The organism is Pacificispira spongiicola (genome assembly GCF_012926505.1).
Lineage (GTDB): Bacteria > Pseudomonadota > Alphaproteobacteria > UBA8366 > Aestuariispiraceae > Pacificispira > Pacificispira spongiicola.
The window spans coordinates 403,701-458,847 of sequence record NZ_JABBNT010000002.1; the positions used below are offsets into that span (position 1 = coordinate 403,701).

Genomic DNA, 55,147 nt, shown 5'->3' on the forward strand with positions numbered 1-55,147 from the left:
GTCTGGACGTGCTGACCAACGTGATGCTGGGACGGTTGAACCACATCGGCACGGTGCGCAGCGTCTTCAAACTGTTTTCCGACAAGGACCGGATGGACGGTTTGCTGGCGTTGGAGCGGCTGGGCATCGAACAGACCGCGTTGCAGCCTGCGGGCACCCTGTCCGGTGGCCAACAGCAGCGCGTGGCCATCGCCCGCGCCCTGGTCCAGAAGCCGAAGCTGATCCTGGCGGACGAACCGATCGCCTCCCTCGACCCGTTAAACGCGAAGCTGGTGATGGACGCGTTGAAACGGATCAATGAAGAAGACGGCATCACCGTCGTCTGCAACCTGCACACGCTCGACACCGCCCGCAGCTATTGCGAACGCATCGTGGGGATGAGCAAGGGCAAGGTCATCTTCGACGGCGGGCCAAACGACCTAACCACGGACGAAGCCCGCGAAATCTATGGCGCCGGGGACGATTTCAACGAGGCCGCAACCTCGACGTCCATTTCCGCCGCCGCCTCCGAAAAGACACCCGAAGCCGACATCGACGAGCCGGCGGCCTCGGGCAAAGTCGTCAACCTCTGACGGCGGGCTCGTGCTCGACGGGCGGCGGGGGGTCCTTCGCCCGGAATGCAGATCACATGGAACACGAAAAGGGTAGACCATGAAAATGAAGCTATTTGCGGCTGCTGCGGCGACCGCTGCCATCATGTCCGCTGTCGGGGTTGCCCAGGCGGAAGACCTTACCGAAATCCGCATCGGCATCCTGGGCGGCGAAAACGCCAGCGACCGGTTGAAGGCCTATACCTGCCTGGAAGAAAAAGTCGAAGCGCTGATGGGCGTCGAAGCCTCCGTCTTCGCGCCGGCCGACTATTCCGGCGTCATCGAAGGCCTGCTGGGCGGCAACCTCGACCTCGCCTGGCTGGGCGCGTCGGGCTACGCGGCGGTCTACATCGCCGACCCGGAAGCGGTTGAACCGGTCCTGGTCAAGGTGAATACCGACGGCTCCTATGGCTACTACTCGATCGGATTCGCCCGTGTCGACAGCGGCATCACCAGCCTGGACGACATGAAGGAAAAGGTCTTCGCCTTCGGCGATCCGAACTCCACCTCCGGCTACCTGATCCCGTCCATCGAAATCCCGCAGAAGGGCTATTCGATGAAGCCGGGCGAATACTTCAAGGACATTAAATTCTCCGGCGGTCACGAACAGACCATCGTCGGCGTGTTCAACGGCGACTATGACGGCGGCGTCACCTGGGCCGACGGTCTGGGTACCTGGGAAGAAGGCTTCAATTCCGGCGCGCTGCGCAAGGCGACCGACGCCGGTCTGGTCGACATGACGGAAATCCGTGAAATTTGGCGCTCGGACGTCATTCCGGAAGGCCCGTTCGTCGTCCGCAAATCCCTGCCGGAAGACGCGAAGGTCAAACTGACCGGTCTGCTGGCCAGCCTGCCGTCGATGGACCCGGATTGCGCCTATGGCGTCCTGGCCGGTGACGCGAAGGGCCTGGCCCCGATCACCCACAAGGCCTATGTCAGCGTGATCGAAGCCCGTAAGGCGAAGATCAAAAACTAAGTTTCGTTGCGGATCGGCGGCGTCGGGAACACTCCCGGCGCCGCTGTTCTTTTCCCTTCTCTTACGGTACCGGCGCGACATATGACCGACAGTACGCTCAGCATCGGACAGCTGCATTCCCATTTCAGCGAGATGGAGAAACGGCGGCGACTCTACACCGTCCTGTTCATCGCCGGTTCCCTGATCATCTTCTTCGGCGGCTTCAGCATCGCCGAAAACCTGAATTCCGGCGGGTTCTGGCAGGGCCTGTCGAAATTCATGGATTATCCGGCGGCGATCGTTTCGGACACGCTGAACGCCGACGACTGGCTGGTGACGATCGTGGGACACGTCCCGGCATTGATCGAAACCATCAACATGGCGGCGGTTTCGACCCTCTTCGGAACACTGTTCGCCATGATCCTCGCCTTCTGCTCCTCCCGGAATCTCGGCATCTTCGCCTGGATCGTGCCGATCGCGCGGCGGCTGATGGATATCACCCGCGCCTTTCCGGAACTGATCATCGCGCTGTTCCTGATTTATCTCCTGGGCGCGACGCCGATCCCGGCGATCATCGCGGTCGCGTTCCACACGGCCGGCGCGCTGGGCAAGCTGTTTTCGGAAGTGAACGAGAATATCGACAAGAAACCTTTGGAAGGATTGCAGGCGACCGGCGCGACCTGGCTTCAACGCATGCGCTTCGGCGTCCTGCCGCAAGTTCTCCCGAACTATTGCAGCTATGCCCTGCTGCGGTTCGAAATCAACATCCGGGCTTCCGCCATTCTGGGCTTCGTCGGCGCCGGCGGGATCGGTCAGGAATTCCGCACCGCGATCAGCTGGGGCGCGGGCGATCAGATTTCCGCCCTGTTCCTGCTGCTGTTCCTCACCATCGTCGCCATCGACCAGATTTCCAGCCGCATCCGCCGCAGTCTCGTCGGCGGCGCGTTCCAGATGGCCTGACGGGAAGGACCGCGCCATGAGCACCATCGCCCATTCCACCGACATGTCGATCAGCCGCGCGGAGGTTCTGAAAACCTCCCGTCGCGCGACGATCTGGCCGATTGCCGGACTCATCCTCGCGTTCGTCTATCTGGCCTATGCCTGGTTCGCCTTCGATGTCGGCGGCGTGCTGGCCAAGGCCGATTGGGAACGCGGCGCGCTGATGTCGCGCGACAGTTTCCATTACAAATATCAGGTCGAGTTGGCCCGCCGGAACGACGAATTGTCCGTCACGGTCGAGGGCGGTCGCGGAACGGAACAGGATCCCCTGCCCGCCTGGATCACCACGGATGGGAAGCAGACCCGCGTTGATCTTGGCGACGGCTATCGCGCCGTGATGAACGCGAACGCATTGACCTATACCGAACCGGACGGTCGCCAATTCGTCGCCGAGATCAAAGGGAAGGAAGTCGTCGTCAACGGCTATCGCGCCTTCTTGGACGAAACGGAAAGCCGGTATCGCTATTTCCCGGAAACGGCGCCGGAGCGGACGAATGTGGTCGACTATGCGGACCTCGTCGCCCTGGGCGTCCTGCCCGACGGATCGTCTTTCGCCCCGTCGAAGTTCGAATTCCACCCGGACTATTACAAGGATGTGCGCATCACCCGTGCGCAAATCCGGGTACAACGATATTTCTTCGGCTGGGAATATTTCTGGTTCGGTCCGCAATCGCCGCTGGTCGACAAAAGCGCCGCCGAAGTCTGGGGTATCGTTTGGTCCGGCGATCGGATTGACCCGGCGCTGTCCAACGCCGAATTCGTCTTCCTGCAATTCTGGCGGAACCCGGACTGGCAGCATAACGAGATGTTCACCGCGTTGCTGGAAACCCTGTTGATGGCGTTGCTGGGAACTTTTGTCGCCGCCGGTGTCGGTCTGCCGCTCGGCTTCCTGGCCGCCGCGAATTTCAACCCGATGTTCGCAAGCCGGATGGTGCTGCGCCGCCTGTTCGACTTCCTGCGCGGCATCGATCAGATCATCTGGTCGCTGATCTTCATCCGCGCCTTCGGTTTGGGGCCGCTGACCGGGTCGCTGGCCATCGCCTTCACCGATACCGGCACCCTGGGCAAGCTGTTTTCCGAAGCGATCGAAAACATCGACAACAAGCAGGTGGAGGGCGTGCGCTCCACCGGCGCGGCGGCGGTCCAACGCTATCGCTTCGGCGTGATCCCGCAAATCCTGCCGGTCTTCGTCTCTCAGACACTCTATTACCTGGAATCCAATATCCGGTCGGCGACGGTCATCGGCGCCCTGGGCGCCGGGGGAATCGGCCTGAAGCTGGTCCAGGCGTTGCAAACCCACAAGGATTGGGAAAACGTCATGTATCTGATCTTCCTGACGCTGATCGTCGTTGTCGCGATGGATATCGGGTCGGGGTGGCTGCGGCGTAAACTGATCGGCGAAAGCACCCATTGATCGGTCCGGAACCTTTTTCTCCATGTGCGAAAAGCAGGCTTTCCTCGATACCGCCGTCGAACTGGCCGAAATCGCCGGGCCCATCGCGCGGGCCGCGTGGTTCGGGCAAACCGATGTCGGCTATAAATCCGACGGGACGGCCCTGACCCAGACAGACCTGGACATCGAATCCGCGTGGCGGGATTTGTTGTCCCGCCGGTTCCCGGATCATGGAATCCTGGGCGAGGAATACGGCGAAGACAGGACCGGAAGCACCTATACCTGGGTTCTCGATCCGATCGACGGAACACGGCAATTCGGCACCGCCCTGCTGAACTTCGCGTCACTGATCAGCCTGTGTCGCGATGGAAACCCGATATTGGGCATCATCGACCTACCGCTTCTAAGCGCGCGCTATACCGGCCTCGAAGGACATGGGGCACGGCTCAACGATACCGACATCAAGGTCAGCGGTATTAGCGACATGGCTCGGGCGAAGCTCAGCCTCGCCAATCCGGAAAGCTTTGTGGGACCGGAAGTGCCGCGCTTCGAACGCTTGCAATCGCGCACGGCCTTGAAGGTATTCGACGGCGGCGCGCCCGCTTACGGTGCGCTGGCCCGCGGTAGAATCGATATCTGCCTGAACGGCAATGACCTCGACCCCTATGACATCTGCGCCCTGTGCCCCGTCGTGATTGAGGCCGGGGGATCGATTACGGGCTGGTCCGGCGAGGCTCTAGGATTGCATTCCCATGGCGGTATCGTGGCCAGCGGTTCCGACGCGTTGCACGAAACCGTCTTGGACGTGTTGCGGTAAGGAAAGCGGGAAGACGCTTGGCGATTATTCCGCCGCGTCCTGTCCCGGGTCGGAGACCGGCGATCCGCCGATCTGTTCGAACTTCTCATTTTCGATATAACCGGCGCTGCAATTCCGCCCGTGGTGTTTCGCGAAGTACAAAGCCTGATCCGCCTTGTGCAGCACGCTTTCCACGCTATCGATATCGAAATCGAACATCGCAACACCGATGGAAATCGACACATTGAGGCCTTTTTCCGGCCCGCCGCGCACCGCCATCGGCACCGACACGATACTTTTGCGCAGGCGTTCGGCCACGACACCGGCGACGGCATAATCGGCGTCGGGCATCAGCACCACGAACTCCTCCCCGCCATGGCGGGCGATCGTGTCGATGGAGCGCACGTTCTGGCCGATCCGGCGACTGAGCTCCACCAGAACCTCATCCCCCGCCGCATGACCGTAGGTATCATTGATTTTCTTGAAGAAATCGATGTCGAACATCATCACGGCCAGCGGCTTGCCGCCGGCCCGGACACGATCGACCAACCCGGCAAGGTGGGCGTTCAGATAGCGCCGGTTGTACAGGCCGGTCAGACTGTCCGTCAGTGCCATGGCCAGACTGCGTTCGTAATTCTCGCGCAGTTTTTCCTGATACCGCTGGCGACGGATCTGTGTGCGCACACGGGCCAGCAGTTCCTGCTTGTCGATCGGCTTTATCAGATAGTCGTTGATGCCGATATCCAGGGCCTTGGTCAGGCGGTTGGTGTCGTCTTCCTCCACCGTCAGCAGCAGCGGCGTGTGCCGGGTCGATTCCGCCGCGCGGATATGACTGCACAGGCGCAGCGCATCCCCGGCGGCGAGCCGAAGATTGATGATCACCAATTCGTATTGGGTGAAGGCCAGACGCTCATGCGCCTCGTCAACGCTGGTCGCGATATCGGCCGTATCGGCGTCGCGGTCCAGGGAATCGACGATCTTCTGCGCATCGACGGGGCTATCCTCCACGACCAGTGCATGGGCATGGGTCGCGTCGACATTCAGAATCGACCGGTTTTCCCGCATAACCCCCAACTGGCCGGAGGTCTGTTCGCGCATCCGCCATTCGTCCATCAGCATCTTCAAACGCACGAGCGACCGGACGCGGGCGAACAGCGCCGCATCGTTTACAGGCTTGGTCAGGAAATCGTCGGCCCCGGCCTCCAACCCACGCACGCGGTCGCTGGAATCGGACAGGGCCGTCACCATGATGACCGGGATATGCATCGTGTCGGGATCGCGCTTCAGGCGTTCACAGACCTCAAACCCGTCCATGCCGGGCATCATGACGTCCAGCAGGATGATATCCGGCTGGTCGTGCTTCGCCATTTCAAGGCCGGTCATGCCGTCGCGCGCCGTAATCACCTCGAAATACTCACTGGTGAGTTTGGCCTCCAACAGCTTGACGTTGGGAAGCAAGTCATCGACCACGAGTACGCGAGCGGTCATGCGCTATCGGTCCTCACTGGTAGCGGTCCCGGCGACGGCGTAAACGCGTCAGGACAGAAACTTTTCAACAGTGGACAGGAAATTGGCGACGGAAATCGGCTTCGCGATATATGCCTCACAGCCACCTTCCAAAATCTTTTCCTCATCCCCCTTCATCGCAAAGGCCGTCACGGCGATCACCGGAATATGACGCAGATCGTCATCTTCCTTGATCCATTTCGTGACTTCCAGCCCCGACACTTCCGGCAATTGGATATCCATCAGGATCAGATCCGGTTTATCGCTACGGGCGATCTTCAGCGCCTCCATACCGTCCTTGGTCTGAAGGATATTATACCCTTTGGAATCCAACAGATCGTGGAACAGCTTCATATTCAATTCGTTGTCCTCAACGATCAATACCGTCTTCGCCATTTGGACCCCTTTTCCATACACCCGACACATAGTATGCGCCGCGGCGACGAGACCTCGCAACCGGGACGATACAAATTCAACCCCCAAAACGTCCCAGAATAATTTTCTTGGGGCACAGCATGACCGACCCCACCGGGACTTGTCAAAACACGGGACTGAAAATTCTTTCTAAACCATAATGCTGGGCGTTGCGACGGATTTCGAGACAAAGATGACAAAGAACGGCCTGCATATCGGCATAGACTTGGGTGGCACAAAGACATCGGGGGTCCTTATGGAAGAATCCGGTGCCGTGCGACGTCATATTCGTATCGCCAGCCCACGCGGAAACTACGACGATACCGTGCAGGCGATTCGTACCCTGGTCGACGACCTGACCGATTCGACGGCCCCGAACTGCCCAGTCGGTGTCGGCATACCCGGCGCGATCTCGCCGGCGACAGGCCTTGTAAAGAACGCGAATTCGACATGGTTGATCGGGCGCCCCATCGATCGCGACCTGACCGCCGCTCTGGCGCGCCCGGTGCGCGTCGCGAACGACGCGGACTGTTTCGCCCTGTCCGAAGCGCTGGACGGCGCGGGTGCCGGATATAGATCCGTATTCGGCGTGATTCTCGGGACGGGGGTCGGCGGCGGCTTGGTCTTCGACAGGCGCCTGCATGAGGGACCGAACGCTATCGCCGGGGAATGGAGCCACAATCCCCTGCCCCGCCCCGATCCCGAAACGGACCCGTTACGCGATTGTTATTGCGGGCGGACCGGCTGTATCGAAACCTTCCTCAGCGGTCCCGGCTTGGCCGAAGATCACTTGATGCGAACCGGGGAAGCGGCAACACCGGAAGAAATCATGGCGGCGGAAACACCGGATCGGGAAAACAGCCTGACGCTTTATGCCGACCGCATGGCGCGCGCCTTGGCGACCGTGATCAACATTGTCGACCCGGAGGTCATCGTCCTGGGGGGCGGTCTTTCCGGTGTGACGGCGCTTTACGACCTTGTGCCCGACCGCCTGACCCGTCACGTCTTTTCGGATACGGTCCGCACACGGCTGCTGCCCAACCGTCACGGCGACGATAGCGGCGTTCTGGGGGCCGCACGGCTCTGGCTCTCGACGTCGGCCGTATCATGACCGACACCGTCCAATTGTGCCGCGACTGCCTGCATATCGAACGGATGGATGCGAATGCGCTCGGCCCGCGACGATGCCCATCCTGTCACGGGTCGCGTCTGATCCGTCATCCGGAACTAATGGACCTGTCCATCGCGCATATCGATTGCGACGCCTTCTATGCTTCCGTCGAAAAGCGGGACGATCCCAGTCTGGCGGACAAGCCGGTCATCGTCGGCGGCGGCCAGCGCGGTGTCGTGTCCGCCGCCTGCTATGTCGCGCGCATTTATGGCGTCCGATCCGCCATGCCGATGTTCAAGGCGCTAAAGGCCTGCCCCGACGCCGTCGTCATCCGCCCGAATATGGAAAAATACAGCGCCGTGGGCCGACAGATCCGCGCGCTGATGCTGGATGCGACGCCGCTCGTCGAACCCTTGTCGATCGACGAGGCCTTTTTGGACCTGTCCGGGACGACACGCCTGCATGGACGCCCGCCCGCCGCAACGCTGGCGCATTTGGTAAAGCGGATCGAAACGGAAATCGGGGTCAGTGCCTCCATTGGCCTCAGCTACAACAAGTCGCTAGCGAAAATCGCCTCCGACCTCGACAAACCACGCGGCTTCGCCGTGTTGGGACGCGCGGATGCGCTATCGTTCCTGGAGGAACAGCCTGTCGGCATCATCTGGGGCGTCGGCAAATCGCTGCGGGCCAAGCTGGAACAGGACGGGCTGCGCACGATCCGCGACTTGAAGAAGATCGACAAATTCGACCTGATCGCCCGATACGGCGCGATGGGAAAGCGCCTATATCACTTCGCACGCGGCGAGGACGATCGCGGCGTCCAACCGGACGGCGAAACGAAAAGCATTTCCGCCGAAACCACCTTCAACGCCGACCTGTCGGATATCCAAAGCCTGAAGGAGGAACTGTGGCCGCTGTGCGAGAAAGTGGCCCGGCGCATGAAGCGTCAGGGCTTCGCCGGGCGCAGCGTGCATCTGAAACTAAAGACCGCCGACTTCAAGACCGTGACCCGATCCCGTACCCTGCCGGACCCGACCCAATTTGCGGAGGTCCTGTACCGCACCGCCGCGCCGATCCTGGAAAAGACGGTCGAAGGAAGAGCCTTCCGCCTGATCGGGGTCGGCGTCGCAGACCTGACCGATCCGGTTCTGGCGGACCCGATCGATCTCGCCGATCCCGACTCCGGAAAGCGTGCCAAGGTCGAACGCGCCATCGATGCGGTCCGCGCGAAGCTGGGCGACGGCGCGCTAAAGAAAGGGCGCGGCTGGCATTAATGTCGATGCATAGCCCAGCGCGGCGGACACCAACAACACGCCGATCACCCCCAGCTTCCGGGAAAACAGTAGGGCTGCTGCAATCACGGTAATGGCCAGGGCATACAGGTCGATCCCACCGCCTTCCACCGTCAGGACCTGAATCCCGAACCAGATCGCCAGATTGGCGATAACGCCGACGACGGCGGCCAGGATCGCCGCCAGCGCCGCCGTCAGGCGCGGCCGGTCCTGCAATTTTTCGATTACTGGCGCCCCCAGAAAGACCATGGCGAAACAGGGCGCGAAGGTGACCCACAGCGTCAGTACCGCCATTGCCGCGGCTCGCCAAAGGCTGCCGTCCGGCCCATATCCGGCCAGAAAGCCGACAAATTGCAACACCAGGATCAGCGGCCCCGGCGTCGTTTCCGCAAGACCTAGACCGGCAACCATCTGATCCGCCGTCAACCAGCCATGGTTCTGCACCGCTTCCTGCGCGACATAGGTCAGAACGGCATAGGCCCCGCCGAAAGTGACCAGCGCCATCTTGGAAAAGAATGCCGCCACATCCGCCGCAACGCCGCCCAGGACCAAGGCACCACCCAGGACGATGCCCCATAGAGCGAGCGCCAGAATGCCGGACCGCCGCGCACTTGCCGCTCGTGCTGAGGCGATGGCCGGGTCTCGCCGCATGGCCTGATCCAGCAAACCTTCGGGCAGGTCCGTACCGCCGCTTTTTCCCCTGCCGTCGAACCGTCTTGGCACAGCGAATCCGACCAGTGCCGCACCGCCGACGACCAGCGGAAACGGCACGGCGAAGACGAACAGTGCGACGAAAGCCGCCGCCGCCAGCGCCCAGGACAGATATCCGTGCAAGGCCCGGCGCGCGACTTTCAGCAGCGCTTCCGACACGATCGCCAGTACCGCACAGGTCAGACCGAAGAAAAAGGCCGCAATCGCCGGGACACTGCCCGCCGTGACGTAGAGAACGGCCAGCCCCGCCATAACGACGGCGCCGGGCAAGATGAAAAACAAACCGGCGATCCAGCCCCCCACGGCCCCATGCATCAGCCAGCCCAGATAGGTCGCCAATTGCTGTGCTTCCGGTCCCGGCAGCAATGAACAGAAATTCAGCGCTGTCAGGAACTTGCGTTCGCCTAGCCAGTTGCGCTCTTCCACCACCTCGCGGTGCATCAGCGCGATCTGCCCCGCCGGGCCGCCAAAGGATAGGCACCCGATCCGAAACCAGATGCGCGCCGCCGCCGACACTGTCGGCAGACAGTCCACCGTCCCTTTCGAAATATCTTCCTGACTCACTTGCTCTTCCCCCCTGCAGGCGGCCAGTCGTGGCCTTCTTGGGCCGCATCACGGCACCAGCGATAGAACGCATCATAGAGAGCCATGGACGCATCCAATTGCTCCAAATCGTCCCGATAGGTCCGCGACAACCCCAGCGACACCGCCAGCAACCCCGCCGATTCTGGTGCCAGATCATGGCGATCCGTATCGGCCCCACGGACAATGGTCGCAAGGTGCGACAACGGATCCGTCGCGATGCCGAATTCTTCCAGCATCGTATCGAAGCTGCATCGCTCACCACGATGGCTCCAAAAAATATCTTCCATATCGAAAGGGATCGCGTTGAACCGGTCCGCAACCTCCATAACTTCCGATGCCGATACGAACAGAAATTCCGCATTCGGATCGACAAACCGCCGGATTAGCCAGGGGCAAGCGATGCGGTCGATCTTCGGTCTCGCGCGGGTAACCCAGCGGGTCGTTCGTCCGGCCGCCAACGTCGGCAACGCATCCGTTCGGACCAGCGGCAGACCGGCATCGCGCCACGCATTGAAACCACCTTCCAGCGTTTCGGCAGGCACGCCACGTCCGCGCAGGATTGCTGCGCCCCCCTGGCTGAGCTTCAGCCCTTTCTGGCACACGACAACGGCCTTTCGGATGTCGCCGGAAAAGCGGCCTTCGGATATCTCTCGATGGGAAACACGCGTCGACGCCGGAATAAGCCGCGCGTCCTCGGCAAAATCCTCGTCGATACGCACATCGAGAACCTGCGGACATTCCGGCGTGCCGATCAAGCGGGATAGTTGGGATAAGGATATTTCAGTCGGAGAAGTCATCTCACGCCCTCGCGTCGATTAGTATGTCGATGGGACGCGAAACTTCGGCTGACGCCTCACGGGGTGATCGCTTACCCCATATGGAAAAGATACTGTTCTCCCGATGGCCGAGTCAATTTATCAAAATGTTTGGTAGTGTCTCAGTTTGAAAATTGATCCTCGTTGACAGGGTATCGCATCCTGTCCAGGCTTCCTATATGCTTAGCGGAAAGCATTGGAGGATAAATGGCCGATTGCATGACCATCACAGGCCTGATCTTGAACCTAGCCGGCGTTCTGCTTCTTTTCCGCTATGGAATGCCATTCCGCGTCTCATCAGATGACGGCGAACGCGTGGTGGTTCCAGCCGGACCTGAAACCAAAAAACTCGACAAACGGTATGAAGTGATCGGTTACATCGGGCTCGCGGCCATCGTCATTGGTACGCTCCTGCAAATTTTCGCCGTATTAGGAGTAAAGTGATGCCTAAAGGACCGCGAGGACAGAAGCGACCCGCCGACGTGATCGGTAATGCTGTGCTCATTGCGCAGATCGCCACGGGCGAGGTTGAGGACGAAATCGAGGACGACGGGAAAGACCCCGCCGCGAAAGCTCTTGGTCGAAAGGGCGGCGCAGCGCGTGCCGCAAAGCTGACGCCGGAGCAACGCCGTGAGATTGCCAAAAAGGCCGCTCAAAAGCGGTGGGGAAAGAAAGGCAGTCCTACCGCTTCCGGTCAAAAATAGATACGACGTTACCGTGTTGATTCTCTAATTCAGATTTTAGGGTCGGTTCGGCTCTTTTTTGAGTCGGAGCTCCTAGCGTACCGGGCTCTAGATCAGCCAGTTCTTCTAAGTCCTCTAGAGGGAATGGTAGCGCACTACGGATATCAGAGACTGTTTGCACCTCTTTTTCCAGCAGCAATTCAAAACTCCGCCTTATAAGGTGCGGAGATTCTTTTTCCATCTTCCCATCAAAAGGTTCACCTTTGCGCCACCCTCGGCGCGTATAGTTCATCCACATGCGCTTCGCAGAAATATCATCTAACAAATCTAGAGATTTGCAGCGCATTATCATGGCGCCGACCGAAACCCCCCACCGCTCCTTCATACTCAAGAATCCATCCAAAGTCGGTGCGTACAGTTCATCCAAAAAATCCGGTTCTGGAAGCAGCATGAAGCTTGCAAACGTATCAGCCTGCTTTTCCAGAAGTTTGTATGTCGAACGATCGCTTAGATGTTTGAAGGTCACATGACGATGGAAAAGAATGTGGGCTAGTTCATGCAATGCATCAAAGCGTTGTCTCGCTGCACTTGCCTTGTCGCGAGACAACATCATGAACGGGATACCAAAGCGATCCGACCACTGCGAAAAGGCATCGACCTTCTCGGCACGAACATGGATGCGTGAAACCAAAATCCCGCTTTCCTCAACCTTCTCCAACACATCGGGTAGCGGACCACCGCGTACGCCCCATGCCGCTCTGACGCGAAACGCGGCATCTTCAAGGAAATCGGTGCTGATACGAGTTGGATCCCTGGGGGTATCAAAGTCGAGGATAGATAGCGCGGGAAAGTCAAAGAACTCACCCAGGTAGTCGACCGTTTCTTTTAACCATTCCAAGCGTACGGCGGCACGATCAAGGTCTGTGGTGAGCGCTGTAAGCTTTGATCGCCAAAACACCGGTCTCTGGTCGAGAGATGGTTGCGGACGGAAAAAATATTGGCGTGGAAACCCCAAGGCTGTGGCCAATCGGTCAACAGTGTCATGCCTTGGAGTCTGATGCCCATTCTCGTACTTGCTAAGCGACTGTACGCTAACCTCGACAATACTCGCCAAGTCAGCGGCCGTAACACCTCGCGCCCGCCTAGCTTCTGTTAGGCGGTATCCTGTAAATCCAACTGCCGTGCTCATTTTTCTACCGTTTTGCGTTCGGTGCCAGCCTTCCATGCCGGTTCTCGAGTAGGCTTCGCAACCTTTTTCTCTTCTGGATAAAGCGCGAGCAGTTCCGGCACACTTATCGAAACCGACCATGCGCGCATATCGTGGCTCGGGACGCAAAACATGAGCGATCCGAGCTTCTGTTCCTCTTGTCGGAATTTTCGACCAACAGGATTGTGCGCCAAAAGCGCATAGAATTTTTTCAGATCGTAGATTTCAGCGTCATCGTCGATTGGCAGCCGAGGACAACGGGCGGAAGCGGCCAGCGCTTCTCTAAATCGTGCGGGATGGGGCAGATCGCCTATTCGCTGAACATATGATTGGGTCATCCCAAACGCCCCAGATGTCACATAGGCGTGGTGCCATTTGTTTAGTGGCAACGATTTTGCTGTGGCCGCCAACCCATGCGCGGTTGCAGCCTGAACAAAATCCCAATCGACCCTGAAACAGCGGTTCTGGGTCAGTTTAAATATACGCTGTTCTTCCAGCGTCGTTTTGCTGTGTTGAACCTCGGAGTATTCTTCATCATACGCCCTTCTGATGCGCTCCATGGCTTCGTTGAGAAACCCGCGAGGGACATGAGCGATGGTCTGTTCAATGATGTGCTCTTGTAGCCGCTGTTCGTCGGTGGCCATACGTGAAGCCCTTCAGCAAGTTGCCTTAAACGTCGAAAACAGTGTATGGCTTAAAGTCTTATGTGTCAATATCGACTGGCGATTAAACAATGCTTGACGGTAAGCATAAAAGTTCATATATTAGGGACATGAACAAATTGCCCCTGCATAAGCGCGTGATGATCCTGAACCTTCTTGTGGAGGGTTCGTCCATGCGGTCGATCAGCCGGACGGTCGGAGTGTCGATCAACACCGTGACCAAGCTGCTGGTCGAGGCTGGGGAAGCCTGCGCTGCCTATCACGATGAAGCGGTGCGCAACGTGAAAGCCGCGCGCGTTCAGTGCGACGAAATCTGGTCATTCTGCTATGCTAAGGAAAAGAACGTCGCGACCGCGAAGGCTGCGCCGGATGGTGCGGGAGACGTGTGGACGTGGACAGCGATAGACAGCGATAGCAAGATGATCCTGGCCTATGAGGTCGGTGATCGTTCTGCGGCTACCGCTATCGAGTTCATGGACGACCTGCGGGCTCGTCTGGCAAACCGGGTGCAGCTTACGACGGACGGCCACAAGGCGTATCTGGAAGCCGTGGAAGGCGCGTTCGGTGGCGACGTGGATTTCGCCCAGCTTGTGAAGCTGTACGGCGAAAGCACCGACGGAAAGCGCCACGAGAAGAAATACAGCCCAGCCGAATGCACAGGCACTAAGAAGCGCGTTGTGGAAGGTAAGCCGGACATGAAGGCGGTCAGCACGTCTTACGTGGAGCGGCAGAACCTAACGATGCGTATGGGGATGCGCCGGTTCACTCGCCTGACCAACGGGTTCAGCAAGAAGCTGGAAAACCACCTGCACATGCTCAGCCTGTACTTCGTCCACTACAACTTTGTGCGCATCCACAAGAGCCTAAAAGTCACCCCGGCGATGGCGGCGGGTGTTGCGGATACGCTTCATGATATGGAGTGGATCGTTTCGCTAATTGATGCCCGCGCGCCGAAACCAGGGCCGCGTGGACCGTACAAGAAAAACTTATCCGAGCCCGAGTAAAAGGCTCAACTGGAACGCCGCATCGTCCGTGTGTATTTGAGCGAGAACCTCGATTGAGTTCGGGTCGGATGCCTTGGTTCTATATAAAAAATATCCGCCGACGCCATCATACTCAGGTCCCGCCAACAGAGCTTGATCTGAGGATAGAGGCGATATTCTTAGACTCGTATCATTATCTACAGTTGCGCTATAGTACTGCATCGCTTTCTCAGAGGTTCGTATGGAAAAGAAAACGCATCGTGAGGCCCCCTCGCCAGAAATTCCTCTCCAATATCTGGCCGACTACATGGGGGCATCCAATCAAGCCCGCCGGAGCATCGTCCAGAAATGCAAGTACAAGGCACTTGCACGCACCTTTCAGCACCAGATTGCTAGGAAAACAATAACAGATCACTTACTTGACGGGAATCCCCTCCCTGGCGATTTAGCGGATAAGGCCGAAGAAATACGAAATCGGATAGCAGATACTCCGTTTGACGCCACACTGCACGGCTACAACGCCGACTTTGTAGACGCATTTGCCGCCGTCTCAAGCACAATAGATTTTTCATCGTTTGAACTGGTTGCGCCGCCGGAAATCGAGAATCCGATGTACAACGGAACCATCGTTCGTTTTACTCCCAGCCTGTTGAGCTATCGCACGACGAAAGCGAACACGCAAAAAATCGGCGGGATAATGTTTAGATACTCCAAAGGGACGCCGCTAAACGAAGATGTTGGTGGGTTCCAGGCTGCGTTTATGTATGGCTTTTTTACCGATTCCCCGTTTATCGAAGAAGCCAAGCCAGAGCGCGGTCTTTGCCGGGTGATTTGCGCCCTATCGGGAAAAGTTCATACGGCGCCAGTCAAACCGATTTATAAGTTCAATGAGATGAAGGCGGTTTGTTACGACATTGCTGAGAAGTGGGAAAATATCGCTCCCCCTTCCGGCGCGATTCTCTAGGTGCCCCTATTTTCAAACTGAGACACCACCAAATGTTTCTCTAACTTCGACGTATGACGTTAAGGAATTGAATCATGCCCACGCTGCCCCGCGTTCTTGCCACCCGCCTCATGCCGGATGCCGTCGAAACACGGTTCCGGGCCGAATTCGATGCCGTTGGCAATGATGCCGACGACGCGCTGGATGCGGCGGCTTTGGCAGACCGTGCGCGGGGATGCCAGGGCGTGATCTGCACCCCCACCGAAAAGATGGATGCCGCCGCCATTGCCGCGCTGCCCGACAGTGTGGAAATCCTGGCCACCTTTTCCGTCGGCTGCGACCATATCGATCTGGATGCCGCGAAGGCGCGCGGCTTGATCGTGACCAACACGCCGGACGTCCTGACGGCGGCAACGGCGGATATCACCATTCTGTGCCTGCTGGGCGCCGCCCGGCTGGGACAGGCATCCGAAGCGACGCTGCGCGAAGGCCGTTGGGGGCGCTGGTCGCCGACCTTCCAACTCGGCGTCGACCTCAGCGGTAAGCGGCTGGGCATCCTGGGCATGGGCCGCATCGGTCAGGCCGTGGCCAAGCGCGCCGCCGGGTTCGATATGACGGTCTTTTATCACAATCGCCGGAAGCTCGATTCCAGCGATGAACATGGGGCGACATTCTGCGCGGATGCGGCGGACATGCTGCGGCAGAGCGATTTTCTGGCCATTACCTGCCCGTTGACCGACGAAACGCGGCATTGGTTGAACGCGGAACGGATCGCCCTGCTGCCCGACGGCGCGGTGGTTGCGAATACGGCGCGCGGCCCCGTCGTCGTGGATGACGACCTGATCGCCGCGCTGGACAGCGGTAAGGTCTTTGCCGTCGGCCTGGATGTCTTCGACGGCGAACCGAAATTCGATCCGCGCTATCTGGACCGGCCGAACGCCTTCCTGCTGCCACATATCGGATCGGCGACCGTCGAAACCCGCAATGCCATGGGCTTCCGTTGCCTGGACAATCTGGCCGCCCATTTCGCCGGACACCCCTTGCCCAGTCGCGTTGTGTAAGATGTCCGCCCCGCTAACCCTTTTCGGCTACCGGTACAGTTCCTATACACGGATCGTCCGGATCGTGCTGCGGGAATTGAGGATTTCTTACGCGTATCACGAGGCCGATCCGTTCAGCGAGAACCCGCCGAAAGACCTGCTGGACATTCATCCTTTCGGCCATGTCCCCGCCCTGCGGCACGGCACTTTCGCCCTGTACGAAACCGCCGTGATAACACGCTACCTATGCGAAACCTTCCGTGGTGAGGACGGCAAATCGCCCCTGTTGCCGGACGACACGCGCAAGGCCGCCCGCATGGCGCAGGTCATTGCGATTATCGACGGCCACGGCTATCGGCCGATGGTGCGTCAGGTCTTCGCCCAGCGCGTTTTCGGCCCGGCGGAAGGGCGAACACCGGACGAAACGGAAATTGCGGCTGGAATGAAGGCGTCCGCAAAGGTCCTATCCGTCCTGGACGGGATCGCGGCGGAAGGACTGTGCCTGGACGGACGAACCGCCACCCTTGCGGATTGTCATTTAGCCCCGACGATCGATTATTTCATAAAGGCGCCGGAAGGGGCGGCACTGTTCGACACCTATCCCGCGCTAGCGCATTGGTGGCGAAGTTTGCCCGTGCGCGCGGCGCTAGACGCGACAGACCCTGGATTACCAAACGACGGAACCTGACTCGTGGCCGAGCCCCCCCATAAAGAAACCGCGCTGATCGTCGGCGCGGGGCCGGTCTGCGGCCCTGGGTCGAACGGTTCTGAGCGCGCCGTGTCACCGCAATTCTCGCGTTTTGGCGTTGTACTTCCGCTTCTTTGACTGGTTGCCGCATCGCGACATACTGCACCATCGACGTTTTCCGGGGCGAGACCGATCGACGAATAGAACGGAACAATCGTCCGACGCGCAGCGTTTCATTTTTTCCAGTTCCGGTCCCGCCAACAAGTCGACGGCATCCCGGGCTATTTCCCCCAGCGCGGCTTCCAACGTAGTTCCCTGGTTCGATGTTAGGGTCCGGCCATCCTTTGCCAATTGCGGCGGCGAAGCCTGAATAGCCGCGTATCGGTTCACCACGTCGATATCCTCCGCCGCCGGAACACGGCCCGCAAAAACGGTGTCCGCCACGCGGCACAATGCGTTCCGAAGCCCCAGAACCACCGATAAATCATGTGCCGACAGCGGTTCCGGGATCGGGTAGCGCGCCACGGTTCGGAACCACGCCGTCGCTGCCGCCGTGTCAGGCAATCTCTCCAAACCGTCGCCGCCCCGGTCGCCGAGCGTGGCGATCAAGTCCAGGGAGGGACGCCCTGTTTCAGTATGAAAATCCATGTCCGACATCCCTGCCTCCTTCACAAAAAATTGGCACTAGTATAATCGGTGCCAATTGGTTAGTCTATGGCACCTATTTAACTGGTGCCAAACGAGGAAACATCAAATGCCCCATGCTACGCCCTGGATCGAATTCACGCGCACGACTGTCGAAACGGAACATGGACCGCTTTATGTCCGGCGTGCGGGGTCCGGACAACCGCTACTGTTGCTGCATGGTTTTCCGCAGACCGGACACACATTTCGGATGATTGCACCGGCCCTGTCTGCGCATTTCGACGTTTTCGTTCCCGACCTGCCTGGTTACGGCAAAAGTCCGGGACCGGAATCGAACGAGGATGGGACGCCCTATGACAAACGGTCTGTCGCTCGCACCATGGCCGCAATGATGACGGAATTCGGGGCGGACCGCTTTCTGCTTGTCGGTCACGACCGGGGCGCGCGGGTCGCATACCGCATCGCCCTCGACATGCCGGAAAAGGTTGCGGCCCTTGTCAGCCTCGACACGGTTCCCACAATCGCCGTTTGGGACGGCATGACCTATGAGAAAGCAATCTCCGCGTTTCACTGGCCGTTCCTCGCCCGAGAGAAATCATTAACCGAACCGGTATTGGCCCGTGCATCGGACATCTTGATTGGGAGTTTCTTGGATGCTTGGGCCCATATTCCGCTGGCCGACGATGCGCGCGAACGCTACCTGTCCGCCTATCGTAACCCGGCGGTTCAGGTCGGCGCTTGCGCGGATTATAGAGCCGGTGCCGGACCGGACATCGCGGCGGACCGGGACGACGTTGCCGCGGGCCGCATGATCCAATGCCCTGTGCTTGTTCCCTATGGACGGTACTACACCCAAACCGACCCCGCACCGGCTTGGGCTTCGTTCGCGCAAGACGTTCGATCGATTGCCATCGATTGCGGCCATTTCCTATCCGAAGAAGCCCCCGAGGCACTGTTGCCCTTGCTTATGCGGTTTCTGCAAGATCCACGATAACCCTCTGACCCGGAATCGGATTCCGGGTAACTGGGCAGGAATCGCCAGCCCTGAATCGCATCCCGTGTACTAACGCATTGAATCTTGGACTTATTCGGACTGGCACGCAGCTTGCGCTTACTCCCCCATCGATCCGTTGAGGGAGAGTGAGAGATGAGTGAAGCGATCCTGGCGCATCTGTTGGATACGACGGTCCATCCCGATGATCCAGTTGCGGAGCTGACAAGCAAGCTGATGGAGGACGTGTCCATGGAGAATGCTGGTGCGCGCGGGTTCAAGCGGCTGCTGGAAGAAGCCCTGTCCGCCGCGTTCGAGGCACGACGCGCCCTGCATGCCGCGGAAAAGAAAATCGCGCTGCTGGAACATCAGGCCCTGACCGACCCGGTCACCGGCCTGCTGAACCGACGCGGCTTTGAACAAGCGCTTCAGACCGCGATGGCACGAATGCAGCGCTTCGATGAAAAGGGCGTGTTGGTCGTGGTCGATCTCGACAAATTCAAGACGATCAACGACACGATGGGCCATCAGGCGGGCGACCGTGTGCTGGAAACGGTCGGCGCCATCCTGACCCGTCACACCCGTGACACGGATATCGTCGCCCGGATCGGCGGTGATGAATTCGCCCTGATCCTGCCGGAAGCCGATGCCGTCGGTGCGAAACGGCGGGTCAAAATCCTGGACCGCATGATGAACCTGACGACGGTTCCCTGGCGCGGCACGGAAATCCCGCTGCGGGCCAGTTTCGGCACTGTCCCCTACGGCAACGGCGAAACCCCGACGGAACTGTTCTCACGGGCCGACCGGGCGATGTACGACAACAAAAAATCGCGGGGCGAGTCCCTGCCCGCGCTGTCCTGCGTCAGATAGCGTCGCTTTCCGAGCACTCGCCCTTTCAAAACCGGCGAATTCTTTCCGAAGCCAATCCAGGCTTTGGGGAGAGAGACATGGGGTTGAATTCGATTGCGACGGTCGGACGTGCCCGGCAGGCCCGGCAACACGGCGCCATGGAATATTCCGACGCGCCGGTCGATCTGGACATATTGCGCGGCTATCGCCTGAACCGGCTGCGCGACGCCCTGAAAGCCGGGGATTATGCAGGCGGTCTTTTCTTCAACCAGCTCAATACCCGTTACGCGACCGACGCGACGAATATGCAGGTCTGGTGCGCCCATTACGAGGCCCGCTGCGTCTTCGTTTCCACCGAAGGACCGGTCGTCCTGTTCGACTACTCGAACCACCCGCATCTGGCGGAAGACCTGCCCGGTGTCGACGAATATCGGGTTATCCCCGCCTTCTATTTCTTCACCGCGGGAACGCGCGGGGAAGAACGCGTCCAACTCTTCGCCGATCAGATCGCCGACCTTGTGGCGAAACACGGCGGCGGCAACCGTCGGATCGCGGTCGACCACCTGTCGCTCATGGGCGCGGAAGCCCTGCGCGACCGGCAGGTCAGCCTGCATGACGGCGAAGGTCTGGCAGAAGTCGCGCGATCGATCAAATCACCGGAAGAACTGGTCCTGATGAAAGCGTCCATGGATGTCTGCGAACAGGGTATCCGCGAAATGCGGGAGATTCTGGAACCCGGCATCACGGAAAACGCCCTTTGGGCGAAACTGCATGAAGTGAATATCCGCCTGGGCGGGGAATGGATCGAAACGCGGCTACTGTCGTCCGGCCCGCGCACCAATCCCTGGTTTCGCGAATGTTCCATGCGACCGATCGAACGCGGCGACATGGTGAGTTTCGACACCGACCTGATCGGACCATACGGCTATTGTTCGGATATCTCCCGCGCCTGGATTTGCGGCGACAAACCCAATGACGAACAACGCCGCCTTTATTCGAAAGCCTATGAGCAGATCGAACACAATATCGCACTGTTGGGGCCGGGTCGGTCTTTCCGAGACGTGACACACGAGGCATGGGCGATCCCGGAAGAATTCCTGTCCAACCGCTACAGCAGTTGCATGCACGGTGTCGGGCTGGCCGACGAGTATCCGTCGATCAAGCATGCCGCCGATTTCGACCTGAAGGGCTACGACGGCGTTTTCGAACCGGGCATGGTCGTCTGCGTCGAAAGCTTCATCGGTACCGCAGGCGGTCGGGAAGGCGTTAAGCTGGAAGAACAGGTCGTCATCACCGAAACCGGCATCGAACGGCAATCGACCTATCCGTTCGAAATGGATTGGCTTTAAGCAATCAGGCACGCCTTCCTATCAGCGTAGGGACAGATCCTTCGCCATCCAATCGAGATAGCCCCGGATCGCAGCGTCGTCCCGTTTGCAGTAGGACCATTTCAGGTGTTTTCGGACCGTGATGAAGCCTGCCTGCCGCAGAATGTCCAGGTGTCGGCTGACCGTCGGCTGTGAAATGGACAAGGCCTCCGCAATCATTGTCATGCAGACGCCGAATTCCACGGGGTCGGCGGACCATTGATGACCGAAATGCCGTCCCGGATCCGACAGGAGACGCAATACCTCCAACCGGGTGTCGCTGGCCATGGCTTTTATTTGCATTGATCGATCCATACTCCCATCATATCGTTAATTAGCTAATTGACAATATGGATAGATCGCAATGCTTGAGCTTCCGAACACGTCGATCATCGAGGGCAATGCCGTTCGCTGGGGCAAAATCGGCAACGGCCCGCCGCTTGTCGCCATTCACGGAACACCGTTTTCCGCGCAGGTCTGGCGGCGGATCGTGCCGCATCTGACCGACCGAAGGACCGTCTACTTCTTCGACCTTGTCGGATACGGACAGTCGGAAATGCGATCGAAACAGGACGTATCCCTGGCCGTCCAGAACCGGGTGCTGGCCGCCTTGTTCAAAGAATGGGGCCTCTCACGCCCCGACATTCTGGCGCATGACTTCGGCGGCGCAACGGCCCTGCGGGCCTATTATCTGAATGGATTACGGTATGCCTCGCTGACGATTTTCGATGCCGTCGCTCTTGCGCCCTGGGGATCGCCCCTGGTCCAGCATGTGCGGCAGCATGACGCCGCGTTTTCCGGCATGCCGGATTACATGCATCGCGCATTGCTGCGGGCCTATCTGCAGACGGCGGCACATATGCCCCTGTCGGAAGAAGCATTGGATATTTATAGCGCACCGTGGCTCGGCCCCGTCGGACAACCGGCTTTCTATCGTCAAATTGCGCAGATGGACCAGAAATTCACCGATGAGATCGAGGGCCTGTACAACCGTTTGGACTGCCCCGTTCGCGTTCTTTGGGGCGTGGAGGACGACTGGATTCCCTATGCCAAGGGGGAAACGCTGGCGGCAGCGATTTCCGACCTGCCTTGCACGCCAATTCCCGGCGCGGGGCACCTCGTCCAAGAGGACCGGCCGGAAGCAATTGTCGCCGCGGTGCTGAAGGCAATCGCCGCCGGATAACGGCAACGGGGCTGTATTATTCTATTCCGCTAGTCCTGGATCGGGATACATATAGGCGCGCGTCAACGGCACCCGTTCGACATGCTTCGCCATCTGGATTTGGAACACCATCAGACCGTCGTGCCGGAATGCCATTTCCGACCCGGCCAGATAGAATTCCCACATACGGCAGAACCGTTCGTCATAGATCGCCTTCGCCTTGTCCCAGTTATCCAGGAACCGCATGCGCCAATGCCGCACCGTTTCGGCGTAATGGATGCGCAGGATTTCGATATCCGTCGTCCATAGGCCCGATTTTTCCACCCGATTCAAAACCTCCGATACCGCCGGGATATACCCGCCGGGGAAGATATATTTGCGGATGAAGGGGCTGGTGATTCCCGGCGGTTCGTTGCGTCCGATGGAATGCAGGACCGCGACCCCGTCGGGCGACAGCAGCGCATTCACCTTGTCGAAGAAGGTTTGATATTGCGGCACGCCGACATGTTCGAACATGCCGACCGACACGATGCGGTCGAACTGTCCTTCGACCTTGCGGTAATCGATCAGCTCGAACTTCACGCGGTCGGCCAGTCCGGCTTCCTCCGCCCGGCGGCGGGCGACGCCCAACTGTTCCGTCGACAGCGTGACCCCCAGAACCTGTACGTCCGGCGCCGTCCTCGCCAGGGTCAAGGCCATGCCGCCCCAGCCGCAACCGATATCGAGAACCCGGTTTCCAGGCTCCAGCATCAGTTTACGCGCAATATGAGCCTTTTTCCGTTCCTGAGCCTCGTCCAGGGTCAGGTTGCCCGTATCGAAATAGGCGCAGGAATATTGCCGGTCCTTGTCCAGAAACAGATCGTACAATTCCCCGGAAAGGTCGTAGTGATGGGCAACGTTTTTCCGCGCCCGGTGAGCTGGATTGATCTGATGCGCCTTGCGCAGCAGATGGCCGAACGTGCGGCTGATACCACCCGGCGTGTTGCGACCATTGTCGATATTGCGCCCAATCAATTCCAGCAAATCGTATATCCGGCCATTCCGGATTTCGATCTTGCCTTCCATATAGGCCTCACCCAGGCCGGGGTCCGGGTCCAGCGCGATGCGGTTACCGACGGACGGTTCTTTCAGGACAAGAACCAAGTCCCGCGCATCATCCCCCCCGGTTTCGCCATAGGCACGACGGCGTCCCTTCGCGTCTTCGATGATCAACCGGCCACGTTTGATCAGCCGCCGCAAGATTCGATCCAACAGCACGACACCTACTCCCACTCAATGCGGAATCCCCACCGCATGTAGTTTAGAGTAATCCAAAAATAATTTTGAAAACAAGAGATGGTGGTAGAATTTTACATCAATTGCCGGACGACTTCGCCTTGCGCCATGCCGCAACGTTCCGGTTGTGCTGTTTCAGGGTTTCGGCGAAGGCATGCCCGCCAGTCCCATCGGCCACGAAATACAGGTCTTTCGTCGGCATCGGGTTCATCGCCGCCGCAATCGCATCCCGGCCGGGATTGGCGATCGGTCCCGGCGGCAGACCGGTGTTCTGATAGGTGTTGTAGGGATTGTCGACCTTCCAATCCTGACGCGTCAATTCCCGCCCCAACGGCCCCTGCCCACTGGTCAAGGCATAGACCACCGTGGGATCGGATTGCAGGCGCATACCCTTGTTCAGACGATTGACGAAAACGCCCGCGATATGCGGCCGTTCCAACGCGACGCCCGTTTCCTTTTCGACGATACTGGCAAGGACCAGGGCTTCTTCCGGGGTGGCGTATGGCAGGCCCGCCGACCGGTTCTCCCATAAGTCCGCAACCACCGCCTGCAGGGCAATCTGCATGCGCCGGACGATATCGGCGCGGCTTTCGCCCCGATTGAAATGATAGGTTTCCGGCAGCAGGGTTCCCTCCACCACGCCGTCCGGCAATTCGCCGGTCAGGTCCGTATTCTGACGCAAGAGATCAAAGATTTCATAGACCGTCAGGCCCTCGGGGATCGTCACCGCATGGGACAGAACGTCATTGTCCACCAGCTTGCGTGTCACCGCTTCCGGTGAAACCGCCGGATCGAACGCATATTCACCCGCCTTCAAATCCCGGTATTCACCGGTATAGCGCAACATGGCAATGAAAACTTCGGGCCGGTCGAGGATACCGGCTTCCGACAATTGGCGGGCGATCCGTTGCAGGCCGGATCCGGGTTCGATGACGACAACGGTTCGCTCTGCCAGGGGACCCGGTGCGCGGTATTCCTTCTGCGCCCACTGAAACAGGGCGAAGACTCCCCCGCCGGTCAGCATGACGACGATACAGAAAAGGATCAGTAAACGCCGGACGACCCGGCCAGCCCGCCGGGCGCCCTGATCGGGCGCGTCTTCCGGCGGCGGCGGGTCGGTTTCCGGATCGCTCACGAACGATAGATCCCGGCTGCTGTTTTACGGGGTCGGCCCGAAGATGACGCTCGCATTCGTGCCGCCGAAACCGAAGCTGTTCGACAGCGCGTAGTCGACCTTCCGCTGCTGGGCTTCATGCGCGACGAGGTTGATGTCGCAGCCTTCCGACGGATTGTCGAGGTTGAGCGTCGGCGGCAGGTCGCCCGTCTGAATTGCCTTGACCGTGAAGATCGCCTCCACCGCGCCGGCCGCCCCCAACAGGTGCCCGATCGCCGATTTCGTCGACGACATGGCCAGCTTATAGGCGTGATCGCCGAACAGACGCTTCACCGCGCCGAGTTCGATCTCGTCGCCCAACGGCGTCGAGGTGCCGTGCGCATTGACGTAATCGATCTTTTCCTTGGCGATTCCGGCATTGCGGAAAGCGTTTTCCATGGCGCGGAACCCGCCCGATCCGTCTTCGGACGGCGCCGTCATATGATAGGCATCGCCCGACAGGCCGTAGCCCAGCACCTCGGCATAAATCTTCGCGCCGCGCGCCTTGGCATGTTCCAGTTCTTCCAGGACGACGATCCCGGCGCCTTCACCCATGACGAAGCCGTCGCGGTCCTTGTCCCAGGGGCGCGAGGCTTTTTCCGGCGTCTCGTTAAAGTTGGTGGACAGCGCGCGCGCCGCCGCGAACCCGGCAAGACCAATGCGACAGACCGCCGATTCCGTGCCGCCCGCGACCATGACATCGGCATCGCCGAACATGATCAGGCGCGCGGCGTCGCCGATCGCATGCGTTCCGGTCGCGCAGGCCGTGACCACCGCGTGGTTCGGGCCGCGGAAACCGTATTGGATGGACACGAAGCCGCTGGCCAGATTGATCAGGTTGGCCGGAATGAAAAACGGGCTCAACCGGCGCGGTCCCCGTTCCGCCAACAGTTTGGACCCTTCGGAAATTCCGCCAAGGCCACCGATACCGGACCCAATCATCACACCGGTGCGGTCACGCTCGTCCTGATCCTCGGGCTGCCAGCCGGCATCCTCGACCGCCTGCTTCGCCGCCGCCATGGCATAGGCGATGAAGACGTCCATCTTCTTCAGGTCTTTTTTATCGACCCATTCTTCCGGATCGTATCCGCCGTCGGCATAGGTGCCCGCCGGAACCAGCCCGGCAATCTTGGCCGGAAGGTCCGATACGTCGAAACTATCGATCAGTTTAATACCGGAAGCCCCGTCCAGCAGACGGTTCCACACGTGATCCACGCCGACCCCCAACGGAGTAACGGCACCCAATCCAGTGACGACGACACGTCTCATTCTGGCCCATCCTTACTTGATATCTCACACACTACCCGGAAACCGGTCCCGAAAACAGGACGAGTAAAAGGAAGCGGATTCCCAGGATATCGCAACAACGCCGGGCGGAGAACCCGCCCGGCGCCATTACAATTCAGTTCGGTGTCGGCATGGTCGACTTGGAAACCCGACGAAGCGGACCTCGTCCCTACGCCGTTATACCGCTTACTGATTCGCTTCGATGAAATCGATCGCGTCTTTCACGGTCGCGATTTTTTCCGCCGCATCGTCCGGAATTTCGCAGCCGAATTCTTCTTCAAAGGCCATGACCAGTTCGACCGTATCGAGACTGTCGGCGCCCAGATCGTCGATGAAGCTGGCATTGTCCGTGACCTTATCGGCGTCAACACCCAGGTGTTCGACCACGATGCTTTTCACGCGTTCCGCAACGTCGCTCATTTCTATCTTTCCCTTGCTTGTCGCGGCCAGGGAGACCGGCCGTCCACTGTTTAAACCCTAGTTTTGCGCCTTTCTCCAGCGCGACGGCGCCTGCCTATCACACTTCATCTGGCGAGACCAGCCTTTAGCTTTCACCAAAGGGAGACACGTCCAAATGCCCGGAGTCGGTCCGACATCCAAGAGAAATCCGGCGCAACGGCGCTCAGATCATGGCCATTCCGCCATTCACATGCAACGTCTGCCCCGTAACATAGGCCGCTTCGTCGGATGCCAGATACAGCGCCGCGGCGGCGATTTCTTCCGGCTTGCCCATACGTCCCGCCGGAATAGCCGGCATCAATTTCGCCTTCTGATCGTCCGTCAACGCGTCGGTCATCGCGGTTTCGATGAAACCCGGCGCCACGCAATTCACGGTAATGCCCCGGCTCGCCACTTCCTGAGCCAGAGATTTGGACATGCCGATCATGCCGGCCTTGGACGCGGCATAGTTCGCCTGACCGGGATTTCCCGTGACACCGACGATGGAGGTGACGCCGATGATCCGTCCGAAACGGCGTTTCATCATGCCGCGCAGACAGGCCCGCGACAGACGGAACGCGGCGGTCAGGTTGACCGCGATCACCTGATCCCATTCCTCATCCTTCATGCGCATGGCAAGGTTATCGCGGGTCAGTCCGGCATTGTTGACCAGAATATCGACCGCGCCCATCGCCTCTTCGGCGGCCTTCGCAAGCCCATCGGGACCGTCCGCATCGCCCAGATTGGCCGGCAGGACATGGACTCGCTCACCGCCCAGTTCCGCGGCCAACTCCTCCAGGACACCCGCGCGGGTACCGCTGAGGCCGACCGTCGCCCCCGCCGCATGCAGCGCCTTGGCGATCTCGCCGCCGATACCACCCGTGGCGCCGGTTACCAGCGCCGCCTTGCCCGTCAGATCGAACATAATGTTTCCTTTCCCTACTATTCGGTATGTCGGGGATTAAAGCGTATTCAGGAACGCTTCGACATCGGCCGGTCCATTGACCGCAACGCCGGACATTTCCTTGTCGATTCGCTTCGCCAACCCGGACAAAACCTTCCCGGCGCCCAATTCGACCAGCGTATCGATCCCCAGATCCTTCATCGTCAGCACGCTTTCGCGCCAGCGCACCCGGCCGCAAACCTGTTCCACCAATTGGCGACGAATGGTTTCCGGATCAACGGTGCGCGCCGCCGTGATATTGGCAATCAACGGCACGGCGGGCGGCTGGATGACCGTTTCCGCCAATGCCCGCCCCATCGCATCCGCCGCCGGGGCCATCAATTCACAATGGAACGGCGCGGATACGGGCAGCAGCACGGCGCGCTTCGCGCCTTTTTCCTTGGCAATTTCCAACGCCCGTTCGACGGCGGCCTTGCTGCCGGAAATCACAACCTGACCGGGCGCATTGTCATTCGCCGCCGCACAGACGTCACCTTGGGCCGCTTCGGCGGCAACGGCTTCCGCCGCTTCCAAATCCAGCCCCAGCAGGGCGGCCATCGCACCCTCCCCAACCGGCACCGCCGCCTGCATCGCCTTGCCACGCAGCTTCAGCAACCGCGCCGTATCGGCGAGTTCGATGCCGCGCGCCGCTGCCAGCGCCGAATATTCTCCCAGGCTGTGCCCGGCGACGCAGTCCACCAAGTCGGCAATCGTCTTACCGGACTCCGCCTCGATCACCCGCATTGCCGCGATGCTGACCGCCATCAGGGCCGGTTGCGCATTTTCGGTAAGGGTCAGGTCGCCTTCCGGCCCGTCCTGCATCAGACGGAACAGGCTTTGTCCCAATGCGTCATCGACTTCTTCGAAGACTTCGCGGGCGACCGGAAAGGCCTCCGCCAGATCACCGCCCATTCCGATCGCCTGACTTCCCTGACCGGGAAACACGAACGCGCGTGCCATGACTTCAACTCCCCCTCGTAAACGGCCCCGTTTGCGGGCTTTCGATATCGATCGCAGTCATAGCCCCATCGAGACCGGAGTCAAGTTTCGGCGCTGAATGCAGACAGCGCCGCGGCACAAACGAAAACGCCCCGGCGCATATCGGCCGGGGCGTTCACCTGCCAGGGTGAAAACTCAATGCAACACCGGTTATTCGGCGGCCGCGGCGAAAGACGGGGGAATCGATCCGTCGTCGTTGGCGCCGCCCTTCAGCAGCGCGGAATGGACCCATTTATCTTCGGCGACATATTGCGGGAATTCGTCCCAGAACCCTTCGAAATCACCGACTTGGCCATGGACGAAACGACCGTTGCGAATCTGAATCAGGATTTTCTTGGCCGAAAACGCATCGCCGTTTCGGGAGCAGAGGTACCAGAGACCCACCCCTTCGAAATCGAAATCCATATCGAGTTCGACCATCCCGACGTCGGCCCGGTCGATCAACTGGTAGTCGATCGGGTTTTCCGGTTCCGCCGGATCATAGAGCGTGAAAACGACCAAATCGGCTTCTTCCGCAAGACGCCGCACCTCTTGGGCGATCATCTGCGTCATCATCTCTTTCATCCGCTGCGGGTCGGTCATCTCGTCTCTCCTTGTTGATAGAGAGAATCGGGCGATTCGCAGCGTCATTCAAATAAAAATTCACTGGTTATTTATTTTCTAAATATTTTTTATGTTTCCTTTTCCTCTTTTACCTTATTTTTCTGTATTAACTTTCCGCCGAGAATCGAAAAAGGCATTATTCCAACCAGCTCCGACTCATGATTCGGAACATCGTAAGCAGGTTCAGGAACTGCATAAGGATTTCCCTTATCATCGACGCCCCACTATAGTAGCGCCATAACATATCTAGGTTATTTCAACTCGGAGCGGTGGCCCGTGTCCAAAGCTTCCTCGAACGATCCCGTGAACTGGAGTGCTTTTTCCAAAGACGAACGCGCGCTATTGGATCGTACCTTCAATTTCGTGGCGCGGGACAGCTGGCGTATCCCGGAAGCACAGTTTTACGCGGCGGTGGTTCGCTTCATTTCCGAAACGCTGGATGTCGCGCATGTCCTATGCGACGAGATCGCCTCGGTGGAACCGCTGGTGTTCCGGACGGTGGCCGCGATTGTCGACCGCGAATTCGTGCCGAACTTCTCTTATGAAGGCGCCCCGTCGCCCTGCCGAAACGTCGTGCATGGCAAACCTTATATCGTGCCGAGCGGCCTGCAGCCGCTGTACCCGGACTACGAAATACTCGCAGAGGTCGGCGCACAGAGTTACATCGGCGTCCCCCTGACGACCGAAACCGACGAACCGGAAGGACTGGTCTGCATTCTGGATCGCAAACCTATCGAAAATCCGGAACTCTATAAGGCGGTTCTGGAGCTGATCGGTACGCGCGTTGCCTCCGAAATGAAGCGCCAGGAAGTTCTCGCCACATTGCGCAGCAGCGAACGGCGCTTCCGCGATTTCGTCGATATCAGTTCCGATTGGTATTGGGAAAAGGACGCGGAACTGCGCTATTCCTATTTTTCGGAAAAGTTCGATCATGTCACCGGCATATCCTCGGCAAGCATGCTGGGGAAGAAGCGCAACGAATTGGGGGTGGCCCATGCCGACATGAAGGCGCTGACGTCTTTGGATGAAGACATGGAAATGCGCCGACCGTTCCGGGATTTCATTTATGCACGGCAGAAACCCGACGGATCCAGCGCGTATCTTTCGATCAGCGGCAAACCGGCCTATGGCGACAACGGAGAATTTCTAGGCTACCGCGGGATCGGCCGGGATATAACCCGACAAAAATTGGGCGAACTGGCCCTCGCGCAAAGCCGCGACGAGGCCAATCGTGCGAACCGTGCGAAATCCGACTTCCTGGCGTCCATGAGCCATGAATTGCGCACGCCGCTGAACGCGATTCAAGGGATGAGCGAAGCCCTGATGTATATCGAGGCGTTTCGAAACGATCCGAACCGGCTGACCGATTATCTGAAAAGCATTCACGAAAGCTGCACGCATCTGGTGTCGCTGATCGACGAAATTCTGGACATCGCGAAGATCGAGCAAGGCGCCTACGGCATGCATGCGGAGTATCTTGAGCCGAAAGAGCTGATCGAAGCGGTCCGGCGCCTGATGAAGGACAGCGCCGCGAAGAACGAATCCAAAATAGAAATCGACGCGCCGTCGGACCTTCCGCGTATTTTTGCGGACCGCCGCGCCTTTCATCAGGTCCTGCTGAACCTCATCGCCAATTCGGTGAAACATAGCGGCAAGGGAACGACGGTTTGGATCAAGGCACGGGCCGAAGGGTCCAATACCGACCTGATCGTCGAGGTGTCCGACAATGGGTGCGGCTTCGACCCGGAAACCCTGGATATGGTCGGCCAACCCTTCATCCATGCGCATACCCCGCATGTACGGCGGGAAGCGGCGGGTACCGGCCTGGGCCTGTCCATCGTCGTGCGCCTTGTCCAGGCATGCGGCGGTCGGGTCGAATTCGAGAGTGAACCGGGGCGCGGCGCGGTCATCAAAACCTATTGGCCGACGGCCCCGGCCAGCCGCCCCGCGTAACATCGGCTCCCGCGCGGATCGCCCGATCTGTGGAAATTCCGGTCTTTCGCAGGGAAACACTTGCATTTCGAATACCCCTCCCCTATAAGCCGCCGGTCCTGGATCGGCTGTGCCGGTTCGGGCGTTAACTCCTTGCCGGTTTCTACGCGGGTTTTGACCCGATGAGAAAGCGGCTAGGGCCGGGCGGCAGAGTCGGCGGCGGGGCGTGAATGCCCTGTCCGATCGACCACTGCGCCGGACCGTGAAACAGCCAGAGGGAGTGACATCTATGGCTTTCTATGAAACCGTGCTCATCGCACGGCAAGACGTTTCGTCCGCCCAGGTGGATGGCATCGTCGACATGGCCCAGGAAATCCTGGCCGAAGACGGCGGCAAGATCTCGCGCCGCGAATATTGGGGCCTGCGCAGCCTCGCCTTCCGGATCAAAAAGAACCGCAAGGGCCACTACGTCCTGTTGAACTTCGACGCGAAGGCCGAGGCCGTTGCCGAAATGGAACGCCGTTTCCGCCTGCACGACGACGTCCTGCGTTACATGACCGTCCGCACCGAAACCCTGCCGGAAGAACCGTCCGTGGTTCTGGCCCGTCGCGACGAACGCGATCGGGGAGACCGTGGCGACCGGGGTGGCCGTGGCGAACGCGGTGATCGTGGTGACCGCGGTGACCGGGGCGGCGATCGCGGTCCGCGTCGTGACCGTGGCGACCGCCGCGACCATAACGAAGAATCGGAGGACTAATCATGGCTATGCGTCCTGCTCGTCGGCCCTTTTTCCGCCGCAAGAAAACCTGCCCGTTCTCTGGCCCGAATGCGCCTGAGATCGACTACAAGGACATCAAGACCCTGCAGCGCTTCATTTCCGAGCGCGGCAAGATCGTGCCGTCCCGCATCACCGCGGTGAGCGCGAAGAAACAGCGTGCCCTGGCCCAGGCCATCAAACGCGCCCGTTTCCTCGGCCTCATCCCCTACGTCATTCGCTAAGGGGGAAACGTCATGCAGATCATTCTTCTCGAACGCGTCGAAAAGCTCGGCCAGATGGGCGACGAAGTCGTCGTGAAGCCGGGTTTCGCGCGTAATTTCCTGCTGCCGAAAGGCAAGGCCGTCCGTGCGACCGACGCGAACCGCAAACGCTTCGAAGCACAACGCGCCGAACTGGAAGCCCGTAACCTCGAGCGCAAATCAGAAGCCGAACGCGTCGCCCAGGATCTGGAAGGCCTTCAGGTCGCCCTGATCCGTGCCGCGTCCGACACCGGACAGCTCTACGGGTCGGTCAATGCCCGCGACATCGCCGACGCGATCGCCGAAAAAGGCATCACGATCGGCCGCAACCAGGTGGTCATGGACCGCCCGGTGAAGACCGTCGGCATTTCCACCTTCCGCGTTCAGCTTCACCCGGAAGTTTTCGTGGCGGTGGAAATCAACGTCGCGCAGTCCCTGGAAGAAGCGGAGGCACAGGCCGAACGTCACGCCCGCGGCGAAGATGCCGTTGTGACCGAAGCCGAACGCGCCGCCCGCGACATGGCCGAAGAAGCCGAACGTCAGGCCGCCGAAGTGGCTGCCGCGGCGGCTGAACTGGCCGAGGAATCGGAAGGTTCGGACGACGACGCGTAAGACGCTTCGCCAACCGGAACGGTTTGGAAGGGCGCGGAACCGCACGGTTCCGCGCCCTTTTCTCATGTGAATTCGCGTGGGACGAACACCACAAGGATTGCATCGCGCCGCAACCACTGATCTAGTAGCTGAATCCGCCGTCAACCGAAGCGCCGCGGCAAGCCATCGTAACGCTTCAGTCCTCCATCTTTCGGGGCGGCGGGTCAGGAAGCGACAATGAATGATCCACCCCCCCCCTCTGTTCCGTCCAAGCTTCATGTCCTTATCGTGGACGATGTCGGCATCAACCGACTTGTCTCCAAGGAACTGCTGGTCGGCTTCGGCTGCCGCGTTTCCGAAGCCGCCGATGGGAAGGATGCGGTCGATGCCGTGGTCCGAGAGGGCTTCGACGTGATCCTGATGGATGTGCAAATGCCGCGCATGGACGGCGCGGAAGCCACGCGTATCATCCGCAGCAAGGGCGTCGAAATCCCAATCATCGGGATCACCGCTTATGTTTCCCCCGAACAGCGCGAAGTTTATCTCGCCAGCGGGATGAACGCCGTCGTCACAAAGCCGGTGAATTGGAATAAGCTGGAAACGCTTCTTAAGGACATTGCCGGGAAAAAGGTGGATGGGCTGTCCGACCCCGAGGAACCGCCCCCCGATGTTTTACAGCGTCTCGACATCGGCATGCTGGATGGGCTTTCGCAGGCAATGCCGGCGGATCGGCTTCAAGCCCTCGTAAAGCGTGCCCTGGACGAGGTCCGTGACGCGCTGCCGAAGTTGAAGAATGCGGAAACCGACGCCGCACGCGCCAAAGAGGCCCACTATCTGGTCGGCATGTGCGCCAATGTCGGACTAATCGCCCTGCGCCAATTCACCAAGGAGGCGGAACTGGCGAAATCCGATGCGGATTTCGCCGAAGCCGTAGACCACATCACGCGCGAACTGCCCGCCAGTTACGACGCGTTATCGCTTTATCTGAAGAGCAAGGCACAATAGCCGCTGTTACAGCAGACCGCGTTTCTTTGCCACGCGCCGAAAGCGCAGATAGTCGAGGTCAAGCGCCCGGGCTGCCTGGGCTTGGTTTCCGTCCGCCGCCGCCAGCGCATCCCGGATCAGGCTTTCCTCCAGTGCCGCGACACGGTCGTCGAAACCGCCCGATGCGTCATCCCCGTCCGCTTCCACCGGCGGAACAACCGTCTGGCCGGGAAAGACATCGAAAACAATCCTGTCGACCGCGGTTTCCGCATCGGCGTGCCGAAACACCGACCGTTCGACGACGTTGCGTAATTCCCGAACATTGCCCGGCCATCGATATTCCTCCAATTCCCGTTCGGCCGACCGGCTGAACCCCGGAAAATGCGGCCAGCCGAGTTCCCGCACCATGCCTCGCGCGAAATATTCCGCCAGCACCGGAATATCCAGCGGCCGATCCCGCAATGGCGGCACGGCGACGACGTCGAACGTCAATCGGTCGAGCAAATCCGCGCGAAACCGTCCTTCGTCCACGGCCTTGCGCAGGTCCTCATTCGTTGCCGCGATCAGCCGGACATCCGCCGACAGGGACTGATTGCCGCCAAGCCGGGAAAACTCACCGTATTCCACGGCACGCAGCAGCTTTTCCTGCACCGTGGCTCCGGCGAGGCCAACCTCGTCGAGCATCAGACTGCCGCCGTCGGCGCGTTCGAACAGCCCCTTGCGCAGGCGCTGCGCCCCGGTGAAGGCCCCGGCCTCGTGCCCGAACAATTCACTGTCCAACAGGCTCTCGGAAAAGGCGGCGCAGTTCACCGGGACATAGGGGCGGTCCCAGCGCGCCGACAGATAATGCAGTCGGGCCGATACCATTTCCTTGCCCGACCCACGCTCCCCCAATACCAGGACGGGACGGTTCAACTTCGCCAGTTCCGATACGTGATCAAGAATGGCGACGAAGGCCGGATCGGATCCGATAATGCTGTCTTTTCTATCCATAATCGATATATATCATATCGTTTTCAATATATCACTATCGATATATCTGAATACCAGAAACTTCTAAGTTATTGATTTTAAACAAAACATAAATTGGCACGCCCCTTGCCAATATGGGATCGGAACGGGGCCATGGCGGTCTCTGTCATTGACGACATAACAGGTAGGAGTGGTCTCTTATGGGTATCTTTTCCCGCATGACCGATATTTTGAATGCCAATGTCAACGCACTGCTGGACCGTGCGGAAGACCCTGAAAAGATGGCGCGTTTGATGATCCAGGAAATGGAAGACACCCTGGTGGAAGTCCGGTCCGCCGCGGTGCGGTTGATCGCCGACAAGAAGACGATTTCCCGCCGTCTGGACGAGGCCGAGGCCGACCGCAAGGAATGGGGCAAGAAGGCCGAATTCGCGCTCAGCCGTGAACGGGAAGACTTGGCAAAAGCCGCCCTGCTGGCGAAGAAGCGGTTGGGGGAGCATATCGACACGCTGACCCGCGAAATGGCGGCGATCGAAGAAAGCCTGGCGAAATACGACGACGATCTCGCCCGCCTGCAAAGCAAGCTGGACGAAGCAAAGGCCCGTCGCAAAGCCATCGAAATCCGCACCACCTCCGCCCAAAATCGGGTTCAGATGCGGCGCACGCTCTATGACGGGCGGGTCGATGACGCGCTTTCCCGCTACGAAAGTTTGGAACGTCGCATCGATGACCTGGAATCAGAGGCCGAGGGTTACGATCTAGGGAAGAAGGAAGACCTCGCCACGGCCTTCGCCGATCTGGAAGCCGAAGAGGAAATCGCCGACGAACTGGCCTCCCTGAAGGCCAAAATGAAAAAGTAACCTTGCCCTGACACCCTAAGGATCGGGCATAGTATTCAACGAACGGGGCCGCCTTCCCAAAAGGCGGCCCGAACGGAAACGACATTAGAGAGCGGTGGCAGGCAGCATGGACCTCTGGATCGTCTTCTTCGTACCCACGGTCATTTTGGTGGGTCTCGTGCTGCCGCTATGGCTGCTCTTCCACTACGTCACAAAATGGCGTGAACAAAAACGACAGGCCCAGGCGTCCCGCGAGGACATGGAAGCGCTGTGGCGCATCGCGGACAAATTGGAACGCCGCCTGAATTCGCTGGAAGCGGTCATCGACGACACGCCGTCCCAGCGCTCGCAACGGCTCTAAAAGGACTGCCCCCATGACGTGCAAGTATCGAAAGTCCCATGGCTCCCACCCCTTTAACACCGGCGACGGCAAGCCGCATGCCTTTGGCGAAAAGCTGCATCGCTTCTTCAAACGCCTGCACCGCAATCCGGATCGTGGAAAGATCGCCGGTGTTTGCGCCGGGATCGCGGAAACGGCGGGGATGCGGCCCTGGGCCGTGCGCGCCGCGCTGATCATCCTTCTGATCATGAACGCGCCGGTTGCCATCCTCCTCTATATTCTGGGCATCGTCCTGCTGGAACGCCGCACGGATTTCATGGCTGAAGGACCTGCGGCCGCCGGCCCGACCGAGACCGCCACGGCGCAAGCCCCCACCCCCGACGGTCCGCCGTCGCCGGGCGGCCCCGACGGTGCGGTGGATGCCGGTTTGCCGCAGAACCTGCGCTTCGAATCCCTGCGCCGGAAGTTCAAGGATCTGGAAGAACGCGCCGCCGATATGGAAGCGCATGTGACCTCCGGCGATTACACGTTGAACAAACGGCTCAAGGAAATCTGATCGCCCGTCTCCCATACCTCCCTGATCCGCCTCGCCCTCTCCCGAATGGGAGAGGGCTTTTTGTTTTCACCCCCGATATCCCCATGACTCACAGCCCGCGTTCACAACTGATCTACATGCTTTCCAATTCGACTCGGTCTATGCTCCGACGATGATGAACGATACAGCCGACGGTGCCGGCGCGAGCAATATTCGCCCCCTGCACACAGACAAGCAAAACGGTCAGGACGGAACGGCGAAACCCTTTCGCCAGCCACCGCATAACGCCGAAGTGGAACAGGCGCTGATCGGCGCCATTCTGCGCAACAACCGCGCGATCGAGGCGGCGGCGGACCTGTTGGCCCCGTCGCATTTCTATGTGCCGGAACACCAGCGGCTCTACGGCCATATCAAGACGCTGATCGACAAGGGGCAAGTCGCCAGCCCGGCGACGCTGAGCCATATCGCGGAAAGCGATGAGTTGCTGCGCGAAGCGGGCGGCACGGCCTATCTGTACGAACTCGCGACCAACGTCGTCACCGTTCTGAACAGCGGCGAATATGCCAAGACCATCCACGACCTGTATCTGAAGCGGGAACTGATCGGCCTGGGCGAGGAAGTCGTCACGGACGCCTATGACAGCCACGACCTGGACTTCACCGCCGACAAGCAGATCGAAAAGGCCGAACAGCGGCTCTACAATCTGGCCTCGACCGGCAATCTGGACCAGATGGTCAAAAGCATCGACACGGCGGCCAAGCAGGCGCTGTTGATGGCGGAACAGGCGTTCAAGCGCGATAGCCATGTCGTCGGGATCACCACCGGGTTCCGGGATGTCGACGAGCGTTTGGGCGGTTTGCACGGGTCGGATTTGCTGATCCTCGCCGGACGCCCGGCGATGGGGAAGACGGCACTGGCAACCAACATCGCCTACAACGCCGCCTCCGCCTACAAGAAGATCGTCACCGAAGACGGCAAGGAAATTGAAGAAGGCGGCGTCGTCCTGTTCTTCAGCCTGGAAATGAGCGCGGAACAGTTGGCGGGCCGTTTGATCTCCACCTGCTCCGGCGTCGCTTCCGACCGCATCCGGCGCGGCGATATCCAGACGGAAGAATTCGAACGCATCGTCGTCGCCAGCCAGGAATTGAGCCGCATCCCGCTTTATATCGACGACACCCCGGCCCTGACGATCACCGGCCTGCGTCAGCGGGCGCGCCGGGTGCAGCGTCAGCACGGCCTGCATCTGATCATTGTCGATTACCTGCAGCTCCTCCAGGGACCGCCGGATAAGCGCATCGACAACCGCGTGCAGGAAGTGTCCGAAATCACCCGAGGCCTCAAGACATTGGCCAAGGAATTGAACGTCCCGGTGCTGGCCCTGTCGCAGTTGTCGCGACAGGTCGAAAACCGCGAAGACAAGCGCCCGCAGCTTTCCGACTTGCGTGAATCCGGCTCCATCGAACAGGACGCGGACGTCGTGTCCTTCGTCTATCGTCCCGAATACTATCTGGAAAAGGAATTCCCGGAACAGCGCCCCAATGAATCCCCGGAGAAATTCGAGGAGCGCCGCCTGCGCCACGAACAGGCGCTTGTCGAAAAGCGCAACGTCGCGGAATTGGTCATCGCCAAACAGCGACACGGGCCGGTCGGCATCGTGGAACTATTCTTCAACGGTGAACTAACCCTGTTTGACGACTTGGACCGCCAACACGGTGGGGAAGGATTCCAATAACGTCTCGCCTAACGGGGCGTCAGCGCATCACCACCGCGCCGCCGCGGATTTCGCGCAGCAGCTTGCGCTTCATCGCGCGCTGGAAATCGTCGTAATCGTCCGCCACCTCGACGAAGGCGCCGGGGCCGTTGACCAGCTTTTCGCGGTAATAGGGTTCCGGGTCCGGTTCCGATCCCTTGATGACCAGCCCGTTCACCGTGATGTCCGAATAGTCGAAGGCTCGGTAGGCGATGACGGGCGAAAAGCCTTCATTGTTAACGCCGTCGCCGGAAATATCGACGACACGCCGCAGGCAGGTTTGCGGCAATTGCTGGAAATGAATGGCCGCGAAGCCCAGCGCATAGCCGATAGCGGTCGGGAATTCGATATATTGCCGGACGGAATTGCGCAGCCGGGTCGCGGCGGTGCGGATCGCTTCCTCGCTGTTGAGCCATGTCCAATCCAATTGCAGCACATGCTGCGTTCGGCCGCTCCATTCGAACGCGGTCAGGTAGATCCCGCCACTCCCCAGGATCGTCGCAATCACGTCCGGATCGACCAATGCCGCCGCCAACCCGTCCGTCTGTTTCCGATATTCCTTCGAATCGACGCTGGACGACGTATCGAGTCCAAGAGACAGCGCCAAAGAGCAGGCCCGTGCCTTCATCGGCATCGCAAGACCACCGAACAAGCCGGTCAACAGGCAAGCCAGAACGGGCAGGATCGCGCGGGTCGTCTTTCGGTCGCTCATTACTTTTCCCCTTGGACGTCTTCGCCGTTGCAATGCAGCATGCGCCGCGAAACTATAGGCGAGTATAGGCCGTCACCGCGCTCGCGGGTACCCTATCCCTTTCGGGACACTTGCTCTTTCGGGAACGCGTGGCCAGAAAGGTTTCCGTTCAGTCCCGTTGCAGAAGAGTGTTTTCATGTCCCAAGCCGGTTTTCCGCACAGTCCGACAACGCTGACCATCGATCTGGACGCGATCGTACAAAACTGGCAATTCCTGTGTAGCCGCACCGGCCATGGACGGTCCGCCGCCGTGGTGAAGGCGAACGGATACGGTCTTGGTCTCTCCCCCGTGGCGCGCAGTTTGGCGGCGGGGGGCTGCAAGACCTTCTATGTCGCGCATCTGGATGAAGGGATCGCCCTGCGGCAGGTCCTGGACAAATCCGATATTCGCATCGGTGTGTTGAACGGGCTGCTGCCGGGTCAGGAAGAAGTATTCCTGGAGCACCGCCTGTGGCCATCCCTCTGCGATCCGGGGCAGATCGACCGCTGGGCCGCCTTCTGTCGCGCCAACAGCATCCCCCTGCCCGCCTTGCTGCATATCGACACGGGCATGAGCCGTACCGGATTGGACCGGACCGAAACCGCCGATCTGATCGACAATCCGGATCGGTTGCAGGGAATCGATTTGCGTTTCGTGATGTCGCATATGGCCTGCGCCGACGATCCGGCCCATCCGATGAACCGCGAACAGCAACAACGCTTCGCCGATGCCGTCAACCGCCTGCCCAAGGCGACGGAAGGCGCGATGCTGGCGGCATCCAGCGCGATATTCCTGGGGTCCGACTGGCATTTCGACTGGGTCCGGCCCGGGGTCTGTCTTTACGGCGTTCGCCCGAACACGACCGCCCCGAACCCGATGAAACCGGTCGTCACCTTACAGTCTCGCATCCTGCAGGTTCGTCAGATTGACGCCCCAGAGAGCGTCGGATACGGTGCCAGCCATCGGGCCGAGGGGCCGACGCGGATTGCAACGATCGCGGTTGGATACGCGGATGGATTCCTCCGGTCTCTCAGCAATTCTGCAAGTGCCTGGTTGGGGGATATCGAAGTGCCGTTGGTCGGTCGCGTCTCCATGGATCTCGTGACGCTGGACGTCACCGCCGTCCCGACGGCGCAGGCTGGCGATACCGTCACGCTGATCGGTCCGAACCAGGATGTCGATGCCGTCGCCGACAAGGCGGGCACCATCGGGTACGAAATTCTCACCTCCTTGGGCGCACGCTATGCCCGCAGCTATGTCGGGGGCGTCGCGTGAACCCGCTACGCGCACTCGGCGCGGCCAGCCTCGGTTTTCTGGCGGCAACCGGGCGTCTGACGACCTTCGCACTCGTCGGGATACAGCACTGTGTGCGGCCGCCGATCTATCCCCGTCTGATCGGACGGCAGATGATCGATATCGGCTATTACTCGCTGCCCGTGGTCGCGATGACGACGCTGTTCGCGGGTATGGTTCTGGCCTTGCAGTCCTATACCGGCTTTTCCCGGTTCGCCGCCGAAGGCGCGATCCCGTCCGTCGTCGTCCTATCGATCACGCGGGAATTGTCGCCGGTTCTGGCCGGTCTCATGATCGCGGGCCGCATCGGCGCGGCCATGGCGGCGGAATTGGGCACAATGCGGGTGACGGAACAGATCGACGCGTTGGAAACCCTGTCCACCAATCCGATGAAATACCTGATCGCCCCGCGCCTGATCGCCGGGGTGACGATGCTGCCGCTGCTGGTCCTGATCGGCGACATCCTGGGGGTATTCGGTGGCTATCTGGTCAGTGTCTACAAGCTGGGCTTCAACGAGCAGGTCTATCTGATCAATTCCTGGAATTTCGTTGAGGCACAGGACATCGTATCCGGCCTCGTCAAGGCGGCGGTCTTCGGGTTCCTGGTTGCGCTGATGGGCTGCTATCATGGTTTCCACAGCCGGGGCGGCGCGCAGGGTGTCGGCGCGGCGACAACCAATGCCGTGGTCAGCGCCTCCATCCTGATCCTGATCGCCAACTATCTGATCACCGAACTGTTCTTCGCCACATGACCGACAGCAAGACCCCGAAAATCCGTCTGAAAGACGTTCACAAAAGTTTCGGGCCGAAGCAGATTTTGCGCGGCTTCTCCCTCGACGTCATGCCGCAAGAATCGGTCGTCATCATCGGCGGATCCGGGACCGGCAAATCGGTGATGCTGAAATGCATTCTGGGGCTGCTGTCCCCGGAACAAGGTGAAATCGAAATCGACGGGCAGCCGACGGTCCATCTGTCCAACGCGGACCGGGAAGAGGTGAATGCCAAGATCGGCATGCTGTTCCAGAACGCGGCCCTGTTCGACAGCCTGCCGGTTTGGGAAAACGTCGCCTTCGGTCTGATCCAGGGCAAACGCATGAAGCGCAAACTGGCCCACGACATCGCGATCGAAAAACTGGCACAGGTCGGGCTGGGCGCGGATGTCGGCAAGATGTCACCGGCGGATCTGTCAGGCGGCATGCGCAAACGCGTCGGACTGGCCCGTGCCATTGCGGGTGACCCGGATATCATCTTCTTTGACGAACCGACGACGGGCTTGGATCCGATCATGGGCCATGTCATCGACAATCTGATCGTCAAATGCGTGAAGGAAGTCGGCGCGACCGCGATTTCCATCACCCATGACATGCCCAGCGCCCGGCGCATCGCCGACCGCATGGCCATGCTGTATCAAGGCAAGGTCATCTGGCACGGCCCGGTCGGCCAGATAGACAATTCCGGCAACGACTATGTCGATCAATTCATCCATGGATCCGCCGACGGCCCGATCCAGATGGAACTGCTGAAGCTCTAGTCCGCGCCGGTTGGACCGCCGCCCTTATTCCCGTAAGGGGCAGGCGCAGAGGCCATTGCCGTATCAGGTCACGAACGGCACGAAGGGCACGCGCTCGCGCGCGGCCACTCTGGGAAGCAGCTCTTCAATGGCGCTCTTGAAATGAGACGAATTGTTATGGGCGTCCCAACCGGCCTCATCGATATAGAGTTCGTAGATGAAAAATGCGTTCGGATCGGACGGCGAGCGGTAGGGCATAAAGAACTTCACGCCCTCCTCCGCCATTGTCGGCTCGATCAAGTTTTCCAGTATTTCCGCAACCGCCTCCGCCTCGCCGTCTTTCGCGACGATATTGATCGCGACCACGAATCCGTTGTTGAGATTTGCCGCTGTTGGATCTGCATATGCTGGCATGGGTCAGTTCCTGCTCAACAGCAGACGTAAGCCGGCAAACGCAAAGAATGTCCCCAGGACTCCTTGGATCAGCCGTCGTGCGTTACTGTAATGGCGCATCATGAACGGGGTCGAGAAGGCAACCGCGTAGATCAGATGGATACTTATCGATAGCGCAAACGTTCCCAGAACGATGCTTGCCGCGACCCAGTATGGCGCCCCCGCTTTCAAACCAAGCGAGATGATCGCGATCCATGCCAACGCGGCCTTTGGATTGGTCATCTGAATCAAGTAGCCTCGTTTAAAATAGCCTAACGCTGTCCGGCGACCGCCCGCGAGTTCCTTGGCCTCGATATCGTGCCTGGATGAGGCGGATTTAAACGCTTTATAGGCCAGCCAAAGAAGGTAGAGGCCGCCGAATATCTTGATCGCAAACAGTGCCGAGGCATAGGCGGCCAAGATGGCGGACAGTCCGAAGACCGTGAGCAACGCCCAGGTAAACGAACCGGTGGCGACGCCTGCCGCCAGAGCCATGCCGGACTCGCGGCTGACGCCCATGGAAGTCCCGATAACGGCAAGAATGTTCGGACCCGGGCTCGCGACCGCTACAAGGAATGCCGAATAAGCCAGCAGAATTCCGGGAAGGTGGGTTGAGATTTCCTGCACCGCACTCGCCTCCTCTTCTATTCATGTTCACTTTATAATCTGAAATTGTTTTTAATATGTTCCAATATTCTTAGTCATGCAAGCAGGATTGTCATGCCGAAGCGGCCGTCACCGCGATTGACAGTCGCCCCACCCGCGCGCTATCAGCGCCGTCGGGTGAAGGTCCCTGCCGTCCGCGGGCGTGAATGCCTTTGGTGAATCCTTCCTGAGAAATATCGACATCCTCCCCCTGCTATCAGGCATGCGGAGAATGGCAATGCGGGCCCCATTCGAAAGACGCATGACGACATGCAAGGAGGACGAGGCATGACCTCACCATCCCCATTACCGTCGCTTGATGCCTTGAAGGCGCAGGCGAAACGCCTCCGCACCGAATTGGAGGCATCCGGCAATCCCGTGTCGCACGGGCAAGCCCTGGAATTGATCGCCCGCCAATACGGCTTTCGCGATTGGAATACCCTGCACGCACGGACCGGCAACGCCCCGCCACCGCCGCCCTTCACCGTCGGGCAGATCGTGGAAGGCACCTATCTGGGCCAGCCGTTTATCGGGGAAGTCATCGGCCTGCAAAGTCAGGCCGGCGGGAGCCTCTACCGGCTTACCCTCGATTTCGAGGAACCGATCGACGTGGTCACCTTCGACAGTTTCTCAAATTTCCGCAAACGGGTCAGCTGCACCGTGGACCGAAACGGCAGAAGCCCGGAAAAGACGTCGAACGGTCGGCCGCAGGTCGCCTTGTCGCTTTAGGATGTCTTGATGTCGATCCGGGACAGGAAATTGCCCATGTCGGCGTCGAAATGCTCTTTGCCCAACCGGATGATCGAAACACTGTCCGGCAGCGACTTCAGCGCTGTGTGATCGAGTTTGAAGCTGGTCAGGACCGCCGCCGGAATGCTTTCGGTGGCGGTCATGGCGCCCAGCGCACGGGCCAGATCCGCACCGCTGAGTTCATCCAGTGTTTGGGAAAAGATCACGGCGTTCGGCTTCGAGCGGTACGTTACCGTAAAGCAATCCAGCAGCCGCGTGGCTTGCACAACGCGAAATCCGCAGTTCTGCAGAATGTCACGGACAATCTTGGCCGTCACGGTCGATGGCACGCCCAACAAAACCTCGACATCGACGACATTCACGCTGATATCGGGTGGCGGGCGGCGCGACGGAAGGGCCCGCAGCAGCTTGGTCGCCTCTTCACCGCTCGGCTCTTTGCCATGGCGGGCGATTTCGCGAATTCTGTCCAGAAACACGCCGATTTCGTGCGAGACTTCGGCGGACAGTTCTTTTTCATCCGCGAGGAAGTCTTCCAGGCGATGAGAGATCGAGCTGATCATCGGGTAACCATACGACCCGCCCGTGCCTTTAAGGGAGTGCGCTTCGCGTCGAATGGCTTTTAAAGCGCTCTTTTTGTCTTCTAGGCCGCGCAGTGCCTTGTCGATAACATCTTCAATTTGGCTCGAACTGTCTTCGATGGAATCCAAGAACTCCGTCTGGAGCTGTTGATAGAAGGAGTCTTCTGACATGATTGGTTCCTAGAAGGTTCGAAAATAACCGCAATCACGTGCACAGAGAAAAGTTAACAAATAGATAAATAACCACCATTTCAGTGATTTCGGTTCCGTCACCGGACGAATCGCGGTTGGTGTGTGGTACGCTCGGATTCCGCGCGGCACCACAGTATGGAAGTGTTATGGCCAAGTCCTCCAAACGCTATGTCTGCCAATCCTGCGGCGCTGTATTTCCGCGCTGGGCGGGGAAGTGCGAGGCCTGCGAGGAATGGAATTCGATCACCGAGGAAGTCGTGGAATCGACCCCGATCGGCGGCGGCAAGCGATCCGGCGGCGGGGCGTCCGGTAAGGCGTTGGACTTCGTTTCCCTTAAAGGCGAAAGCGAGGCCCGGCCGCGTCTGACATCCGGGATCGGCGAGTTGGACCGGGTGCTCGGCGGCGGTTTGGTTGACGGCTCCGCGACGCTGATCGGCGGCGATCCCGGCATCGGGAAATCCACCCTCCTCCTCCAGGCCGCCGCGGCGTTGAGCCGTCAGGCACCGGTCGCCTATATCTCCGGCGAGGAAGCAATCGACCAGATCCGCATGCGCGCCACCCGTCTGGGCGTGACGGAAGCGCAGGTCGCCCTCGCCTCCGCCACCTCGGTACGTGATATTCTCGCCTCCCTGGACAGGCCGGACGGACCGAAAGTCGCGGTGATCGACTCCATCCAGACCATGTATGTCGACCTGCTGGATTCCGCACCGGGCACGGTGGGACAAGTTCGGGCATCCGCTCAGGAACTGATCCGTGTCGCCAAGCGCCGGGGCATCGCCGTCCTGTTGGTCGGTCATGTCACGAAAGAAGGCGCGATCGCCGGACCGCGCGTCCTGGAACACATGGTCGATACGGTCCTGTATTTCGAAGGGGAACGCGGTCATCCCTTCCGCATCCTGCGCGGGGTGAAGAACCGATTCGGCCCGACCGACGAAATCGGCGTTTTCGATATGACAGAACGCGGGTTGGAACAGGTTTTGAACCCGTCCGCCCTGTTCCTGGCCGATCGTCAGGACGGCGTCGCGGGGGCCGCCGTCTTCGCGGGCATCGAAGGATCCCGCCCGATGCTGGTCGAAATCCAGGCCTTGGTCGCGCCGTCCGCCTACGGGACGCCGCGCAGAGCGGTCGTGGGCTGGGACGGAAACCGCCTTGCCATGTTGCTGGCGGTGCTGGAGGCGCGCGGTGGGCTGGATTTATCCGGCCGGGACGTATATCTCAACGTCGCAGGCGGTCTTCGCATTGCGGAACCCGCTGCGGATCTTGCCGTGGCGGCGGCCATCGTGTCGTCGCTGACCGGCGTGCCGGTCCCGCGCGGAACCGTCGTCTTCGGCGAGGTCGGCCTGTCCGGCGAAATCCGCGCCGTCGGACGGCCGGACGCCCGATTGAAGGAAGCCGGGAAACTGGGCTTCGACCGCGCGCTGGCGCCGAAACCGCGCAGCGCCAAGGAAGGCAAGGCCCAGGGCGACGTCACGGTCACTGCCGTGGGCGATGTAGGTGCCCTGATCCGGCACCTAGAAGCAGAGGCCGAAGGGCCGATCCGAATACTCGACGCAGATGCGCGCCGTTAACCCGATAGCCGCAGACAGGCGATAGAGGGACTGATGGAGAATTTGCCTTTCACAACCACCGACATCGTGGTTCTGGCCGGTATCGGCCTGTTCGGAATTTTAGGGGCCTTCTGGGGTTTCGTCGGCCTTGTGACCGGCATCGGCGCCTGGATCGGGGCCATGGTCGTCACTGTCCTGGGCTATCCCCATGCGCAGGCCTTTGCCCGCCAACATATCCAGCAGGAACTCTTCGCCGATATCGCGGCGGGGGCCGGGGTTTTTGCCGGAACCCTGGTGCTTCTGATGATCCTCAGTTCCGTTCTGTCGCACGTTACAAAAGAAAGTCCGCTGGGATCGATCAACCGGGCGTTGGGCTTTGTCGCCGGCGTCGGAACGGGCTATTTGCTGTGCTGCGGCATTCTGCTTGCCTCCGTCCTGATTTTCGAGGAAAAGGCATTGCCGGACACCGTCCGGACGAGTCGCTCTTACGAGTTGGTTCGCGTCGGCGGCGTCACGATCCTGGAAACGCTGCCGCCGGATATCGGCGGCTACGTCCTGGATAAGCTCGAAAGGGGCCGGCAGACCGTCAACACGGTGGAAGAGGTCCAAAAACTGATGCAACCGCCCGTCACGCCGTCCGGCAATTCCGGTGCCGAAAACGGCAATAGCGACGGATCGAGCGGAACAGGCTACAGTCCATCGGCCAATGACAGTCTGCAGCACGTAATCGACAGTTCGAACAATCAGTAGGATTCCGAATGATGACTGTATCCAGCGGCGACACTCCGGTCAGCGATATCGATTTCGGAACGGATCCGTTCGACGATGACAAGCTGCACGAGGAATGCGCCGTCTTCGGTATTCTGGGTACCGATGACGCGGCGAAACACACCGCGCTGGGCCTTCACGCGCTACAGCATCGCGGTCAGGAAGCAACTGGGATCGTCTGTTACGACGGCACGGATTTCCACGCCCATCGCGAACTTGGCCATGTCGGCGACGTCTTCGACAAGGATCGCGGCATTGTCGAGAAACTGGTCGGTCACGCCGCCATCGGCCACAACCGCTATTCCACGACCGGCGCGCCGATGGTGCGTAATATCCAGCCGCTGTTCGCCGATTTCGAATTCGGCGGTCTGGCCGTCGCCCATAACGGCAACCTGACCAATGCGCTCCATCTGCGCAAGGAACTGGTCAAACACGGGTCGATCTTCCAATCGACGACGGATACGGAAACCCTGATCCATTTGATGGCGCATGCGAAAGGCAGTCTGACCGATCGTCTGATCGCCGCCCTACGCCGTGTCGAAGGCGCGTATTCCCTGGTCTGTTTGAGCCGTAAGAAGCTGATCGGCGTGCGCGATCCGCGCGGCGTCCGGCCGCTGGTCCTGGGGAAACTGGCAGACCCGGCCAAAGGAACCTCCGCCTATATCCTGTCGTCGGAAACCTGCGGTCTGGACATTATCGGCGCGGAGAAAATCCGCGACGTGAAGCCGGGCGAAATGATCGTCATCGACGATACCGGTCTGCACAGCGAATTTCCCTTCGAAAAGCAGGAAGAACGTTTCTGCATCTTCGAATATATCTACTTCTCCCGCCCGGACAGCATCGTCGAGGGCCATTCCGTCTATGACGCACGCAAGGCGATCGGGCGCGAATTGGCGCGGGAAAATCCCGTCCCCGCCGACGTCGTCGTGCCGATCCCGGATTCCGGCGTCCCCAGCGCCATCGGCTATGCCGAGGAAAGCGGTATCCCCTTCCAATACGGCATCATCCGCAACCACTATGTCGGGCGGACCTTCATCGAACCGACGGACGAAATCCGTCACCTGGGCGTGAAGCTGAAGCACAACGCCAATCGCGCGGTGATCGAGGGCAAACGGGTCGTCCTGGTGGACGATTCCATCGTGCGCGGCACCACGTCCCGCAAGATCGTGGAAATGATCCGCGCCGCCGGTGCGACGGAGGTGCATATGTGCATTTCCAGCCCGCCGACGACGCATAGCTGTTTCTACGGGGTCGATACGCCGGAACGCAGCCAGTTGATGGCGGCCCGCATGAGCCTGGAGGAGATGCGCGCGGCGATCGGCTGCGACACGCTGACCTTCATTTCCATGGACGGCCTGTACCGGGCCATGGGGCTACCGGGCCGCGACTCCGCGAAGCCTGCTTATTGCGATGCCTGTTTCTCCGGCGATTACCCGATCACACTCACCGATGTGGCGGAAAGCGACGGCAATGGCGCCGCCAAGCTGTCGCTGCTGCGCGAACAAAAGGTCGGGTGAGGACTTATCCCATGAGCAAACGATTGGAAGGCCGTCTGGCCCTGGTGACCGGGGCTAGCCGCGGTTTGGGCGCGGCGGTGGCGAAACGGTTCGCCGCGGAAGGCGCGCATGTGATCCTGACCGCGCGCACCGTCGGCGGGTTGGAAGAAGTCGACGACGCCATCAAATCGGCGGGCGGCACGGCGACCCTCGCCCCCCTCGACCTGTTCGAGGCGGAAAAGATCGACATGATGGCGGCATCCATCCATCAACGTTTCGGCAGGCTGGACGTTCTGGTATCGGCTGCCGCGCAGTTGGGCGTTTTGTCCCCGGTTCATCACCTGGATCAGAAGACCTGGGACCGGACGATGTTCCTGAACCTGACCGCCAACCAGCGCCTCATCCGGGCCTATGACCCGCTGCTGCGCCTGTCCCCGGCGGGTCGGGCGATTTTCACGACCTGCGCGGCGGGATCGATGCCGAAGGCTTTCTGGGGCGTCTATGCCGCCAGCAAGGCGGGGCTGGAAAGCCTCGTGCGGTGCTATGCCCTGGAACTGCAGAAATCGACGGTCGACGTACATCTGATCGATCCGGGCCCCATGGCGACCAAACTGCGGGAAGCGGCCTATCCGGGCGAGGAAGCCACCACCAACCCCGACCCGGAAGATCCGTCCATCACCGATCGCTTCGTGGATGCCGCCGCAGTCGCGCTGCACTGACGCGGTTTAGGCGTTCAAACGGCGCTCATAGTCGGATTTCAGGGACAACCAGCGATCCCAGAAAGATTCCGGTTTACGGCCGTTCGCCCGCGCGACCAACACATCCAAATGGGCATGCCATCCGGCACTGACATTCAGCAGAATGGCGCGGTCCGTGACGCGGCTGTGAATGACCGTGAACAAGACATCATCGCCTCGCTCTTCCAACTGGAACATCACTTCCGCCTTTTCACCCCACGTAAAGACGAGCTTCCGGGGTGCATCGACCTCGACAATCCGGCAAGTCATCCGGTGTTCTTCCGGAAACCCTTCCGGGCGTGTCCCGGGCGGATCGGACAATTCTTCATTCCGCCAGACCAGTTCGAACGAGGCCCCTTCCTCCAGCGTCATCTCGCCCGACGCCAGCCACTGCCGACGCAGATCGCTGACCGTAAGGTAGCGCCAGGCCCGATCTAACGGACCCGGCAAAAGACGTTCGATTCTCAACGTCGTCGGATCGTCCATTACGCAAGGGGAACCGGCTTCTGTAACATCCGTCATCGATCATCTCCTTTGTCGGTTTTTTTCGCTTCTTCGCCATCTTCGGCCCGCAACAAGGCCTCCAGACCATCAAGACGCTCCGTCCAGTATTTCCGGTAGAACGCCAGCCACTCATGCGCCGAGGCGAGCGGCGACGCGGCAAGACGGCACATATGGGTGCGCCCCCTCACCTCGCGACGGATCAGTCCCGCGTTCTCCAAGGTCTTGATATGCTTGGACGCCGCGGCAAGAGACATTGCGAACGGTTCGGCGAGTTGACTGACGGTTCTTTCTCCGGCGGAGAGGTCACGAAGCATCCTGCGCCGTGTCGCATCCCCTAGGGCGTGGAAGACCGTATCCAATTGATGAGCGTTATATTCAACCATGTTGTTGAATATAACAGCATCAAAATTTTATTCAACCAATTTGTTGAATAACATCTAAAAACACATAGGCAATTGAATGTAAATGGAAACCGGGCGTCAGCGCGCTTTCTTAAGTTCCCAATCCCCTGTGCAGAAACCATTGTTCCACGTACCGGAGGCCGTGGATTCACCGAATTGGCCTTCCAGTGCGACATCCGTGCCGTCGTAGGAATTGTTCACCTTCACCAGTTGGACGACTCCCTTGTCATCCAACACGCCGGAAATATCGCCCTCGCCCTCCTGAAAGCGCACGACGCCGTTCAAACGCCCGCCAACAATACGAAGGCGCACGCCGCCTCGAGAAACATAACATTTGTCCGTCTTCAATCCGACGGTCAGCTGACCGACCCATACACCGTCATAGGCCGTCGATTTCGGGGTGAACATGCTGACCCCGGCCACGGAATCACACGCGGCAAGGCCTAAGGCCAATAACAGGATGGAAACGGCAGTGCGGAACGACATCGGGCTTTCCTGACCTTGCGGCTGGATTAACGCTTCGGCTGGTACGGATTTTTACCTTGGCGAACATGCAGGCGCAACGGCACGCCTTCCAGTCCGAAATCTTCCCGCAGGCCATTGACCAGATATCGGATATAGGATTCCGGTAGGCTTTCCGCCTGAGACGCGAACAACGCAAAAGTCGGCGGGCGCGTCTTCGCCTGGGTCACGTAGCGCAGTTTGATCCGGCGTCCCTTGGACAGCGGCGGGGCATGCGCGGCGACCATGCCCTGAAGCCAGCCGTTCAGCTTCGCCGTCGAAATGCGCTTGTTCCAAAGTTTGTGGATGCGGAAAGCCTCCGACAGCAACTTGTCCAGGTTTCTCCCTTCCTTCGCCGACAGGGTCACGACCGGGACACCTTTCAGCTGGGTCAGCGAAATCTGCAACCGTTCACGCAGTTTCGTCAGGGTTTCCTGTTTGTCTTCGACCGCATCCCATTTGTTGGCGGCGATGATCAGCGCGCGGCCTTCATCGATCACCTGGCGCGCAATGGTCAGGTCCTGCTTTTCCAGCAATTCCTGCGCGTCGAGCAACAGCACGACCACTTCCGCGAAATCCACGGCGCGGCGTGTATCGGCGGCAGACAGTTTCTCCACCTTTTCCGACACGCGGGCACGTTTGCGCAGACCCGCCGTATCGATCAGCCGAACCCTCTTGCCTTTCCATTCCCAATCGACGGCGATGGAATCGCGCGTGATGCCTGCCTCCGGCCCGGTCAACAACCGGTCTTCGCCCAGATAGCGGTTGATCAGCGTGGACTTGCCGACATTCGGACGACCGACGATGGCAAGCTGCAACGGGCGCTCCGGGGTCCCGGCCTCCGGCGCCTCGACTTCCGCATCTTCGTCGGTCAGGTCGATATCGATTTCCGGCAGGATCGCTTCCGCCGAGCCGATCTCTTTCGGATCGTCGGGAATAAACGGCTCCAGCGCGTCGTAAAGCTCCGACAGGCCTTCCCCGTGCTCCGCGGAAAACGGAATGGGATCGCCGTAGCCGAGGGAATAGGCTTCCAACAGGCCGGGCTGGCCCGCCTTGCCTTCGCATTTATTCGCCAGCAGCAGGACCGGCGTATTGCCCTTACGCAGCAAGGCCGCGAATTTCTCGTCCAGCGGCGTTACCCCGGCACGCGCGTCGATCAGCAGCAGCGCGACATCCGCTTCCTGAATGGCACGTTCGGTCTGACGGCGCATGCGGGCTTCAAGACTGTCGTCATAGGCGTCTTCGAACCCCGCCGTATCCAGGACGCGGAACTTCATATCCGCAATCCGCCCTTCGCCCTCGCGCCGGTCACGGGTGACGCCCGGCGTGTCGTCGACGATTGCCAGGCGTTTCCCAACCAAACGATTGAAAAGGGTGGACTTGCCGACATTCGGACGTCCGACGATGGCAACGATGGCCATTTGGCGTGAACCTTTCAAATTCCGTCCCGGCGCAATCGCCGGAAAGCGCGGCGTGTAGCACGCGGGGCACGGAACCTCAATGCAGGGCGAACAGCGTCCCGGCCTCGGTCTGGACGTAAACATAGCCGTCAGCGACGATCGGCGGGATACGAATGGGGTCGCCCAGATCGATCCGCCCGATGGGTTTCCCGTCATAAGGCGACACGGACCACAGTTCCCCAAGCGTATTACCGATCAAAAGCCGATCCGAAACCAGGATCGGCCCAGCCCAGCTGATCGGATCTTCCAGATCTTCGACATCTTCGAAATTCGGCAACGGCGTTGCCCAGCGCACACGACCGCCGCGACGGGTCAGGCACAGGATCGTCTGATCCAAGGTGACGACATAGATGAAGTCGCCCGCGACCCAGGGCGTCTGAATGCCGCCGATGCGACGGTCCCAAACACGCGCGCCGGAGGCTTCGTCAAAGGCGACCATCCGGCCCCCGTGGCTGAGCGCGTAAACGACGCCGCGATCGATCACCGGACGCGCCCGGATATCGGCCAAGGATGCCAAAGCATCGACCCGTCGCACGGATACCAGGCTATCGGACCAGTTCACGCGACCCGTCGACAGACGCAGTGAAAACAGTTCCCCCGACGAATAAGGAACAACGGCAGTGCGGTCCGTGATCGCCGCGCTCGCGCCGCCAAGGAGCCCTGCCGTCTCCGCGAATCCGGCGTGGAACCACAGCAGTTCCCCCGTCACTTCGTCATAGGCGGAGACCCGGTTGTCGATGGAAATCGCCAGAACCTTGCCCTCGCCGATAGCCGGTGCCGCGCGGATCGGACCCGCCGCCGGCTTTTCCCAAAGCAACTTGCCGTTTTCCGCGCTGATCGCCAGAACGCGGGCATAGCCGGTCGTCATGAAGATCATCCGGTCGGCATAGGCGATCCCGCCGCCAAAGGCTTCATCGTCCTCGTCCGGCACCTCCGCTTCGAAGGTCCAAATCAGCTTTCCCGTCTTCTCATCGAAGGCGCGAACCTCGAAATCGGTATCCATGGTGAAGACCTTGCCTTCCGCCACGACCGGGCCGGATAGGAGACGTCGATCTTCCCCTCCGCCACTGCCGATATTCGCGCGCCACGCAACCTTCAACACATCGCCGTTCCCAGCGGAAAGGTGATGCATCGCGTGGTCTGGGTATCCACCGGCCTGCGGCCAGGACTCGTTCACATAGGGCGCGGGCAATTTCACGCGCAGGTCGGACAGGCGCGGATCAGGGGTCGCATCGGTTTCCGTGACCATGACGGCGACGCGCGTTCCCGGCAGCGGCTTCTTCTCCTCTTTGAAGAGGTCGCATCCGACGACCAAGATCGCCGCCACGGCCAACAGCCCGATCTGTCCGACCCGATTGCGTATCGTCATTACCACCCTCCGGCCGCCCGTTGACGGGCGTGCGCGTGTTCCGTTAACCGCCAAACCGTTCCGGCTGCCTCACCGGGTTATTCGCCCAGGGCCTGAAGCATTTCCGCAGCCTGCCCACGGGCGCTGGTCGGCGCGTCGGCATCGTCGGCAACGGCCTTCAGGTAATCCGCCGCAGCGTCCATATCCCCGGCCCCAACAGCAAGCGAGGCCGCGATCATACGCGCAGTGAAGCGCCAGGCCGCCTCTTCTTCCGTTTGCGGGGCCAGCCGGTCGAGCAGCACCTTCGGATCCTCCCCGGCCAGGGATGCCTGCAGCACCGCCATGACGGATGCGAGATTGCGATAGATGTTTTCCAGGTCGCTATCGGCCGCCAGTGCCTCATAGGCTGCAGCGGCGCCAGCGTGATCCCCCTGTTCGCCCAACAGACCCGCTGCCCGGAACGCGGCGACCATGGCAATCCCGTTGCCATGCGCATCCTCGGCCAGCGAATTGAGGGCGGCGATCGCCTGCGCGTCGTTGCCGGCGGCGATCTCCGTCTGGGCCTGACCGTAGCGGTCCGCCAGATCGCGCAATTCCGCCGTGCGGCTTTCCTGATACCAAGTGTACCCGGCCGTCCCGGCGATCACGATCGCGCAGGCCGCAATGACGAACTTACCGTACTGCTTCCACCAGGCCTGGGCTTTGTCCCGGCGCAGTTCTTCATCGATTTCGTTGAAAATATCGGCCACGGCTTCCCACTCTGATTTTTTGACCCGAACGCTTGTCACCGGTTCGTAACGATCCAGCCAACCGCCCCTATTTAGGGGAGACGACCGGCGAAATCCATGTCATTCGCACAATCCACCCCATGGATAGAGATAGAATCGGCAAATTCACGGCACCGGACCGACTTTCTAGGCCAGTGCCGCCGCCCCTGCAATGCCGTCATCGGCGGCTTCCATTTGGCCCGGTAATTGCTTGTCGCTCAAAGCAGACTTCGCGGTTGTTTAGGAGGAACCATGCGTCGCCCCATGGAAAGATACAGGAACGTCGTTCTGACGAAGGCACGCCTTGTGTCGATCGTCGCTGGAATCGCGCTTCTGACCGGGTGTTCCAGCGACCTTGTGACCCCGGCGACCGTTCTGATGGCGAGCGCCGCCGTCGTGATCAACGAAGACAAAACCCCCGGCGATATCCTGGCCAGCGCCGTAACGGGACAGGATTGCGACACAATCCGCAAAAGCCGTGACAAGGGCCCGCTGTGCCGTCCGCCGCAGGAAGAAGTTATCGAGGCCCCGGTCTATTGTTACCGGACCCTCGGCAAAATCGACTGTTTCCGGTCCCCCGATCCCTATGGTTACGACCAGCCTGAAGTAAACTGAGCGCTGAGCCGGAACTTCTCGTTCGGTATAGGGCAATTTGACACTTCCGTGGCGCAGCGCATCGGGGTAGGCTTCAAACAACGAAACCTGCTCAGACGCGCTTGCCATTGCTTATGCAGGCGCGCCCAAGCCGGACATACTGGATCGGAAAGGGGCCAATGACGCAACTGATCGATTTGTCGGAATACCGCCGCAAAGGCGCCGGCAAAAAGCGGACCTATTTCGATCAGGCGGAGTTGCGCCGACTTCTAGACATCTATTCGCGACACGTCGCTACCGGGGAATGGCGGGATTACGCCATCGACTTCAACGGTCCCGTCGCGATCTTCTCAATTTTCCGACACACGCATGAATCGCCTGTCTTCGCGGTCATGAAGCGACGCAACGGCAAGCACAACGAATTCATCGTACGGTCGCGCGGTCAGGAACTGAAACGCTGCCGCGACCTCGGCGACGCGCTCAAGGTCTTCGAAAAGAAGTTGAGCTTGATCGATTCCTGATTTCACCGCCCTCATTCTCCCGTCTGGGCGGTCAAAATCCAAAAAATTTAGATAAACTGCGCACACAAGATGTTGTGGGCCGCTGCCTTGCCGATTCGCCCGGATTCACGGCGGATTCCTCTGCCTGATACCGCCCCCGCGATTCCCGGACGGCGACTCGGAATGAGAATCGGCGCTTGACCGCCCCCCGGAATCGCAGATTTTCACAGCCAATTCGCGGCGAATCGAGATTTGGGCTTGAGACTCGATTTTACCGCGTATATTGTGCCTTCGAGAGCTTCGGCCACAAGATGTATTGATTTTCAGCTGGGGGTCCCTCTTCCGGCA

At 59.9% G+C, this 55,147-nt stretch carries 62 protein-coding genes (1 of these 62 running past the window's edge); 36 read left to right on the forward strand and 26 right to left on the reverse strand.

All coding sequences use genetic code 11. The features are described 5' to 3' along the window. The 5 genes from phnC to HH303_RS07135 all read left to right on the forward strand — a co-directional run. Positions 1-572: the 3' portion of a phosphonate ABC transporter ATP-binding protein gene (gene phnC / locus HH303_RS07115; RefSeq protein WP_169624538.1), read on the forward strand. 274 nt of this gene lie to the left of the window's left edge; 572 of the gene's 846 nt are visible here — the last part of the coding sequence; the start codon falls outside the window, past its left edge; the stop codon is at positions 570-572. Positions 573-651: 79 nt separating this feature from the next. Continuing rightward, positions 652-1,566: a phosphonate ABC transporter substrate-binding protein gene (gene phnD, locus HH303_RS07120; protein WP_169624539.1), complete on the forward strand. Its 915-nt coding sequence runs from the start codon at positions 652-654 to the stop codon at positions 1,564-1,566. A gap of 81 nt (positions 1,567-1,647) precedes the next feature. Then, positions 1,648-2,505 carry a phosphonate ABC transporter, permease protein PhnE gene (phnE, locus tag HH303_RS07125; protein ID WP_169624540.1) on the forward strand — a complete coding sequence of 286 codons (858 nt, stop codon included), beginning with the start codon at positions 1,648-1,650 and terminating at the stop codon, positions 2,503-2,505. Between the two features lie 16 nt (positions 2,506-2,521). Next, positions 2,522-3,958 (forward strand): phosphonate ABC transporter, permease protein PhnE, encoded by a 1,437-nt coding sequence (phnE, locus tag HH303_RS07130; RefSeq protein ID WP_227421613.1) that lies wholly within the window; start codon positions 2,522-2,524, stop codon positions 3,956-3,958. Positions 3,959-3,980: 22 nt separating this feature from the next. Then, on the forward strand, positions 3,981-4,754 hold the full coding sequence (locus tag HH303_RS07135; RefSeq protein ID WP_169624541.1) for an inositol monophosphatase family protein: 774 nt from the start codon (positions 3,981-3,983) through the stop codon (positions 4,752-4,754). A gap of 24 nt (positions 4,755-4,778) precedes the next feature. Here the strand turns inward: HH303_RS07135 and HH303_RS07140 are convergent, their stop codons facing one another. Both HH303_RS07140 and HH303_RS07145 read right to left on the reverse strand, forming a co-directional pair. After that, positions 4,779-6,221 (reverse strand): PleD family two-component system response regulator, encoded by a 1,443-nt coding sequence (locus HH303_RS07140; protein WP_169624542.1) that lies wholly within the window; start codon positions 6,219-6,221, stop codon positions 4,779-4,781. 48 nt (positions 6,222-6,269) lie between these two features. Beyond that, positions 6,270-6,635, reverse strand: coding sequence for a response regulator (locus tag HH303_RS07145; RefSeq protein ID WP_169624543.1), 366 nt, complete (start codon positions 6,633-6,635; stop codon positions 6,270-6,272). Between the two features lie 211 nt (positions 6,636-6,846). Here HH303_RS07145 and HH303_RS07150 point away from each other — a divergent pair, with 211 nt between their 5' ends. Beyond that, complete coding sequence (locus HH303_RS07150; RefSeq protein WP_169624544.1) at positions 6,847-7,764, forward strand: ROK family protein; 918 nt, start codon at positions 6,847-6,849, stop codon at positions 7,762-7,764. Beyond that, positions 7,761-9,038, forward strand: coding sequence for a DNA polymerase IV (locus tag HH303_RS07155; protein ID WP_169624545.1), 1,278 nt, complete (start codon positions 7,761-7,763; stop codon positions 9,036-9,038). The genes HH303_RS07150 and HH303_RS07155 overlap by 4 nt, the downstream gene beginning before the upstream one ends. On the opposite strand, the gene chrA is transcribed toward HH303_RS07155, so the two are convergent. Together chrA and HH303_RS07165 are read right to left on the reverse strand one after the other, a co-directional pair. Then, positions 9,012-10,331, reverse strand: a complete 1,320-nt coding sequence (chrA, locus tag HH303_RS07160) for a chromate efflux transporter (RefSeq protein ID WP_169624546.1) — start codon at positions 10,329-10,331, stop codon at positions 9,012-9,014. The genes HH303_RS07155 and chrA overlap by 27 nt on opposite strands. Further along, the gene (locus HH303_RS07165) at positions 10,328-11,149 is read right to left on the reverse strand and encodes a chromate resistance protein ChrB domain-containing protein (protein ID WP_169624547.1); all 822 of its coding nucleotides are present in this window, start codon (positions 11,147-11,149) and stop codon (positions 10,328-10,330) included. Before HH303_RS07165 ends, chrA begins: the two co-directional genes overlap by 4 nt. A 225-nt stretch (positions 11,150-11,374) precedes the next feature. Here HH303_RS07165 and HH303_RS07170 point away from each other — a divergent pair, with 225 nt between their 5' ends. Next, the gene (locus tag HH303_RS07170) at positions 11,375-11,611 is read left to right on the forward strand and encodes a hypothetical protein (protein WP_169624548.1); all 237 of its coding nucleotides are present in this window, start codon (positions 11,375-11,377) and stop codon (positions 11,609-11,611) included. Continuing rightward, a complete protein-coding gene (locus HH303_RS07175) occupies positions 11,611-11,871 on the forward strand; it encodes an RNA-binding protein (RefSeq protein ID WP_169624549.1) in 261 nt (86 codons plus the stop codon). Before HH303_RS07170 ends, HH303_RS07175 begins: the two co-directional genes overlap by 1 nt. Here the strand turns inward: HH303_RS07175 and HH303_RS07180 are convergent. Together HH303_RS07180 and HH303_RS07185 are read right to left on the reverse strand one after the other, a co-directional pair. Beyond that, a complete protein-coding gene (locus tag HH303_RS07180; RefSeq protein WP_319637337.1) occupies positions 11,849-13,075 on the reverse strand; it encodes a helix-turn-helix domain-containing protein in 1,227 nt (408 codons plus the stop codon). The two genes, HH303_RS07175 and HH303_RS07180, sit on opposite strands and share 23 nt — an antisense overlap. Beyond that, positions 13,036-13,701 (reverse strand): hypothetical protein, encoded by a 666-nt coding sequence (locus HH303_RS07185; RefSeq protein ID WP_169624551.1) that lies wholly within the window; start codon positions 13,699-13,701, stop codon positions 13,036-13,038. The genes HH303_RS07180 and HH303_RS07185 overlap by 40 nt, the downstream gene beginning before the upstream one ends. A 128-nt stretch (positions 13,702-13,829) precedes the next feature. Here HH303_RS07185 and HH303_RS07190 point away from each other — a divergent pair, with 128 nt between their 5' ends. From HH303_RS07190 to HH303_RS07205, 4 genes are all read left to right on the forward strand, one after another. Further along, the gene (locus HH303_RS07190) at positions 13,830-14,723 is read left to right on the forward strand and encodes an IS1 family transposase (protein WP_227421614.1); all 894 of its coding nucleotides are present in this window, start codon (positions 13,830-13,832) and stop codon (positions 14,721-14,723) included. Positions 14,724-14,943: 220 nt separating this feature from the next. Next, a complete protein-coding gene (locus tag HH303_RS07195) occupies positions 14,944-15,666 on the forward strand; it encodes a hypothetical protein (RefSeq protein WP_169624553.1) in 723 nt (240 codons plus the stop codon). A gap of 74 nt (positions 15,667-15,740) precedes the next feature. Then, the gene (locus HH303_RS07200) at positions 15,741-16,706 is read left to right on the forward strand and encodes a 2-hydroxyacid dehydrogenase (RefSeq protein WP_169624554.1); all 966 of its coding nucleotides are present in this window, start codon (positions 15,741-15,743) and stop codon (positions 16,704-16,706) included. A 1-nt stretch (position 16,707) separates the two neighbouring features. Beyond that, complete coding sequence (locus tag HH303_RS07205) at positions 16,708-17,373, forward strand: glutathione S-transferase family protein (RefSeq protein ID WP_169624555.1); 666 nt, start codon at positions 16,708-16,710, stop codon at positions 17,371-17,373. Between the two features lie 93 nt (positions 17,374-17,466). On the opposite strand, the gene HH303_RS07210 is transcribed toward HH303_RS07205, so the two are convergent. Next, positions 17,467-18,021: a CGNR zinc finger domain-containing protein gene (locus HH303_RS07210; protein ID WP_169624556.1), complete on the reverse strand. Its 555-nt coding sequence runs from the start codon at positions 18,019-18,021 to the stop codon at positions 17,467-17,469. A 106-nt stretch (positions 18,022-18,127) separates the two neighbouring features. On the opposite strand from HH303_RS07210, the gene HH303_RS07215 reads away from it, so the two are divergent. The 3 genes from HH303_RS07215 (at position 18,128) to HH303_RS07225 (ending at position 21,207) form a co-directional block, all read left to right on the forward strand. Further along, positions 18,128-19,012: an alpha/beta fold hydrolase gene (locus HH303_RS07215; protein WP_169624557.1), complete on the forward strand. Its 885-nt coding sequence runs from the start codon at positions 18,128-18,130 to the stop codon at positions 19,010-19,012. A 153-nt stretch (positions 19,013-19,165) separates the two neighbouring features. Next, positions 19,166-19,879, forward strand: a complete 714-nt coding sequence (locus HH303_RS07220; protein ID WP_227421615.1) for a GGDEF domain-containing protein — start codon at positions 19,166-19,168, stop codon at positions 19,877-19,879. Positions 19,880-19,956: 77 nt separating this feature from the next. Continuing rightward, a complete protein-coding gene (locus tag HH303_RS07225; RefSeq protein ID WP_169624558.1) occupies positions 19,957-21,207 on the forward strand; it encodes a M24 family metallopeptidase in 1,251 nt (416 codons plus the stop codon). A gap of 21 nt (positions 21,208-21,228) precedes the next feature. Here the strand turns inward: HH303_RS07225 and HH303_RS07230 are convergent, their stop codons facing one another. Continuing rightward, the gene (locus HH303_RS07230) at positions 21,229-21,528 is read right to left on the reverse strand and encodes an ArsR/SmtB family transcription factor (protein ID WP_227421616.1); all 300 of its coding nucleotides are present in this window, start codon (positions 21,526-21,528) and stop codon (positions 21,229-21,231) included. Positions 21,529-21,589: 61 nt separating this feature from the next. Here HH303_RS07230 and HH303_RS07235 point away from each other — a divergent pair, with 61 nt between their 5' ends. Beyond that, complete coding sequence (locus tag HH303_RS07235; RefSeq protein ID WP_169624560.1) at positions 21,590-22,408, forward strand: alpha/beta fold hydrolase; 819 nt, start codon at positions 21,590-21,592, stop codon at positions 22,406-22,408. 21 nt (positions 22,409-22,429) lie between these two features. On the opposite strand, the gene HH303_RS07240 is transcribed toward HH303_RS07235, so the two are convergent. The 7 genes from HH303_RS07240 to HH303_RS07270 form a co-directional block, all read right to left on the reverse strand. Continuing rightward, positions 22,430-23,644: a class I SAM-dependent methyltransferase gene (locus HH303_RS07240; protein ID WP_169624561.1), complete on the reverse strand. Its 1,215-nt coding sequence runs from the start codon at positions 23,642-23,644 to the stop codon at positions 22,430-22,432. 97 nt (positions 23,645-23,741) lie between these two features. Beyond that, positions 23,742-24,797 carry an endolytic transglycosylase MltG gene (gene mltG / locus HH303_RS07245; protein ID WP_319637338.1) on the reverse strand — a complete coding sequence of 352 codons (1,056 nt, stop codon included), beginning with the start codon at positions 24,795-24,797 and terminating at the stop codon, positions 23,742-23,744. A gap of 24 nt (positions 24,798-24,821) precedes the next feature. Further along, positions 24,822-26,084, reverse strand: coding sequence for a beta-ketoacyl-ACP synthase II (gene fabF / locus HH303_RS07250; RefSeq protein ID WP_169624562.1), 1,263 nt, complete (start codon positions 26,082-26,084; stop codon positions 24,822-24,824). Between the two features lie 204 nt (positions 26,085-26,288). After that, a complete protein-coding gene (locus HH303_RS07255) occupies positions 26,289-26,522 on the reverse strand; it encodes an acyl carrier protein (RefSeq protein WP_169624563.1) in 234 nt (77 codons plus the stop codon). A gap of 202 nt (positions 26,523-26,724) precedes the next feature. Beyond that, entirely contained in the window at positions 26,725-27,465 is a 741-nt protein-coding gene (fabG, locus tag HH303_RS07260) for a 3-oxoacyl-[acyl-carrier-protein] reductase (RefSeq protein ID WP_169624564.1), read from the reverse strand. Between the two features lie 36 nt (positions 27,466-27,501). Then, entirely contained in the window at positions 27,502-28,443 is a 942-nt protein-coding gene (gene fabD, locus HH303_RS07265; RefSeq protein ID WP_169624565.1) for an ACP S-malonyltransferase, read from the reverse strand. Between the two features lie 189 nt (positions 28,444-28,632). After that, a complete protein-coding gene (locus HH303_RS07270) occupies positions 28,633-29,064 on the reverse strand; it encodes a hypothetical protein (RefSeq protein ID WP_169624566.1) in 432 nt (143 codons plus the stop codon). A gap of 297 nt (positions 29,065-29,361) precedes the next feature. Between HH303_RS07270 and HH303_RS07275 the strand changes: the two genes are divergently transcribed. The 5 genes from HH303_RS07275 (at position 29,362) to HH303_RS07295 (ending at position 33,630) form a co-directional block, all read left to right on the forward strand. Further along, positions 29,362-31,038: a sensor histidine kinase gene (locus tag HH303_RS07275; protein WP_169624567.1), complete on the forward strand. Its 1,677-nt coding sequence runs from the start codon at positions 29,362-29,364 to the stop codon at positions 31,036-31,038. 268 nt (positions 31,039-31,306) lie between these two features. Further along, the gene (gene rpsF, locus HH303_RS07280; protein WP_169624568.1) at positions 31,307-31,774 is read left to right on the forward strand and encodes a 30S ribosomal protein S6; all 468 of its coding nucleotides are present in this window, start codon (positions 31,307-31,309) and stop codon (positions 31,772-31,774) included. A gap of 8 nt (positions 31,775-31,782) precedes the next feature. Continuing rightward, the gene (gene rpsR / locus HH303_RS07285; protein WP_455011041.1) at positions 31,783-32,016 is read left to right on the forward strand and encodes a 30S ribosomal protein S18; all 234 of its coding nucleotides are present in this window, start codon (positions 31,783-31,785) and stop codon (positions 32,014-32,016) included. Between the two features lie 12 nt (positions 32,017-32,028). Next, positions 32,029-32,646 carry a 50S ribosomal protein L9 gene (gene rplI / locus HH303_RS07290; protein WP_169624570.1) on the forward strand — a complete coding sequence of 206 codons (618 nt, stop codon included), beginning with the start codon at positions 32,029-32,031 and terminating at the stop codon, positions 32,644-32,646. A gap of 216 nt (positions 32,647-32,862) precedes the next feature. Further along, on the forward strand, positions 32,863-33,630 hold the full coding sequence (locus HH303_RS07295; RefSeq protein ID WP_169624571.1) for a response regulator: 768 nt from the start codon (positions 32,863-32,865) through the stop codon (positions 33,628-33,630). Between the two features lie 6 nt (positions 33,631-33,636). Here the strand turns inward: HH303_RS07295 and HH303_RS07300 are convergent, their stop codons facing one another. Next, complete coding sequence (locus HH303_RS07300; protein WP_169624572.1) at positions 33,637-34,602, reverse strand: sigma 54-interacting transcriptional regulator; 966 nt, start codon at positions 34,600-34,602, stop codon at positions 33,637-33,639. A gap of 179 nt (positions 34,603-34,781) precedes the next feature. On the opposite strand from HH303_RS07300, the gene pspA reads away from it, so the two are divergent. The 4 genes from pspA (at position 34,782) to HH303_RS07320 (ending at position 38,027) form a co-directional block, all read left to right on the forward strand. Continuing rightward, entirely contained in the window at positions 34,782-35,441 is a 660-nt protein-coding gene (gene pspA, locus HH303_RS07305; RefSeq protein ID WP_169624573.1) for a phage shock protein PspA, read from the forward strand. A gap of 106 nt (positions 35,442-35,547) precedes the next feature. Continuing rightward, entirely contained in the window at positions 35,548-35,781 is a 234-nt protein-coding gene (locus HH303_RS07310; RefSeq protein ID WP_169624574.1) for an envelope stress response membrane protein PspB, read from the forward strand. Between the two features lie 13 nt (positions 35,782-35,794). Continuing rightward, positions 35,795-36,316 (forward strand): PspC domain-containing protein, encoded by a 522-nt coding sequence (locus HH303_RS07315; RefSeq protein ID WP_169624575.1) that lies wholly within the window; start codon positions 35,795-35,797, stop codon positions 36,314-36,316. A gap of 151 nt (positions 36,317-36,467) precedes the next feature. Beyond that, positions 36,468-38,027 carry a replicative DNA helicase gene (locus HH303_RS07320; protein ID WP_227421617.1) on the forward strand — a complete coding sequence of 520 codons (1,560 nt, stop codon included), beginning with the start codon at positions 36,468-36,470 and terminating at the stop codon, positions 38,025-38,027. A gap of 19 nt (positions 38,028-38,046) precedes the next feature. On the opposite strand, the gene HH303_RS07325 is transcribed toward HH303_RS07320, so the two are convergent. Continuing rightward, positions 38,047-38,757 (reverse strand): DUF1194 domain-containing protein, encoded by a 711-nt coding sequence (locus HH303_RS07325; protein ID WP_227421618.1) that lies wholly within the window; start codon positions 38,755-38,757, stop codon positions 38,047-38,049. 175 nt (positions 38,758-38,932) lie between these two features. Here HH303_RS07325 and alr point away from each other — a divergent pair, with 175 nt between their 5' ends. The 3 genes from alr to HH303_RS07340 are packed head-to-tail and all read left to right on the forward strand — an operon-like array spanning position 38,933 to position 41,600. Further along, complete coding sequence (gene alr / locus HH303_RS07330; RefSeq protein ID WP_169624576.1) at positions 38,933-40,051, forward strand: alanine racemase; 1,119 nt, start codon at positions 38,933-38,935, stop codon at positions 40,049-40,051. Beyond that, positions 40,048-40,821, forward strand: coding sequence for an MlaE family ABC transporter permease (locus HH303_RS07335; protein ID WP_169624577.1), 774 nt, complete (start codon positions 40,048-40,050; stop codon positions 40,819-40,821). The genes alr and HH303_RS07335 overlap by 4 nt, the downstream gene beginning before the upstream one ends. Next, positions 40,818-41,600: an ABC transporter ATP-binding protein gene (locus HH303_RS07340; protein ID WP_169624578.1), complete on the forward strand. Its 783-nt coding sequence runs from the start codon at positions 40,818-40,820 to the stop codon at positions 41,598-41,600. The genes HH303_RS07335 and HH303_RS07340 overlap by 4 nt, the downstream gene beginning before the upstream one ends. A 63-nt stretch (positions 41,601-41,663) precedes the next feature. Here the strand turns inward: HH303_RS07340 and HH303_RS07345 are convergent, their stop codons facing one another. Both HH303_RS07345 and HH303_RS07350 read right to left on the reverse strand, forming a co-directional pair. After that, positions 41,664-41,993, reverse strand: coding sequence for a putative quinol monooxygenase (locus HH303_RS07345; RefSeq protein WP_169624579.1), 330 nt, complete (start codon positions 41,991-41,993; stop codon positions 41,664-41,666). A gap of 3 nt (positions 41,994-41,996) precedes the next feature. Then, positions 41,997-42,638 (reverse strand): LysE family translocator, encoded by a 642-nt coding sequence (locus HH303_RS07350; protein ID WP_169624580.1) that lies wholly within the window; start codon positions 42,636-42,638, stop codon positions 41,997-41,999. Positions 42,639-42,944: 306 nt separating this feature from the next. Between HH303_RS07350 and HH303_RS07355 the strand changes: the two genes are divergently transcribed. Further along, positions 42,945-43,385: a glyoxalase superfamily protein gene (locus tag HH303_RS07355; RefSeq protein ID WP_169624581.1), complete on the forward strand. Its 441-nt coding sequence runs from the start codon at positions 42,945-42,947 to the stop codon at positions 43,383-43,385. Here the strand turns inward: HH303_RS07355 and HH303_RS07360 are convergent. Continuing rightward, a complete protein-coding gene (locus HH303_RS07360) occupies positions 43,382-44,113 on the reverse strand; it encodes an Hpt domain-containing protein (RefSeq protein ID WP_169624582.1) in 732 nt (243 codons plus the stop codon). The genes HH303_RS07355 and HH303_RS07360 overlap by 4 nt on opposite strands. Positions 44,114-44,322: 209 nt before the next feature. Here HH303_RS07360 and radA point away from each other — a divergent pair, with 209 nt between their 5' ends. From radA to HH303_RS07380, 4 genes are read left to right on the forward strand one after another with little or no spacing between them, the layout of a single operon-like run. After that, entirely contained in the window at positions 44,323-45,744 is a 1,422-nt protein-coding gene (gene radA / locus HH303_RS07365; protein WP_169624583.1) for a DNA repair protein RadA, read from the forward strand. Between the two features lie 33 nt (positions 45,745-45,777). Further along, positions 45,778-46,473 carry a CvpA family protein gene (locus HH303_RS07370; protein WP_169624584.1) on the forward strand — a complete coding sequence of 232 codons (696 nt, stop codon included), beginning with the start codon at positions 45,778-45,780 and terminating at the stop codon, positions 46,471-46,473. Between the two features lie 11 nt (positions 46,474-46,484). Continuing rightward, positions 46,485-48,008 carry an amidophosphoribosyltransferase gene (gene purF / locus HH303_RS07375; protein ID WP_227421669.1) on the forward strand — a complete coding sequence of 508 codons (1,524 nt, stop codon included), beginning with the start codon at positions 46,485-46,487 and terminating at the stop codon, positions 48,006-48,008. Between the two features lie 11 nt (positions 48,009-48,019). After that, positions 48,020-48,706 carry an SDR family NAD(P)-dependent oxidoreductase gene (locus HH303_RS07380; RefSeq protein ID WP_169624586.1) on the forward strand — a complete coding sequence of 229 codons (687 nt, stop codon included), beginning with the start codon at positions 48,020-48,022 and terminating at the stop codon, positions 48,704-48,706. A gap of 6 nt (positions 48,707-48,712) precedes the next feature. On the opposite strand, the gene HH303_RS07385 is transcribed toward HH303_RS07380, so the two are convergent. The 6 genes from HH303_RS07385 to HH303_RS07410 all read right to left on the reverse strand — a co-directional run bounded on the left by HH303_RS07385 (position 48,713) and on the right by HH303_RS07410 (position 53,687). Then, positions 48,713-49,246: an SRPBCC family protein gene (locus tag HH303_RS07385; protein WP_169624587.1), complete on the reverse strand. Its 534-nt coding sequence runs from the start codon at positions 49,244-49,246 to the stop codon at positions 48,713-48,715. Further along, on the reverse strand, positions 49,243-49,611 hold the full coding sequence (locus HH303_RS07390; protein WP_169624588.1) for an ArsR/SmtB family transcription factor: 369 nt from the start codon (positions 49,609-49,611) through the stop codon (positions 49,243-49,245). Before HH303_RS07390 ends, HH303_RS07385 begins: the two co-directional genes overlap by 4 nt. Positions 49,612-49,707: 96 nt before the next feature. Continuing rightward, a complete protein-coding gene (locus tag HH303_RS07395) occupies positions 49,708-50,115 on the reverse strand; it encodes a hypothetical protein (RefSeq protein ID WP_169624589.1) in 408 nt (135 codons plus the stop codon). Positions 50,116-50,141: 26 nt separating this feature from the next. Next, positions 50,142-51,551, reverse strand: coding sequence for a ribosome biogenesis GTPase Der (der, locus tag HH303_RS07400; protein WP_169624590.1), 1,410 nt, complete (start codon positions 51,549-51,551; stop codon positions 50,142-50,144). 76 nt (positions 51,552-51,627) lie between these two features. Continuing rightward, entirely contained in the window at positions 51,628-52,959 is a 1,332-nt protein-coding gene (locus HH303_RS07405; protein WP_169624591.1) for an outer membrane protein assembly factor BamB family protein, read from the reverse strand. A 77-nt stretch (positions 52,960-53,036) separates the two neighbouring features. Further along, the gene (locus tag HH303_RS07410; protein WP_169624592.1) at positions 53,037-53,687 is read right to left on the reverse strand and encodes a tetratricopeptide repeat protein; all 651 of its coding nucleotides are present in this window, start codon (positions 53,685-53,687) and stop codon (positions 53,037-53,039) included. Between the two features lie 270 nt (positions 53,688-53,957). Here HH303_RS07410 and HH303_RS07415 point away from each other — a divergent pair, with 270 nt between their 5' ends. Next, on the forward strand, positions 53,958-54,320 hold the full coding sequence (locus tag HH303_RS07415) for a hypothetical protein (RefSeq protein ID WP_169624593.1): 363 nt from the start codon (positions 53,958-53,960) through the stop codon (positions 54,318-54,320). 158 nt (positions 54,321-54,478) lie between these two features. After that, complete coding sequence (locus HH303_RS07420; protein WP_169624594.1) at positions 54,479-54,820, forward strand: DUF2794 domain-containing protein; 342 nt, start codon at positions 54,479-54,481, stop codon at positions 54,818-54,820. Positions 54,821-55,147: the final 327 nt, after the last annotated feature.

Excerpts from the sequence above, each read along its gene's own strand:
- phnD (WP_169624539.1), top strand. The coding sequence starts at position 652 with ATGAAAATGAAGCTATTTGCGGCTGCTGCGGCGACCGCTGCCATCATG.
- phnE (WP_169624540.1), top strand. The coding sequence starts at position 1,648 with ATGACCGACAGTACGCTCAGCATCGGACAGCTGCATTCCCATTTCAGC.
- phnE (WP_227421613.1), top strand. The coding sequence starts at position 2,522 with ATGAGCACCATCGCCCATTCCACCGACATGTCGATCAGCCGCGCGGAG.
- HH303_RS07135 (WP_169624541.1), top strand. The coding sequence starts at position 3,981 with ATGTGCGAAAAGCAGGCTTTCCTCGATACCGCCGTCGAACTGGCCGAA.
- HH303_RS07140 (WP_169624542.1), bottom strand. The coding sequence starts at position 6,221 with ATGACCGCTCGCGTACTCGTGGTCGATGACTTGCTTCCCAACGTCAAG.
- HH303_RS07145 (WP_169624543.1), bottom strand. The coding sequence starts at position 6,635 with ATGGCGAAGACGGTATTGATCGTTGAGGACAACGAATTGAATATGAAG.
- HH303_RS07150 (WP_169624544.1), top strand. The coding sequence starts at position 6,847 with ATGACAAAGAACGGCCTGCATATCGGCATAGACTTGGGTGGCACAAAG.
- HH303_RS07155 (WP_169624545.1), top strand. The coding sequence starts at position 7,761 with ATGACCGACACCGTCCAATTGTGCCGCGACTGCCTGCATATCGAACGG.
- HH303_RS07165 (WP_169624547.1), bottom strand. The coding sequence starts at position 11,149 with ATGACTTCTCCGACTGAAATATCCTTATCCCAACTATCCCGCTTGATC.
- HH303_RS07170 (WP_169624548.1), top strand. The coding sequence starts at position 11,375 with ATGGCCGATTGCATGACCATCACAGGCCTGATCTTGAACCTAGCCGGC.
- HH303_RS07175 (WP_169624549.1), top strand. The coding sequence starts at position 11,611 with ATGCCTAAAGGACCGCGAGGACAGAAGCGACCCGCCGACGTGATCGGT.
- HH303_RS07180 (WP_319637337.1), bottom strand. The coding sequence starts at position 13,075 with ATGGAAGGCTGGCACCGAACGCAAAACGGTAGAAAAATGAGCACGGCA.
- HH303_RS07185 (WP_169624551.1), bottom strand. The coding sequence starts at position 13,701 with ATGGCCACCGACGAACAGCGGCTACAAGAGCACATCATTGAACAGACC.
- HH303_RS07190 (WP_227421614.1), top strand. The coding sequence starts at position 13,830 with ATGAACAAATTGCCCCTGCATAAGCGCGTGATGATCCTGAACCTTCTT.
- HH303_RS07195 (WP_169624553.1), top strand. The coding sequence starts at position 14,944 with ATGGAAAAGAAAACGCATCGTGAGGCCCCCTCGCCAGAAATTCCTCTC.
- HH303_RS07200 (WP_169624554.1), top strand. The coding sequence starts at position 15,741 with ATGCCCACGCTGCCCCGCGTTCTTGCCACCCGCCTCATGCCGGATGCC.
- HH303_RS07205 (WP_169624555.1), top strand. The coding sequence starts at position 16,708 with ATGTCCGCCCCGCTAACCCTTTTCGGCTACCGGTACAGTTCCTATACA.
- HH303_RS07210 (WP_169624556.1), bottom strand. The coding sequence starts at position 18,021 with ATGGATTTTCATACTGAAACAGGGCGTCCCTCCCTGGACTTGATCGCC.
- HH303_RS07215 (WP_169624557.1), top strand. The coding sequence starts at position 18,128 with ATGCCCCATGCTACGCCCTGGATCGAATTCACGCGCACGACTGTCGAA.
- HH303_RS07220 (WP_227421615.1), top strand. The coding sequence starts at position 19,166 with ATGAGTGAAGCGATCCTGGCGCATCTGTTGGATACGACGGTCCATCCC.
- HH303_RS07225 (WP_169624558.1), top strand. The coding sequence starts at position 19,957 with ATGGGGTTGAATTCGATTGCGACGGTCGGACGTGCCCGGCAGGCCCGG.
- HH303_RS07230 (WP_227421616.1), bottom strand. The coding sequence starts at position 21,528 with ATGCAAATAAAAGCCATGGCCAGCGACACCCGGTTGGAGGTATTGCGT.
- HH303_RS07235 (WP_169624560.1), top strand. The coding sequence starts at position 21,590 with ATGCTTGAGCTTCCGAACACGTCGATCATCGAGGGCAATGCCGTTCGC.
- fabF (WP_169624562.1), bottom strand. The coding sequence starts at position 26,084 with ATGAGACGTGTCGTCGTCACTGGATTGGGTGCCGTTACTCCGTTGGGG.
- HH303_RS07255 (WP_169624563.1), bottom strand. The coding sequence starts at position 26,522 with ATGAGCGACGTTGCGGAACGCGTGAAAAGCATCGTGGTCGAACACCTG.
- fabG (WP_169624564.1), bottom strand. The coding sequence starts at position 27,465 with ATGTTCGATCTGACGGGCAAGGCGGCGCTGGTAACCGGCGCCACGGGT.
- fabD (WP_169624565.1), bottom strand. The coding sequence starts at position 28,443 with ATGGCACGCGCGTTCGTGTTTCCCGGTCAGGGAAGTCAGGCGATCGGA.
- HH303_RS07270 (WP_169624566.1), bottom strand. The coding sequence starts at position 29,064 with ATGACCGACCCGCAGCGGATGAAAGAGATGATGACGCAGATGATCGCC.
- rpsF (WP_169624568.1), top strand. The coding sequence starts at position 31,307 with ATGGCTTTCTATGAAACCGTGCTCATCGCACGGCAAGACGTTTCGTCC.
- rpsR (WP_455011041.1), top strand. The coding sequence starts at position 31,783 with ATGCGTCCTGCTCGTCGGCCCTTTTTCCGCCGCAAGAAAACCTGCCCG.
- rplI (WP_169624570.1), top strand. The coding sequence starts at position 32,029 with ATGCAGATCATTCTTCTCGAACGCGTCGAAAAGCTCGGCCAGATGGGC.
- HH303_RS07295 (WP_169624571.1), top strand. The coding sequence starts at position 32,863 with ATGAATGATCCACCCCCCCCCTCTGTTCCGTCCAAGCTTCATGTCCTT.
- HH303_RS07300 (WP_169624572.1), bottom strand. The coding sequence starts at position 34,602 with ATGGATAGAAAAGACAGCATTATCGGATCCGATCCGGCCTTCGTCGCC.
- pspA (WP_169624573.1), top strand. The coding sequence starts at position 34,782 with ATGGGTATCTTTTCCCGCATGACCGATATTTTGAATGCCAATGTCAAC.
- HH303_RS07310 (WP_169624574.1), top strand. The coding sequence starts at position 35,548 with ATGGACCTCTGGATCGTCTTCTTCGTACCCACGGTCATTTTGGTGGGT.
- HH303_RS07315 (WP_169624575.1), top strand. The coding sequence starts at position 35,795 with ATGACGTGCAAGTATCGAAAGTCCCATGGCTCCCACCCCTTTAACACC.
- HH303_RS07320 (WP_227421617.1), top strand. The coding sequence starts at position 36,468 with ATGATGAACGATACAGCCGACGGTGCCGGCGCGAGCAATATTCGCCCC.
- HH303_RS07325 (WP_227421618.1), bottom strand. The coding sequence starts at position 38,757 with ATGAGCGACCGAAAGACGACCCGCGCGATCCTGCCCGTTCTGGCTTGC.
- alr (WP_169624576.1), top strand. The coding sequence starts at position 38,933 with ATGTCCCAAGCCGGTTTTCCGCACAGTCCGACAACGCTGACCATCGAT.
- HH303_RS07340 (WP_169624578.1), top strand. The coding sequence starts at position 40,818 with ATGACCGACAGCAAGACCCCGAAAATCCGTCTGAAAGACGTTCACAAA.
- HH303_RS07345 (WP_169624579.1), bottom strand. The coding sequence starts at position 41,993 with ATGCCAGCATATGCAGATCCAACAGCGGCAAATCTCAACAACGGATTC.
- HH303_RS07355 (WP_169624581.1), top strand. The coding sequence starts at position 42,945 with ATGACCTCACCATCCCCATTACCGTCGCTTGATGCCTTGAAGGCGCAG.
- radA (WP_169624583.1), top strand. The coding sequence starts at position 44,323 with ATGGCCAAGTCCTCCAAACGCTATGTCTGCCAATCCTGCGGCGCTGTA.
- HH303_RS07370 (WP_169624584.1), top strand. The coding sequence starts at position 45,778 with ATGGAGAATTTGCCTTTCACAACCACCGACATCGTGGTTCTGGCCGGT.
- purF (WP_227421669.1), top strand. The coding sequence starts at position 46,485 with ATGACTGTATCCAGCGGCGACACTCCGGTCAGCGATATCGATTTCGGA.
- HH303_RS07380 (WP_169624586.1), top strand. The coding sequence starts at position 48,020 with ATGAGCAAACGATTGGAAGGCCGTCTGGCCCTGGTGACCGGGGCTAGC.
- HH303_RS07385 (WP_169624587.1), bottom strand. The coding sequence starts at position 49,246 with ATGACGGATGTTACAGAAGCCGGTTCCCCTTGCGTAATGGACGATCCG.
- HH303_RS07390 (WP_169624588.1), bottom strand. The coding sequence starts at position 49,611 with ATGGTTGAATATAACGCTCATCAATTGGATACGGTCTTCCACGCCCTA.
- HH303_RS07395 (WP_169624589.1), bottom strand. The coding sequence starts at position 50,115 with ATGTCGTTCCGCACTGCCGTTTCCATCCTGTTATTGGCCTTAGGCCTT.
- der (WP_169624590.1), bottom strand. The coding sequence starts at position 51,551 with ATGGCCATCGTTGCCATCGTCGGACGTCCGAATGTCGGCAAGTCCACC.
- HH303_RS07405 (WP_169624591.1), bottom strand. The coding sequence starts at position 52,959 with ATGACGATACGCAATCGGGTCGGACAGATCGGGCTGTTGGCCGTGGCG.
- HH303_RS07415 (WP_169624593.1), top strand. The coding sequence starts at position 53,958 with ATGCGTCGCCCCATGGAAAGATACAGGAACGTCGTTCTGACGAAGGCA.
- HH303_RS07420 (WP_169624594.1), top strand. The coding sequence starts at position 54,479 with ATGACGCAACTGATCGATTTGTCGGAATACCGCCGCAAAGGCGCCGGC.